We start from the raw sequence: 57,671 nt of genomic DNA on the forward strand, positions 1-57,671 counted from the left end.
CACCACCTTGATGGCGGCGATTACCACCAACCTGGGGATCTTTGTGTTGCAGTGGGGTGGGTGGATCTAGCCTCGAATTTTGCGTTGTTCTTGAGGGCCAATCGCGAGCAAGCTCGCTCCCACAGTGGATCGCGGTACAACCACAATCCACTGTGGGAGCGAGCTTGCTCGCGATGGCGTCAGGTCAGCCGACATAGATGTTGGCTGATACACCGCCATCGCGAGCAAGCTCGCTCCCACAGGTTTTTTTACCAGTTGAATAGTTCGCGGGCATTGGTCGTGCTGGCCTCGGCCAATCGCTCCGGGCTGATCCCCATGATTTCAGCCAATGCCTCGCAAATCGCCGGCAAATGCGCCGGGCTGTTGCGTTGGCCAGGAAACATCGCCGGGGCCATGTCCGGCGAGTCGGTTTCCAGCACCACCGCCTCCAGCGGCAGTTTCGCCAGCACCCGGTGCATGCGCAGGGCCTGGGGCCAGGTCGCGGCGCCGCCGAGGCCGAGCTTGAAGCCGAGCTTGAAGTATTCGCGGGCCTCTTCAAAACTGCCGGCGAAGGCGTGGATGATCCCGGCGCGTTTGGGCCCCATGCGCTTGAGGGTCGCGATCACGTCGGCATGGCTGCGGCGTACGTGGATCAGCGCCGGCAGTCCGAACTCCACGGCCAGTTGCAACTGTGCTTCAAACAGCGCCTGCTGGCGTTCGCGGTCCAGGGTGGGGATGTAGTAATCCAGGCCGATTTCCCCCACGGCACACAATTGACGGTGCCCGGCCAGGCGACCCAGCCATTCGCGCAAAAGCGCCAGGTCGTCGGGTTGGTGCTGATCGAGGTACACCGGGTGCAGGCCCAAGGCGGCATGCAGGTCCGGGTCGTTTTGCACCAGGTCCCAGACCCGTTGCCAATTGTCCCGGTACACGCCCAGTACCACCATTTGCCGCACGCCCAAGGCACGGCTTTCGGCCAGCAGGGCCGGGCGATCCGCGTCAAAGTCCGGAAAGTCCAGGTGGGTGTGGGTGTCGATCAACTCCATGCATCAATCCTGAAGAAACGTCAGCCCTGGTGGATCCGCTGCTTGAACGTCCGCGCGATGGCCTGCACGCCTGGCTGGTAATCATCGTTTTCGATGGCCGCCAAGGCCAGTTCCAGGGCCTTGTCGGCGATCAATTGATGTTGCTGGGACATGGCATTGACCGGCAGCGGCAGGAAATCCAGCAACTGCGTGTCACCGAATGTGCCCAGGCGCAGCGGACGCGCCTTGAGCGGGAAATCGTGCAGGGCGTCGAACACCCCTTGCAGCAGCACGTAGGACGTCGTGATCAACGCATCCGGCAGATGCCCCAGGCGCGTGAGCATTTCATCCATCAACTGGCGGCCGCACTCACGGCTGAACGACTCGCCATGTTCGATCAACACCTGGCCCTCGAATCCGGCCAAGGCCTCGCGAAAGCCGGCGGCCCGTTCCTGGCTGATGCTCAGCTCGGGACGGGCGCTGATCAAGGCGATTTGCCGAGGGTGGGTCTCCAGCAGGCTGCGGGTCAGGTGCAGGCTGGCCTGGCGGTCGTCGCTGATCACCGAGCAGAAGCGCGCCGGTTCCATCACCCGGTCGATGGCGATGATTGGGATACCCTTGGCCTGCAATTGCTGGTAGCTATCGTCGCCGGCCGGCAGGCAACTGGCGACGATCAGTGCATCGCAGCGCCGGGCGCGGAACAGTTGCAACAGTTGCCGTTCACTCTCAGGCGCGTCGTCGGAACTGGCGATCAGCAACTGATAGCCCCGCGCCCGTGCGCCTTGTTCCAGCAACTTGGCGATGCGGGCGTAACTGGGGTTCTCCAGGTCTGGCAGGATGAAGCCCAGGGTCCGGGTGTGCCGGCTGCGCAGCCCGGCGGCCTGGGGGTTGGGCGTGAAGCCGTGTTCCTCGACCACCGCCCGCACCCGTTCGACGGTGGCGCTGCTGATGCGTTGCTGTTCGGCCTTGCCGTTGATCACATAACTGGCGGTGGTCACGGACACACCGGCCAGTTGGGCAATATCACTGAGTTTCAACCCGGTTTTCCTTGTTTTTTCGAGTTAGCCCCGACGATAAGGGCCATCCTACCCGATTCAAGCTGACGGTCACCGTCCAAGCGCTTACGACAAGTTGCACTTCAAGGATGAGAGATTATCGAGTAACGTGCCAATCTTTCTAGATTAAACGTTTCAGCAAGCGTATTTTCAAGGCTAGCAGAATTTTTGGTCGCTCTGCCGCGATACCGCCAAAAGCTGTCCTGCAACGCTAAGCTGATTCATTCAAAACAATACCTGGCGCCAACCGGACGCCAAAAAGGAGAAAGCATGCTCGAGCTCACTCTAGAGCAGATATCCATGGCGCAGACGGCTGTGGATAAAGACGCTGCACTGCAATTGCTCGCCGACAAACTGGTGGCCGATGGCCTGGTAGCCGAGGGTTACCTCGCCGGCTTGCAGGCTCGCGAAGCCCAGGGTTCGACCTTTCTTGGCCAAGGTATTGCCATCCCCCACGGCACCCCGCAGACCCGCGACCTGGTCTATTCCACCGGCGTGCGCCTGCTGCAATTCCCCGAAGGCGTGGACTGGGGCGATGGCCAGATTGTCTACCTGGCCATCGGCATCGCCGCCAAGTCCGACGAACACCTGCGCCTGCTACAACTGCTGACCCGCGCCCTCGGCGAGACGGACCTGGGCCAGGCCCTGCGCCGTGCCGGTTCCGCCGAAGCCTTGCTGAAGCTGCTGCAAGGTGCGCCCCAGGAATTGGCCCTGGATGCCCAGATGATCGGCCTCGGTGTGTCGGCTGACGATTTTGAAGAACTGGTATGGCGCGGCGCTCGGTTGTTGCGCCAGGCCGACTGCGTGAGCAACGGCTTTGCCGGCGTGTTGCAGCAAGTCGATGCGCTGCCCCTGGGCGATGGCTTGTGGTGGCTGCACAGCGAACAGACCGTCAAGCGCCCGGGCCTGGCGTTCGTTACCCCGGACAAACCCATCCGTTACCTGGGCCAACCGTTGAGCGGTCTGTTCTGCCTCGCCAGCCTCGGCGAGGCCCACCAGGCTTTGCTGGAAAGGCTTTGCGCCCTGCTGATCGAAGGCCGCGGCCACGAATTGGGCCGCGCCACCAGCAGCCGCAAAGTGCTGGAAGTGCTCGGCGGTGAATTACCCGCCGACTGGCCCAGCGCGCGCATCGGCCTGGCCAATGCCCATGGTCTGCATGCGCGTCCGGCGAAGATCCTCGCCCAATTGGCGAAAAGCTTCGAAGGCGAGATCCGCGTGCGCATCGTCGACGGCCAGGACAGCGCCGTGTCGGCCAAGAGCCTGAGCAAGTTGCTGAGCCTGGGCGCCCGTCGCGGCCAGGTCCTGGAATTCATCGCCGAGCCGAGCATTGCCGCCGATGCCTTGCCGGCGCTGCTGGCGGCCATCGAAGAAGGCCTGGGCGAAGAAGTCGAACCGCTGCCGCCGCCGAGTGCGCCGCGGGAAACCGCAATGGCCGAAGTCGCGACCGTCATGTTGGCACCCGAAGCCGGCAGCCTGATCCAGGCCGTCGCCGCCGCCCCGGGCATCGCTATCGGCCCGGCCCACATCCAAGTGTTGCAGGCCATCGATTATCCGATGCGCGGTGAGTCGGCAGCCATCGAGCGCGAGCGCCTGCAAAACGCCTTGAACCAAGTGCGCCGCGATATCCAGGGTTTGATCGAACGCGCCAAGGCCAAGGCCATCCGCGAGATTTTCATCACCCACCAGGAAATGCTCGACGACCCGGAACTGACCGACGAAGTCGACACCCGCTTGAAGCTGGGCGAGAGTGCCCAAGCGGCGTGGATGGGCGTGATCGAAGCCGCCGCCAAAGAGCAGGAAGCCTTGCAGGACGCCTTGCTGGCCGAACGTGCCGCCGACCTGCGGGATGTTGGCCGTCGGGTACTGGCGCAGCTGTGCGGCATCGAAACCCCGGCTGAACCCGAACAACCCTACATTCTGGTGATGGACGAAGTCGGCCCGTCCGATGTCGCCCGTCTGGACCCGGCTCGCGTGGCGGGGATCCTCACCGCCCGTGGTGGCGCCACCGCCCACAGCGCCATTGTCGCCCGCGCCCTGGGCATTCCGGCGCTGGTGGGCGCCGGTGCGGCGGTGCTGCTGCTGGCGCCGGGCACATCTTTACTGCTGGATGGCCAACGCGGTCGCCTGCACGTGGACCCAGACGCCGCCACTTTGCAGCGCGCCAAGGAAGAACGCGACACCCGCGAACAGCGCCTCAAGATCGCCGCCGAGCAGCGTCACGAACCGGCGGTGACCCGTGACGGTCATGCCGTGGAAGTGTTCGCCAACATAGGCGAAAGCGCCGGCGTCGCCAGCGCGGTGGAGCAGGGCGCCGAAGGCATTGGCCTGTTGCGCACCGAACTGATCTTCATGGCTCACACCCAGGCGCCGGACGAAGCGACCCAGGAAGCCGAATACCGCAAGGTGCTCGATGGCCTGGCCGGACGGCCGCTGGTGGTGCGTACGCTGGATGTGGGCGGCGACAAGCCGCTGCCGTACTGGCCGATCGCGAAAGAAGAAAACCCGTTCCTCGGCGTGCGTGGCATCCGCCTGACATTGCAGCGTCCGCAGGTCATGGAAGCGCAACTGCGGGCCTTGTTGCGCTCGGCGGACAGCCGTCCGCTGCGGATCATGTTCCCGATGGTGGGCAGCGTCGATGAGTGGCGCCAGGCCCGGGACATGACCGAGCGCCTGCGCCGGGAAATCCCCGTGGCAGACCTGCAACTGGGGATCATGATCGAAGTGCCGTCCGCCGCGTTGCTGGCGCCGGTGCTCGCCAAGGAAGTCGACTTCTTCAGCGTCGGCACCAACGACCTGACGCAATACACCCTGGCGATCGACCGCGGTCACCCGACCCTGTCGGCCCAGGCCGATGGTTTGCACCCGGCCGTGCTGCAACTGATCGACATCACCGTGCGCGCCGCCCATGCCCATGGCAAATGGGTCGGTGTGTGTGGCGAGCTGGCGGCCGATCCGCTGGCGGTGCCGGTGCTGGTGGGCCTGGGTGTGGACGAACTGAGTGTCTCGGCCCGCAGCATTGCCGAGGTCAAGGCGCGGGTCCGCGAATTGAGCCTGGCGCAAGTACAAACCCTGGCCCAAGAGGCTCTGGCCGTGGGCAGCGCCGATGACGTGCGCGCATTAGTGGAGGCGCTGTAATGGCGAAGATTCTTACCCTGACCCTCAACCCGGCGCTCGACCTCACGGTGGAGTTGGCGCGCCTGGAGCCGGGCCAGGTCAACCGCAGCGACGGCATGCATGCCCACGCCGCCGGCAAGGGCGTGAACGTGGCCCAGGTGTTGGCCGATCTTGGCCATACGCTGACGGTCAGTGGTTTTTTGGGCGAAGACAATGCCCAAGTGTTCGAGACGCTGTTTGCCCAGCGTGGTTTTGTCGACGCCTTTATCCGTGTCCCCGGCGAGACTCGCAGCAACATCAAGCTGGCCGAGCAGGACGGACGTATCACCGATCTCAATGGCCCGGGGCCGATGGTCGACGAAGCCGCGCAGCAAGCGTTGCTGGCGCGCCTTGAGCAAATCGCTCCCGGCCACGATGTGGTTGTGGTGGCCGGCAGCCTGCCCCGGGGCGTCAGCCCACAGTGGTTGCAGGCGCTGATCCTGCGCCTGAAAAAACTCGGCCTGAACGTGGCCCTCGACACCAGCGGCGAAGCCTTGCGCGTCGCCCTGGCGGCGGGGCCGTGGCTGATCAAGCCGAACACCGAGGAACTGGCCGATGCGCTGGGTTGCGAGGTGGTCAGCGAAGCGGCCCAGGCGCAAGCGGCGCAGCGCCTGCATGCCCAGGGTGTCGAACATGTGGTGATTTCCCACGGTGCCGATGGCGTGAACTGGTTCAGTGTCGGTTCGGCGCTGCATGCGTCGCCACCCAAGGTGACGGTTGCCAGCACCGTGGGCGCCGGCGATTCGCTGCTGGCGGGCATGCTGCACGGCCTGCTCAGTGCCGACACCCCGGAGCAGACGCTGCGCACCGCCACGGCCATCGCTGCCATGGCCGTCACGCAGATCGGTTTTGGCATCCATGACACCGCATTGCTGGCGTCGCTTGAACAGGGTGTGCGCGTGCGCCCCCTGACAGAACAATAAGAGGGTTCGCAAGATGAAATTAGCCATTGTGACGGCCTGCCCGAACGGCATGGTTACCAGTGTGTTGTGCGCCCGCCTGCTGGACGCCGCGGCGCAGCGCCAGGGTTGGAGCACCAGTGTCGAAGTCCATGATGCGGCCCATCCGGAGCGCCAGTTGTCGGCGGCGACCCTCGAAGCGGCCGAGTGGGTGTTGCTGGTCGCCAGCGGCCCGGTGGACCTGTCGCGGTTCGTTGGCAAGCGGGTGTTTCGCAGCACGCCGGCGCTGGCCCTCCAGGACGTTGATGCGGTGCTGCGTCGTGGCGCCGAAGAAGCTGAGGTCCTGGGCGAGGCCGACGTGTTCGCGCAAGAACCGGCGACTCCGACCGAGCGCGCTCCACGCCTGGTGGCGATCACGGCTTGCCCGACTGGCGTGGCCCACACTTTCATGGCCGCCGAAGCCTTGCAGCAGGCGGCGGCGCGCTTGGGTTACGACCTGAAGATCGAAACCCAGGGTTCGGTGGGCGCGCGCAATCCGTTGAGTCCCGAGGCGATCGCCGAGGCCGATGTGGTACTGCTGGCGACCGATATCGAAGTCGCCACCGAACGTTTTGCCGGCAAGAAAATTTATCGTTGTGGCACCGGCATTGCCTTGAAACAGGCCGAAGCTACGTTGAAAAAAGCCTTGGCCGAAGGTCGCCAGGAAAGCGCGGCGAGTGGCGCCGCTTCGGGGCCGGCGAAAGCGGAAAAAAGCGGTGCCTATAAGCACTTGCTGACAGGCGTATCGTTCATGCTGCCGATGGTGGTGGCCGGTGGTTTGATGATCGCTTTGTCGTTCGTGTTCGGCATCGAGGCCTTCAAGGAACCGGGAACCCTGGCGGCGGCGCTGATGCAAATCGGCGGCGAAACCGCGTTCAAATTGATGGTGCCGCTGCTGGCCGGCTACATCGCCTATTCCATCGCCGACCGTCCGGGCCTGGCCCCGGGCATGATCGGCGGGATGCTGGCGAGCACCCTCGGCGCCGGCTTCATTGGCGGGATCATCGCCGGGTTCCTGGCCGGCTACGCGGCCAAGGCGATCAATCGCTACGCGCGCTTGCCCCAGAGCCTGGAAGCGCTCAAGCCGATCCTGATCATTCCGCTGCTGGCGAGCCTGTTCACCGGCCTGGTGATGATCTACATCGTCGGCAAACCGGTGGCGGGCATGCTCGAAGCCCTGACCCACTTCCTCGACAGCATGGGCACCACCAATGCGATCCTGTTGGGCGTGTTGCTGGGGGCGATGATGTGCGTCGACCTCGGCGGGCCGATCAACAAGGCCGCCTATGCATTTTCCGTGGGGCTGCTGGCGTCCCAGAGTTATGCACCGATGGCCGCGGCCATGGCTGCAGGCATGGTGCCGCCCATCGGCCTGGGCATTGCCACCTTCATCGCCCGGCGCAAATTCGCCCAGACCGAACGCGAGGCCGGCAAAGCGGCGCTGGTGCTGGGGCTGTGCTTTATCTCTGAAGGTGCGATCCCGTTCGCGGCCAAGGATCCGCTGCGGGTGATCCCGGCCAGCATCGCCGGCGGCGCGCTGACCGGTGCGCTGTCGATGTACTTCGGCTGCAAGCTCATGGCCCCCCACGGTGGCCTGTTCGTGATGCTGATCCCCAACGCCATCAACCATGCGCTGTTGTACCTGCTGGCGATCGTGGCGGGGAGCCTGCTGACGGCGGTGGCGTATGCGTTGCTCAAGCGACCTGAGGTGGTAGAGATGGCGTTGGAGCCGGCCAAGGCCTGAGCCCATTCCGGCTTCCCCTGTGGGAGCGAGCTTGCTCGCGATGGCGGTGTATCAGTCGACAAATAGGTTGCCTGACACCCTGCCATCGCGAGCAAGCTCGCTCCCACAGTTGATTTTGGGGGGGCATAAAATTCCTGTCACACCCACTTCACACTCCCATGCTTAAGTTTTCCCATTTCAAGGGAGAACACCATGAGCGAATTCGACCTGGGCCGTCGTCGTGTGATGCAAGCCGTGGGGGCGGGGTTGTTGTTGCCGGGGCTGGCGCCGGCGGTGATGGCTTCGGTCAAGGATCGGCCGGTGCTCACCGACGGTGTGCAGTCTGGCGATTTGCAGGGCGACCGGGCGATGATCTGGAGCCGCAGCGACCGTCCGGCGCGGATGGTGGTGGAGTGGGACACCCGCAGCAAATTCGGCAACCCCCGCCGCTTCGTCTCACCCATGGTCGATGCCCGTAGCGACTTCACCGCCCGGGTCGAACTCACCGGGCTGCCCCGCGACCAGGCGATTTTCTACCGGGTGCATTTCGAAGACGCCCAGAGCGGTGTCGCCAGCGAACCCTGGCTCGGCCACCTGCGCAGCGTGCCGCAGTTCAAGCGCAACATCCGGTTTGTCTGGAGCGGTGACACGGTCGGCCAAGGCTTCGGCATCAACCCGGACATCGGCGGCATGCGCATCTACGAAGCCATGCGCCTGCGCCTGCCGGATTTCTTTATCCACAGTGGCGACACCATCTACGCCGACGGCCCGGTGCCCGCGCAGGTGACGACGGAGGGTGGTCGCATCTGGCGCAACCTCACCACCGAAGCCAAGAGCAAGGTCGCCGAAACCCTGGATGAATATCGTGGCAACTATCGCTACAACCTGATGGACGAAAACGTCCGCCGTTTCAATGCCGAGGTGCCGCAGATCTGGCAGTGGGACGACCATGAGGTGGTCAACAACTGGTCGCCGGGCAAGCAACTGGACGAGCGCTACCAGACCAAGGATATCCACAGCCTCGTGGGCCGTGCGCGCCAGGCCTGGCTGGAATACGCACCGATGCGCCGGCAAAAGGCCGACGGCGGCGGACGCATCTACCGCAAGCTCGGTTACGGGCCGCTGCTGGATGTGTTCGTGCTGGACATGCGCAGCTACCGCGAAGCCAACGACGCCAACCTCGGCGCGGCCAAACCGTTCCTGGGGCGTGAGCAGCTGAATTGGCTCAAGCGCGAGTTGAAGCAGTCCCGGGCCCAGTGGAAAGTCATCGCCGCCGACATGCCCATCGGCCTCGGTGTGCCGGATGGCGAGGTCAGCCCCGGCGTGCCACGCTGGGAAGCGGTCGCCAATGGTGACCCGGGCGCGGCCCAGGGGCGCGAAGTGGAAGTCGCCGAACTGCTCGGTTACCTGCGCAAGCATCAGGTGCGCAACTACGTCTGGCTCACCGCCGACGTTCACTATTGCGCCGCCCATCACTACCACCCTGAACAGGCCACGTTCCAGGATTTCGAACCGTTCTGGGAGTTCGTCGCCGGGCCATTGAACGCCGGCAGCTTCGGGCCCAACGCCCTGGACAAGACCTTCGGCCCGGAGGTGGTGTTCCAGAAAGCCCCTGCGACCCAGAACACCTCGCCATTCGCCGGGTATCAGTTCTTTGGCGAGGTGAACATCGACGGGCAGAGCGGGGAAATGGGCGTGGTGTTGCGGGATCTGGAGGGCGTGGCGGTGTTCGAGAAGAAGTTGCAGCCGGTTTGACTGTTTGGCTTTAGGTATCTCCTGTGGGAGCGAGCTTGAACTGGCCTAATGATTCTGGACACTTCAATCGGGCGCTATGATGGCGCCCAAATCTGAGGTGTTTGGATATGCGTAAATCTTATTCCAGTGAGTTCAAGCTCAAAGCTGCCAGCATGGTGCTGGACGAGGGACAGTCGGTCCCTGAGGTCTGTGCCAGCCTGGATATTGGCCCTACGGCCTTGCGCCGTTGGGTCGATCAGGTTCGAAAAGAGCGCTTGGGGTCGACCCCGGAAGGGGCCAAGGCGATTACCGCTGATCAGCGAGAGATCCAGCAGCTCAAAGCCTTGCTCAGACAAAAAGACCTGGACATTGAAATCCTAAAAAAGGCCAGTGCTCTCCTGCTTTTGGACTCCAAAGATCATTCTCGTTGATCAATGAGCTGGACGAGCAGTACGGCGTCAACAATTGCTGTCGGGCGTTTGGAGTCAACCGCAGCAGCTTTTACGCCTGGCGTCAGCGCCAAGGCAAGGTGAAGCCTGAGCGGGAGAAACTGAAAGCCATGCTGGTCGAGCATCACAAGGAGTCCAGAGCGTCCGCGGGGGCTCGCACCCTTTCCAAGGAGCTGCAAGCAAAGGGGCATCGCGTCGGGCGGCATATGGCTCGCAGCTTAATGCGCGAAGCCGGTGTTGCCAGTCATCAGCGACGTCGGCACAAGTACAAATCTTCCGGTGTGGAGGCCCTGGTGGCGCCGCATGTGCTCAAGCGCAAGTTTGATGTCACGGCGATCAATCAGGTGTGGTGTGGCGATGTGACGTACATCAAGGTGGGTAATCGCTGGATGTATTTCGCAGCGGTACTGGACTTGTTTGCACGCAGGATCGTGGGCTGGTCGTTTTCCATGATTTCCGATGCCACGCTGACCTGCGAAGCGTTGCGAATGGCAGTTCAATTGCGAGGCCGTCCAAAAGAGGTGCTGTTTCATTCCGATCAAGGTTGCCAATACACCAGCCACAAATTCAGGAATGAGATGCGCAAGCATGGACTCCTGCAAAGCATGAGTCGCAAAGGTGAGTGCTGGGACAACGCCCCGATGGAGCGTTTCTTCGGTAGTCTGAAGTCAGAATGGGTGCCGGAAGACGGCTATAGCTCGGAACACGAAGCTCGGGTGGATGTACAGCGTTATGTGATGCGTTACAACAACGTCAGGCTCCATAGCTACAACGGCTATCGGTCGCCAGTAGCTATGGAGAAAATGGCGGCGTGAAACCTTAACTCGTGTCCAGAATTACTTGACCAGTTCAGCCTGCTCGCGATAGCGGTGTGTCAGTCGACAAAATGCTGTCTGATACTCCGCTATCGCGAGCAGGCTCGCTCCCACAGGGGGTAGTGCCCTGGCAGGGGGCCCCTCAGTAAACATCCCGCCGATACCGCCCCTGCTCGATCAGTCGTTCCACTGCCTCGCGCCCCAGCACGCTGTTGAGCACGTGGTCCACCCCGGAGGCCATGCCCTGCAAGCTGCCGCAGACATAGATCACCGCACCGTCGGCCAGCCATTGCTTGAGCAGCGCGGCCGATTCCAGCAGGCGGTCCTGGACGTAGATCTTCTGCTTCTGATCCCGGGAGAACGCTAGGTCCAGGCGTTCCAGGTCGCCGGAGGTCACCCATTCCTGCAGCTCATCACGGCAGTGGAAATCGTGCTCGCGATTGCGTTCGCCAAACAGCAGCCAGTTGCGCTGCATGCCTTCGGTGACACGCGCCTTGAGCAGGCTGCGCAGGCCCGCCAGGCCGGTGCCGTTGCCCAGCAGGATCATCGGTACACCCTGGGCCGGTAGGTGGAAGCTGCTGTTGCGGCGCAGTCGCAGGCTGATGGCGCTGCCCAGCGCTGCGTGCTCGGTCAACCAGCCGGAACCGACGCCCAGGCTGCCGTCGGGGTGGCGTTCCTGGCGCACGATCAGCTCCAGCATGCCGTCGGCCGGGATCGAGGCGATGGAGTATTCGCGTATCGCCAGCGGTGCCAGCGCATCCTCCAGGGCCTGGGCATGCAGGCCGACCAGATGAGCGCGGTTTTCCGGCAACTGGCGCGTCGCCAGGGCCTGGTCGAGGCTCTGGGGCAGGCCATCGACCTGTACGCGCGCGTGGCCGGCGAGGCCGAGGCCATCGAGGAAGTGTTCGATGGCCGACAGGTCATTGCGCGGCAGGATTTCCACCAAGTCACCGGCCAGCCAACTGCTCGGCCCGGGGGCGGTGAGGCCCAGCAGGTACACGCCCGAGCCGCTGCTGTCGGGGTTGAGCAGGGTGCGTTGGCTCAGCGTCCAGTTTTCGAAACGGGGGGCCTGCCAGGTTTCGGCAGGTGCCTGGCCGGTCAGTTCGGCCAGTTGTTGTTGCCAGTGGCGCAAGGCGTAAGGGTCGCCACTGTCGACTTCCACTGGTGCGAACAGGGTCTTGCCGCCGTGTTCCGCCAGCCAGGCGTGCAGACGCCGGGCGAAGCCGCAGAAGTGTTCATATTGGCGGTCGCCCAGGCCCAGCACCGAATACTGCAGGCGCTCCAGGCTCAAGGCCTGGCCCAAGACCTTGCGTTCGAAACCGCGGGCACTGTCCGGGCCTTCGCCGTCGCCAAAGGTGCTGACGACAAACAGCGCGTGGGTGGCGTTGTTCAGGTCTTGCTCACGAACACCGGCCAGTGGCTGGACGTTCACGGGCAAGCCGGCGGCCTGGAGTTGGCCGGCGGTCTGCCAGGCCAGTCGCTCGGCGAAACCGCTTTGGCTGGCGAAACCGATCAGCCAGGCCGGTGCATCGGTCGGGTTGGCGCTCAGGGCCTGGCGGGCGTTTCTGGCCTGGCGCTGCTTGCGGCGACGGTCGAGGTACAGCAACCAGCCGGTGATGAAGAACAGCGGCATGGTCAGCGCGGCCACGGTGACCAGGATCCGCCCGACCAAGCCGAAATAGCTACCGATATGCAGGGCATAGACGCTGGTGAGCAACTGCGCCTTGAGGCTCTTGTCGCTGTAGCGGCTGTGCCGGCTGACGACGCCAGTGGCCGGGTCGAGGATGAGCTGGTTCAGTGCCCTGTCGTGGGGCGAATTTTCCAGCAGATAGAACACGGTCGCCGGTTGCCCGGCCACCGGCGGCATGCGCACATTGTAGGCGGACAGGCCCGGGCCGGCGGCGCTGTAGATGCTGCTCCACATGGCCCGGTAATCAGCCACGGGAAGTGGACCGCTCGGCGCCGGGCCGCGATTGCGCACCCGTTCCTCTTCCGGCGAATCGGAGAGCAGGCGGGTCACGCCTTTGTTGTACCACTCGTAGGACCAGGTCAGTCCGGTGAGTGCCGCCAGCAAATAGAACAGCAGGCACCAGGTTCCCGCCACCGAGTGCAGGTCCCAATTGAAGCCGCGGCCTTTTTTTCGCCAATCGAGGGTCAGCCAGGCGCGCCAGTTTTTCCACTGGCGCGGCCAGCGCAGGTACAACCCGGACAGGCAGAAGAACACCAGGATCAGCGTGCAGGCACCGGTGATCTGCCGACCCACGTCGTCCAGGGTCAGGACGCGGTGCAGCCTGAGCACCAGGCCGAAGAAATCCTGGCCGGTCACCTCACCCATGAACTGCGCGGTGTAGGGGTTGAAATAGCGCATGGCGCCGCGTTTTTCCCCAGGGGGCGCGGCGAAGATCACCCGTGCGGCGTTGCCGCTGTCGGTTTCGACCCAGAGCATGGCGACGGTCTTACCGGCGGCGGCTTCGATCTGTTCCACCAGTTCGGCGGGCGGCAGGACGCCGGCCGGCTGTTTCGCCACCGTCAGCACCTGCGGGTTCAAGGCCCGCAGGATTTCATCCTGGAACGACACCACCGCCCCGGTAACGCCCATCAACGCCAGGACCAGCCCGGCACTGATGCCGAAAAACCAGTGCAACTGGAACAGGGTTTTCTTCAACACGTCGCCTGCCTTGTTCATTTACTGTTCATCACGGCGTGCATTATGCCGTGTGTTATCGAGAAGCATTCATAAACACACCTAAAAGCCTCGATCATTTGCATGAACGGGCAGGCGACGAAATCCTGTGAGAGCGAGCTTGCTCGCGAAGAGGCCGGCACATCCAACATCTTCCTCGATTGAGACGCCGCCATCGCGAGCAAGCTCGCTCCCACCATTGGATCGGAGTACGAGCGGAAAAAAACGGCGCCTTCCATTTCTGAAAAGCGCCGTTTTTTATTACGCAACAGGGCAAGGACTACGAGCTCAAACGCCCAAACGCATCACACGTAAAACGATTTCAGCGGCGGGAAGCCATTGAATTCCACCGCGCTATAGCTGGTGGTATAGGCCCCGGTCGACAGCCAATACAAGCGATCACCAATGGCCAGGTTCAACGGCAACCCGTACTTGTAGTTCTCATACATGATGTCGGCGCTGTCGCAAGTCGGGCCAGCGATGACCACTTCTTCCATCTCGCCTTTCTTCTCGGTCCAGATCGGGAACTTGATGGCTTCGTCCATGGTTTCGATCAGGCCGGAGAACTTGCCCACATCTGTGTACACCCAACGCTCGACAGCGGTACGGGACTTACGCGCCACCAGCACCACTTCGCTGACCAGGATCCCGGCGTTGGCGATCAACGAACGGCCCGGCTCCAGGATGATTTCCGGCAGGTCGTCACCGAAGTCTTCCTTCAGGAAGCGGATGATTTCCTCGGCGTAGGTTTCCAGGCTGTTGGTGCGGGTGATGTAGTTGGCCGGAAAGCCGCCACCCATGTTGATCAGCTTCAGGACGATGCCGTCTTCTTCCTTCAAACGCTCGAAGATCACCTTGACCTTGGCGATGGCCGCGTCCCAGACGCTGATGTCGCGCTGTTGCGAGCCGACGTGGAACGAAATGCCGTACGGCACCAGGCCCAGGTCGCGGGCCAGGATCAGCAGGTCCATGGCCATGTCGGTCTGGCAGCCGAACTTGCGCGACAACGGCCAGTCAGCGGTGGTCGAGCCTTCGGTGAGAATTCGCACATAGACCTTCGAGCCCGGCGCGGCCTTGGCGATGTTGCGCAGGTCGGCTTCGGAGTCGGTGGCGTAAAGGCGCACCCCCTTCTCGTAGAAGTAGCGAATGTCCTTGGATTTCTTGATGGTGTTGCCGTAGCTGATCTGCTCCGGGCCGACGCCACGGCTCATGACCTTGTCCAGCTCATAGATCGAGGCGATGTCGAAGTTCGAGCCTTTCCCCTTGAGCAGGTCGATGATTTCCACCGCCGGGTTGGCCTTGACGGCGTAGTAGACCTTGGCGAACTCGAAACCGGCGCGCAGGTCGTCATAGGCCTGGGAGATCATCGCGGTGTCGATCACCACGAACGGGGTTTCCTGCTTGTCGGCGAACGCTTTCATTTTCTGGAAAGTTTCGCGCGCGAAATAATCTTCGACCTGGATCGACATACTTGGGACTCCTACTGGCAAACATCAGGATCAATGGGTGTGAGGGCAAGCAGCCCTCGTGAACGTCCTCCGTATCCCCACTTTGGTTCGCCTACTTCCCAAGGCATGTCGCCGAAAGCAAAAAGGCCATGGGACGCTTGATTCCCTTGGCCTTGCTGTCTCGTCGTCAGTACTTGAGCCGGATGGATCGTTTCCAGCATGGACGTTCGGCGCGAACTTTAGGGCGTGAGGGGCCTGAGATCAACTAAAAATGTCGCGTTTTTGCACGTCTCCGTCGTGCGGCCCGCGACAGCTCATGATGTAACCGACCAGCGTGACAGATTGACGTTCCCTCGGATCGGTTTCACGCATGCTCTTGTGGCGAGGGAGCTTGCTCCCGCTGGGTGGCGAAGCCGCCCTGAAAAGCGCGATCAGGCGGACATTGCGACTACTTCGTTAGGCGCTTTTGAAATACCCGGATGTTTTTAGACTATCGAGCCGTCCGCATTTTTCAAAAAAGACGCGCCGCTCCTGCGTTCAACCAAGCGCATTAATTAGCGGCATAGACCATGGTGCCTCGACGCTTCCCTCAGTTCGTTTGTTGATAAATGATCGGTTGGTTATGAGGAAAACGTTTAGATAAGTTCTATGAACTGTAAGTTCTGACAGTAGGCGCGTCGAAGTGACTACCGAACAATGAAGGCCGGATTTTTCCAGCGCTCAATGGAGCAGGTATTTGGATTTTGTCCAAGTGCGCAGTTTTATTGAGCGGGTTTTTAATGCTGGCCGAGTTGAGCGCGAAGCGCGCTAGGAGAGATCATGTGCAAGCGTCGGGTCATACAGTTAATAAATACGTCTTTGTTTTTGGGGGTTGTATCAGCTTCCAGCCTGTTACAGGCAGATCCAGGCACTGATACCGCCAAATTGATGGAATACTGGTATCGATTGACCGCACGGGATTGTGGAAGCGGCAGGCTGGCGTCTGATTGCTCTGGGCTAATACTTCGAGGTATCGCCAGTAAACAAAGTTATTTGCCGTGGGATGCCAGTCCGTTTTCACATAGTCTTGAGGCTGGGGGGACGGGTATTGCGGCGGGTGGCACATCGGTTTCATATTTAAGAAAAGATGCAGAGTTCAACGGGCTAGGCATGCTTAGGTTCAACGGTTTTGCCTTTACGCCAAACGATTTTGTGGATGAAAAGACCCAGTTCAAAATCAAAGTGCTGTGTGCCTTTCCTATCGATTCCTGGACGAATGACCGAACCAATAGCGGTTGTGGTGACTACCAGGAGAAGGCGAATACACTGGGCGTCGTCGAGGACCATTGCCAGAAACTGAGTATCAGCAATGCCAAGGCGTGGATGGAGCACTATAACCGGCAAACCCGGGATCCTGAGGCGACCAAGGCACATAAATTTCAATGCGGTTTCGATACCACGAAAGACTACTTTGGTACCTATAACAAGGCCGATGCATTCAACACCTTTATCGAAGCACGGAAAATTCTTGCCACCGATCCTGATGAAAAGGGCGATGCGATACATACCCAGACGGAGCTGCGAATTGAAACCTGGCCGGATAATAAATACTGGAAAAGGGATTGGAGCAGCCGCGAACGGGTGAAGTTTGATGCGTCCGTCGCCAGTGATGGTGACTCGGCGAAGGCCACGTATCTGGAACTTCCCATTGCCGCATTTATTTATGAAAGTGGTGTGGATTATATTGACAGAACTACGAAAACGTATACCGCGCGTGATCTCGCACGAGATGATCAACGCCGTTGGGTGGAGCAAGGTAATACTTGGAGGCCCATCGTCAAAATACAATTTCCGAACTCGATCGCTGAAGACGCGAAATTTCTTTACGTTTCCGTCGATCAGCAGGTTCAACCCCCCGTGGACAGTCGTTCCTGCGACAACTACATAGAAAAGATCGAGTGGGATAACAATTATATAGAGCCCGTCCTTGGGAAAACTTCATCACTCAAGATCACGCCTACGGCGTGCGGTAGAAAAGCCGGCGTAGGGAAAACCAACGTCGTCCTGGCCGAGTTGGCGATCAAGGCTGCTGCCCTTGACCCGAATCGCAAGGACTGGAGTTTCGACAACATGGGCAGCAGCATGCGCCGGCAGCTGGCATGTCATCTTGATTCCCCCGACATTGCCGAGAATAAATCGATGTGGAGCCTTGAGCCCGCGCGTCCCTACGTTGCCCATGACGTGATTATGAAGTTGCCAGGTGATAACCGGTGCAATCCTCATTAAAAGGCTGGGATAGCCTGTTGGCCTGTCCGGAATCACGGAGAGAACATGACAAATTTTATTCGTAAAGAATCAAAGAGGATGTTGATACTGCTGGCGGGTTTTTGTCTTTCTCCGCTTTCTTTTGGCGAAGCGCTGGTGGATAAGACCGCGCAATCAGGGGAAGCGACGGCGGCTGCCTTGACCCGCAGCTATTACGACACTGCGGTTAACTGCGGTTCTGCCACGGCTCCGGCATTTTTATGTTCAGGTGTCGTAGCGCGCACCACCTACGCAGGAAACTTCGATCCTTGGGACCATAGCGAATTTTCCAGGACGACCGGTGCGGTTTCGTTTTCCTACCTGAGGGCCGACGCCAAGTTTGGTGCTGCGCCTTGGGGCAACAACGACGCCCGGCATGGCTATATTTTTTATCCCACCCTTCACGCACCACAGGGAAAGATAAGGCCCTCGATCCTCTGTTATTTCCCCTACGATGGCGCCACGGTCTATCGTAGTAAACCGGGCGCTCGAGGCTGCCGTGACAGTATCACTCAGTTTGTCTACCCCTTGAGCAAGCCCTGCAATGAACAGAATATTTTCACTGCCAAGGCCTGGCTGGTTCATTTTCGAAGGGTGGGTTACGGAAATCCTGCCAGTTGCGCCTGGATGGTCAATGATGCGTTGAATGAGCAAGCGGTGGCTAACTTCAATGCGGGACTGCAAGTCAGAAAGCTTGTTGAACTCGATGCCGGAGGCGCTGCGTACAACTTCAAGGATCACAACGAACTTCGAATCGAAGCCTGGGCGGAAAGAAACCCGGCACCGCTGCCTATCCAGGCATTCTTCTGGATCTCTGGCTCAAACGATCTGGAAGCTTCCAGGACCGACCAAAAGAAATTTCATGAGCGCACCAACGGCCTCTTTGTCCCCATCGTCCGTGTCACATTGCCCACCAACCCACAAGGTCATTTCAGTTTCCAATATGTGAAGACGGACCAGGCTGTCTCTGCGGTTATCCCTACACCTGTTTTGGTCGCGCCCACCGTCCCCAAGGCTTACAGCGCCGAATCTGGCGACCGTCTTAGCACCCGCGACATCTACCGAGATGAATATCTCATCGTGCAATTACCCACCGATGGCATTGCGGCCGCCGATAGCTTGAGCATTCATTGGGGAGGCCGCGTGCCGTACCGTAGCCCGCCGGTCGTGTATGGCGACCTCCCGGCAAACAAACAGGTGCAGATTCCCCGCACCGAGGTGATCGATAGCATCGGGCTCATCGTCCCGGTGAGCTACACCATCACGAAAAGCGGCACCGGTGAAACCCTGGAGTCCGGGACGCGTTTTCTGACGATTGATCCCCAGGCGTTGTTTCTTTCGGCGCCCAGTTACTCGTCGCGGACCGTTACGGTCAACGCTCCAGCTCCGTCCGGCTCGACCTTGCGCGTACGAGCCGTGGGAGAGAGCATTCTTGATACGCCCCACCAGTTGGTGACGGCCGGTAGACCCAACCTTTTTGTTCTTGACCCGAACTGGGTATCGAAAAACAAGGGCAGAACCGTAGAGATCAACTATTCGGTGTTCACCAAGCTCAGTCCGCAATGGTTGTTTTCCCAGGTGCTCCGGGTCCAGTTATAAGCGTCAGGTGGACGCTATTTCGGCGGGCGAAACAATACTGGTCTTGCCCCCGCGAGACTTACCGGAGCTCAGGTACTCGGCAATCGATTCCTGGGTCACTTCGCCCAGGAACACCCGCTCGGCATCCAGCACCGGCAGCCACGAGCGATTGAACTCGTACATGCGCGACAGCAGGATCCGCAGGTGTTCGTCGTAGGCGGCGGTGGCGTTGAACTCGCGCAGGTATTGTCCGCACGTGCCGGTCTGGCGGTGCAGGTCGCGACGGCGGACGTAACCCAGGGCCTTGTTCTCGGCACAGGTGACCACGACGTAGCGCCGGTCGTGTTCGTCCATCAACTCCAGCGCCTCGGCCACCGGCGTCTCGGGGCTGACCGACGGGGCGTTGTCCGCCGCGTCTTCGGCCTTGACCAGCAATAGGCGCTTGAGCGTGCTGTCCTGGCCGACGAAGTTGCTGACGAACTCGTCGGCCGGGTGCGCCAGCAGCGTGTCCGGGTGATCGCACTGGACCAGCTTGCCGGCGCGGAAGATCGCGATCTTGTCCCCCAGCTTGATGGCCTCGTCGATGTCGTGGCTGACCATGATTACGGTCTTGTTCAGCGCCCGTTGCATCTCGAAGAACTCGTTCTGGATCATCTCGCGGTTGATCGGGTCGACTGCGCCGAACGGTTCGTCCATCAGCAGCAGTGGCGCATCGGCCGCCAGGGCGCGGATCACGCCGATTCGTTGCTGCTGGCCGCCGGACAGTTCACGGGGATAGCGATGCAGGTATTGCTTGGGTTCGAGCTTGATCATGCTCATCAATTCGCGGGCACGGTCGTGGCATTTCTGCTTGTCCCAACCCAGCAGGCGCGGGACCACGGTGATGTTTTCCTCGATGGTCATGTTCGGGAACAGACCGATCTGCTGGATCACGTAGCCGATGTTGCGGCGCAGGGTCACTTCGTCGAGGCCGGTGGTGTCTTCGCCGTTGATCAAGACCTTGCCCGAGGTGGGCGGGATCAGCCGGTTGATCATTTTCAGCGTGGTGCTCTTGCCACAGCCCGACGGCCCGAGGAACACGCAGATCTCGCCTTCGTTGACGGTCAGGTTCACCGAGTCCACGGCCTTGACGTCTTTGCCGTTGCTCTTGAAGGTTTTGCTGAGGTTCTGAAGTTCGATCATTTCAATAATCCTTTTGGGGTCAGCGAGCGTTGCAGCCATTGCAGAAGCAGGTCGGCGAAGATGGCCAGGAGGCTGACCAACACGGCGCCGACGATCAGCATCGACATGTCGCTGCGGCTGATGGAAGCGAGGATGAGCACGCCCAGCCCACCGGCGCCGATGGTGGCGGCGATGGTCATGACGCCGATGTTCATGACCACGGCGGTGCGTACGCCGGCCAGGATCACCGGCACGGCGATGGGCAGTTCGACCATGCGCAGGCGCTGGGCGAAGGTCATGCCGATGCCGCGAGCGGCCTCACGGATGCCCGGTTCGACGCCGGTCAGGGCCAGGTAGGTGTTGCGCATGATCGGCAACAGTGAGTAGAGAAACACCGCGGTGATCGCCGGCATCGGCCCCAGGCCCTGGCCGAACTTGGAGTAGAACGGCAAGAGCAGCCCGAACAGCGCGATTGACGGGATCGTCAGCAGCACCGTGGCGCTGGCTTGCAGAGGGCCGGCAAGCGCCGGGAAGCGGGTCATGAAAATGCCCAGTGGCACACCGGCGACAATCGCCAGGGTCACGGCGATGCCCACCAGGGTAATGTGCTGCCAGGTCAGGTGCAGCACCAGCGGCCAGTCCAGATGGGAAAAGGCGTCAAGAAAATCCATGGCTTTTCCTCCAGGTCATTGGGTTGAGAGCAGCGAATGCTGGCGCAGGAAATCGGCGGCAACGGCGGAAGGGCTTTCGTGATCGACGTCTACCCGGGCGTTGAGCTGGCGCATGGTTTCATCGTCGAATAGCTCGGCCAGGGGCTTGAGCTGCGCGGCCAATTGCGGATGCGTATCGAGGAATGCCTGGCGCACCACCGGCGCGGCGGTGTAGTCGGGGAAGTAATGCTTGTCGTCTTCCAGCAGCTTCAATTTGAACGCATTCAGGCGCCCGTCGGTGGTGTAGACCAAGCCGGCGAAGACTTGGCTGTTGCGCAGGGCGGTGTAAACCAGGCCCGCGTCCATTTGCCGGATGTTCTTGCGGGTCAGGTTCATGCCGTACTGTTCGACCATGCCGGCCAGACCGTCGGAGCGGTTGGCGAACTCGGTGTCCAGCGCCACCAGATGGTGCTCGTCGGCCTCGGCCTGCAACACCGCGTTCAACTGGCTGATGGAGTTGATCTGCGGGTATTTCTTCGCGACTTTCTCCGGCAGGGCCAGGGCGTAGGTGTTGCTGAATTTCGACGGTGCGAGCCAGACCAGGCCTTTTTTCGCGTCGAGTTCTTTCACCCGGGCGTAGGACTGGGCGCTGTCGAGCTTCTCGGTGACATGGTTGTAGGAAACCAGTGACACGCCGGTGTATTCCCACAGAAGGTCCAATTGCCCGGTCTCATGGGCACTGCGGGCCAGGGTGCTGCCCAGGCCGCCGGTGACCTGCGCGTCGTAGCCCTTGCTGCGCAAATACTGCGCGGTGATTTCCGCCAGCAGTGTCTGCTCGGTGAACACCCGGGCGCCGAGGCGGATCAGCGGTCTTTCTGCGGCTTGGGCAAACCCTGCGAACAGCAACAGGCAGCCCAGGATCAAGCTCAACTTCTTCATAACGATTCCTTTATCCAGCCAGGCTCAGGACGGGCGCAAGCCACGTTCCAGCCAGAGGCGGCTGGCGAGTGTCACCAGACCGTCGAGCAGCAATGCCAGCAGCGCCGTGCAGGCGGCGCCGAGCAACAATTGCGGCTGGTTGTTCAAGGCAATGCCGGGGAAGATCAGGCTGCCGAGGCTGTTGGCACCGATCAGGAAAGCCAGCGGGGCGGTGCCGACGTTGATCGCTAACGCTACGCGCACGCCACCGACGATGATCGGCACGGCGTTGGGCAACTCGACTTTCCACAGCACCTGGCGCGGGGTCATGCCGATGCCGACGGCGGCTTCCTTGAGGGAGCCCTGGACGTTTTTCAGGCCTTCATAGGTGTTGCGCACAATGGGCAACAGCGAGGCGAGGAACAGGGCGAAGATGGCGGGCCCGCTGCCGATGCCCAGGATGCCGAGGGCGATGGCCAGCACAGCCAGGGGCGGCACGGTATTGCCGATGTTGAACACTTGCATGAAGCGTTCGGCGCGCCCGACCATGCCGGGGCGGCTGAGGACGATGCCGGCGGGGATGCCAACCATCAGGGCCGCCAACATGGAAGCCAGTACAAGCATCAGGTGCGCTTGCAGGTAGAACAGCAGATCGTCGCGGTAGCGTTGGATCGTATCGATGCCGATCCAGTGGACCAACAGGGCCAGGAGGGCGACGACGACCGCACCCCCGATAAGCCCTTTGCCATAGCGGATAGCCACAGGCGGACTCCTTTGTCTTTCAGTCGGCGCACGCCTCCCCGGGCGGCAAACCATCACGGGTTGCCGGGAAAACGTTCGCGAGAAGCAGCTCTTTTCGAGGCCGGTAAAACGACCGTCAAAGCGAGCCATGAGCGCAGCCTCGTCAGGCTAACTTGCTGATTTTTCAGGCCCTGACGGTTGCGCGTATCAGGGGGGTGGACGTCTCCACGGGGCAAAAGGTTCCCATGTGGGGCAGCATTTGGCCACCCCGGATATGCTCAACGGTTCGGTTCCTGGCACAAGTTGAGCTATAATCGCCGCCCTTTTTTGAATCACCTGCCAGGCGATTTCCCATGACCAAACAGGCCGCCGAAGTCGCGAAACGCCGCACTTTCGCCATTATTTCCCACCCCGATGCCGGTAAGACCACCATCACCGAAAAGCTCTTGCTGATGGGCAAGGCGATTGCGGTGGCCGGCACGGTGAAATCCCGCAAGTCCGACCGCCATGCCACCTCCGACTGGATGGAAATGGAAAAACAACGGGGTATTTCCATTACCACGTCGGTCATGCAGTTCCCGTATCGCGAGCACATGATCAACCTGCTCGACACCCCGGGCCACGAAGACTTCTCCGAAGACACCTACCGCACCCTGACCGCGGTGGACTCGGCCTTGATGGTCCTCGACGGCGGTAAGGGCGTCGAGCCACGGACCATCGCGCTGATGGACGTCTGCCGTCTGCGGGACACGCCGATCGTCAGCTTCATCAACAAACTCGACCGTGACATCCGCGACCCGATCGAATTGCTCGACGAGATCGAAGCGGTCCTGAAGATCAAGGCCGCACCGATCACTTGGCCGATCGGTTGCTACCGCGACTTCAAGGGCGTGTACCACCTGGCCGACGACTACATCATCGTCTACACCGCCGGTCACGGGCACGAGCGCACCGAAGTCAAGATCATCGAGAAGCTCGATTCCGACGAAGCCCGCGCCCACCTGGGCGACGAGTACGATCGTTTTGTCGAGCAACTGGAACTGGTGCAGGGCGCCTGCCATGAGTTCAACCAGCAGGAATTCCTCGACGGCCAACTGACCCCGGTGTTCTTCGGGACCGCCCTGGGCAACTTCGGCGTCGACCATGTGCTCGACGCGGTAGTCGACTGGGCCCCGCGTCCGCTGGCCCGTGTCGCCAACGAACGCACCGTGGAGCCGGTGGAAGAAAAGTTCGCCGGCTTCGTGTTCAAGATCCAGGCGAACATGGACCCCAAGCACCGCGACCGCATCGCCTTCATGCGCATCTGCTCTGGCAAGTACGAAAAAGGCATGAAGATGCGCCACGTGCGCACCGGCAAGGACGTGCGCATCGGCGACGCCCTGACGTTCTTTTCCTCGGAGCGCGAGCAACTGGAAGAGGCCTTCGCCGGTGACATCATCGGCCTGCACAACCACGGCACCATCCAGATCGGCGACACCTTCACCGAAGGCGAGGCCCTGGGCTTCACCGGTATCCCGCACTTCGCCCCGGAACTGTTCCGCCGCGTGCGCCTGAAGGACCCGCTCAAGTCCAAGCAACTGCGCCAAGGCCTGCAGCAACTGGCCGAAGAGGGCGCCACCCAGGTGTTCTTCCCGGAGCGCAGCAACGACATCATCCTGGGTGCCGTCGGTGTGCTGCAGTTCGACGTCGTCGCCAGCCGCTTGAAAGAGGAATACAAGGTCGAATGCTCCTACGAGCCGATCACCGTGTATTCCGCTCGTTGGATTGAATGCGACGACAAGAAAAAGCTCGAGGAATTCTCCAACAAGGCCGTGGAAAACCTTGCGCTGGATGGTGGTGGGCATTTGACCTACCTGGCGCCAACACGGGTCAACCTGGCGCTGATGGAAGAGCGCTGGCCGGACGTGAAGTTCCGTGCGACGCGGGAGCATCACTAAGTATCAAGTGTGACCCATTGTGGGAGCGAGCTTGCTCGCGATAGCGCTGGATCAGTCAGCATTTATGTTGAATGTGCCGCCGTCTTCGCGAGCAAGCTCGCTCCCACAGGGGATTTGTGTTGGGCACTGCAACTGTGTCCAACCCCCTGCCTCACATGGGGCCTGTGCCAGTACTCAATTTCCCGGTCAGCCGAAACTCCCCTGTGGGAGCGAGCTTGCTCGCGATGGCGGTGGGTCAGCTTGCATAAAAGCGGGCTGCCGGGCTGAGGTCCAGCCCTTTCATTGGAGCAAGTTGCTAACGTGGATCGGCGATATCCAGCGCCCGGTTCGCCAGCAATTCACTGACCTCAATCACTTGCAGGATCCCCATCGCAACCTGTCGACGAGAGCCTTCAAGGTCGAATGCCAGGTCGCTGATCATGGCGTTGGCGGAATTTTTCCGGGTCTAGGCTGGAGTAGGAAGATGTTGGGTCTGATTCTGGTGGGTTGGGTGTGGCTTTGAACATGGTAACGCTCCTATGGGGAATAGAAGCCGCCAAGACCTGTCGCTAAACAGAATGGTGGCGACTGCACGCAGGTTAGCGAACCGGACATAGGCACCCGGCAGACCCGAAGGTCTCCCACATACAGCCGCCATAACGTAATTGCGATGAAATCCCGCAATAAAGCATGGTTGCTTACGTGCCTATGGTTCAGGTCGCTAAACCCGACCGCTGATTTTCAGCGACCCGGTAACCATAAAGTCCCGCCCCCAGGCGCACAAGCGGGCGGATTCTGGCTTAGTTGTAGGCAAAGGCGCAAGGCGATGTAGCCTCGGGACTAGCACTCCGTGTGCCTGGGTATTTGTCTGTAAGGCTCGATGCCTGCCGTTAAAGTGGCCGGGGTCTTCACACCAATCTCGTGGACCCAACCTGTGGGAGCAAAGCCTGCTCGCGATAGCGGTGGGTCAGCTTGCCTGGATGTTGGATGTGCCGGCCTCTTCGCGAGCAGGCTCGCTCCCACACTGGGTTTGGGTGTTAGTTGGTTTTGAGATAACGCTTATTCGAAACCATTCTGTCGTGCGGGGGCATTTCTGATGGTTCGGTGGCGTCTTATCTGGTGAACCGGGCAGTTCAGAACTAGATTCTCTTGAATGCCGTCGGGCCCCGGCTTTAATCCGGAAAAGAAGGAAATGGCTATGAATAATCTGCTACGCATGATGTTTTTGCTGAAGGTATTGGTGATGCTGTCCCTCGGTTCAACGGTTGCCTGGGCTGAGTGCGATGAGCATGAAAAACATGCATCGAGCGGATCGGTGGCGCAGGGCGAGTTGATGCTTGCCGCGACCGATGCGGATGCAGGCGATCCGGATGATGGCGAGGATGATGATGGTTCGCCAATCGACACGCCGGATGACGATGAGGATGCGGAGGGCGATAGCCAGACGTAGATGTCCGACATAAAAAACCTCCAGCCCTGATCGGACTGGAGGTTTTTTATTGCCCGTGGCGAGGGAGCTTGCTCCCGCTGGGGCGCGTAGCGGCCCTTTTTGGGGACTGCTGCGCAGTCCAGCGGGAGCAAGCTCCCTCGCCACAAGGGCTTTTCTGCCTTAAGTGCTTTGCTGCCTTTTAGCCTTTTAGCCTTTTAGCCTCACGCCGCGCCGTCGAGGAACCGCTCGGCGTAGTGACACGCCACCAGCCGGTTATCCAACGGCCGCAACGCCGGCTCTTCAGCCTTGCAACGCTCGGTGGCATACGGGCAGCGCTTGTGGAAAGCGCAGCCGGACGGCGGGTTGAGCGGGTTGGGCAGTTCGCCGACGATCTTGATCTTCGGCTTGTTCGGGTCCGGGTGGATGGTCGGGGTGGCCGACAGCAGCGCCTGGGTGTAAGGGTGCAGTGGGCGGCTGTAGATGGACTCGTTGGGGCCCATTTCCACCGGGCGGCCGAGGTACATCACCATCACGTCGTCAGCCACGTGCTGCACCACCGCCAGGTTGTGGGAAATGAACACGTAGGCGGTGTTGAATTCCTGCTGCAAATCCATGAACAGGTTCAGCACCTGGGCCTGGATCGACACGTCCAGCGCCGACGTTGGCTCATCCGCCACCAGCACCTTGGGCTGCAGCATCATGGCGCGGGCCAGGGCGATGCGCTGGCGCTGGCCGCCGGAGAACATGTGCGGGTAGCGCTGGTAGTGCTCGGGACGCAGGCCCACCTGCTTCATCATCGCCTGGACTTTCTCGCGCCGTTCGGTGGCCGACAGGCTGGTGTTGATCAGCAATGGCTCGGCCAGTTGATCACCGATTTTCTGCCGCGGGTTGAGGGACGCGTAAGGGCTCTGGAAGACCATCTGCACGTCTTTGCGCAGCTGCTTGCGTTCGGCCTTGTTGGCGCCGGCCACTTCTTGCCCGGCGATCTTCAAGGAGCCGGCGGACGGCTCTTCGATCAGCGTCAGGGCCCGGGCGAGGGTGGATTTGCCGCAACCGGATTCGCCCACCACGGCCAGGGTCTTGCCGGCTTCCAGTTCGAACGACACACCGTTGAGGGCGCGCACGGTCGCATGGCCCTTGAACATGCCACGGGACACTTCGTAATGACGGGTCAGGTCACGGGCGGTAAGTACGACGGCCATCACGCCACCTCCTGGTTCAACGGGTAGAAGCAGCGGGCGAGGCTGTTGGATTTCGGATCGAGGCCTGGACGTTGTTGACGGCAGTTGTCCTGCACGTACGGGCAGCGCGGCGACAGCAAGCAACCTTGCGGACGGTCGTAGCGACCGGGGACGATGCCGGGCAAGGTCGCCAGTCGCTCGGCGCCCATGCTGTGTTCCGGAATCGCCGCGAGCAGCGCTTCGCTGTACGGATGAGCCGGAATGTCGAACAGCTGCGGCACCTTGCCCACTTCCACGGCTTGGCCGGCGTACATCACGCACACGCGCTGGGCGGTTTCAGCGACGACGGCCAAGTCGTGAGTGATCAGCACCAGGCCCATGTTCTGCTCTTTTTGCAGGGCCAGCAGCAGGTCCATGATCTGGGCCTGGATGGTCACGTCGAGGGCGGTGGTCGGTTCGTCGGCGATCAGCAGCTTCGGCTCGCCGGCAATCGCCATGGCAATCGCCACGCGCTGGCTCATGCCGCCGGACAATTGATGCGGGTAGGCGTCCATGCGGCTGGAGGCGCCGGGGATCTCGACTTTTTCCAGCAGCTCGATGGCGCGCTTGCGGGCGGCCTTGCCGGACATCTTCAGGTGCAGGCGCAGCACTTCTTCGATCTGGAAGCCCACGGTGTAGCTGGGGTTGAGCGCGGTCATCGGGTCCTGGAAGACCATCGCCAGGTCCTTGCCGACGATCTGCCGGCGCTGGCGGTTGCTCAGCTTGAGCATGTTCTTGCCGTCGAAGTTCAGCGCATCGGCGGTGACGATGCCGGGGTGCTCGATCAGGCCCATCAGCGCCATCATGGTCACGGATTTACCCGAGCCCGATTCGCCGACGATCGCCAGGACTTCGCCTTTGTCTACGCTCAGGTCGAGGCCGTCGACCACCGGCACGGCGGTGGCGTCGCCGAAGCGGACGTTGAGATTCTTGATTTCTAGCAGTGACATGGGAATCTCCTCAGGCGGCATTCTTGAGTTTCGGGTCCAGCGCATCGCGCAGCCCGTCGCCCATCAGGTTGATTGCCAGCACGCTGAGCAAAATGGTCAAGCCAGGCAGGCTCACGACCCACCAGGCGCGTTCGATGTAGTCGCGGGCCGAAGCCAGCATGGTGCCCCACTCAGGGGTCGGTGGCTGGACGCCGAGGCCGAGGAAGCCCAGGGCGGCGGCGTCGAGGATCGCCGAGGAAAAGCTCAAGGTCGCCTGGACGATCAGCGGTGCCATGCAGTTGGGCAGCACGGTGATGAACATCAGGCGCGGCAGGCCGGCGCCGGCCAGGCGGGCGGCGGTCACGTAGTCGCGGTTCAGCTCGCCCATCACGGCGGCACGGGTCAGGCGCACGTAGGACGGCAGCGAGACGATGGCGATGGCGATCACGGTGTTGATCAGGCCTGGGCCGAGGATGGCGACGATCGCCACGGCCAGCAGCAGCGACGGCAGGGCGAGCATGATGTCCATCAGGCGCATGATGGTCGGGCCGAGGATGCGCGGGAAGAACCCGGCGAACAGCCCCAGCAGAATGCCCGGAATCAACGACATCACCACCGATGACAAGCCGATCAGCAGCGACAGCCGCGAACCCTGGATCAGGCGCGACAGCAGGTCGCGGCCCAGTTCGTCGGTGCCCAGCAGAAACTGCATCTGCCCGCCTTCAAGCCACGCCGGCGGCGTCAGCAGGAAGTCGCGGTATTGCTCGCTCGGGTCGTGCGGCGCGACCCACGGCGCGAAGATCGCGCAGAACACGATCAGGATCATGAACAGCAGCCCGGCGACGGCGCCCTTGTTGCGGGAAAACGCCTGCCAGAATTCTTTGTACGGGGACGGGTACAGCAGGCTTTGATCGACTGCTACCGCGGTAGTTGGAGTACTCATGGTCTTGATCTCAGCGCTGGTGACGGATGCGTGGGTTGGCAAAGCCGTAGAGGATGTCCACGACGAAGTTGACCAGAATCACCAGGCAGGCGATTAACAGGATGCCGTTCTGCACCACGGGGTAGTCCCGGGCGCCAATGGCTTCGATCAGCCACTTGCCGATGCCCGGCCAGGAGAAGATCGTTTCGGTCAGGACCGCACCGGCCAGCAGCGTGCCGACTTGCAGGCCGACCACGGTCAGCACCGGGATCAGCGCGTTGCGCAGGCCATGCACGAACACCACGCGCGATGGCGACAGGCCCTTGGCCTTGGCGGTGCGGATGTAGTCTTCGCGCAGCACTTCGAGCATCGAAGAGCGGGTCATGCGGGCGATCACCGCCAGCGGAATGGTGCCCAGCACGATGGCCGGCAGGATCAGGTGATGCAGGGCATCGAGGAATGCGCCCGGTTCGTCGGCCAGCAGCGTGTCGATCAGCATGAAGCCGGTTTTCGGCTCGATGTCGTAGAGCAGGTCGATCCGTCCCGACACCGGCGTCCAGCCCAGGGACACCGAGAAGAACATGATCAGGATCAGGCCCCACCAGAAGATCGGCATCGAATACCCCGCCAAGGAGATGCCCATCACCCCATGGTCGAACAGGGATCCTCGCTTGAGTGCCGCAATCACCCCGGCCAGCAGGCCCAGGATACCGGCGAACAACAGGGCGGCCATGGACAGTTCCAGGGTCGCGGGAAACAGGGAGCTGAACTCGGTCCAGACGCTTTCACGGGTGCGCAGCGATTCGCCGAGATCGCCCTGGGCCAGTTTGCCGATGTAGTCCAGGTATTGGGCATACAGCGGTTTGTTGAGGCCAAGGCGTTCCATTGCCTGTGCATGCATTTCGGGATCGACCCGACGTTCGCCCATCATCACTTCCACGGGGTCGCCGGGGATCATGCGAATCAACGCGAAGGTCAGCAAGGTGATGCCGAAGAACGTGGGGATCAATAATCCCAGTCGGCGGGCAATAAAACTAAACATCTTCAGGTGTACCTCATCAGCCGGTTAGGCGTGCCCGGCAATCCTTGGGTGAAGGTTGCCGGGCGTTTTCTTGGCTTTGAACGGAAAGTGCCTGCGCGACGATCATGCTGCGTTGAAAACAGGCTCGGAATGCTCATTTACAACCCGTAAACTCCGCTTCCTCGCCTGTTTTCGCCTTGCCTGATCGCCGCTCGGCGACTTTCCGTTCAAACCCTTATCTACTTCACCTGGGTGGTGGCGAAGTTGTTGGTGGTGAGCGGGCTAATCACGTAGCCCTCTACGTTCTTGCGCATTGCCGTGAACATGCGGGTGTGGGCCATGCTGATCCAAGGCTGGTCCTGGTTGAAAATCACCTGGGCCTGCTCATAGAGCTTCGCGCGCTCCTCGGGGTTCACTGTGGCGCGTGCCTGGTCGAGCAGCGCCTGGAATTTCTCATTGCACCAGCGCGCGTAGTTTTCGCCGTTCTTGGCGGCTTCGCAACTGAGCATAGGCGTCAGGAAGTTATCCGGGTCGCCGTTGTCGCCCGCCCATCCGGCGGACACCATGTCGTGCTCGCCGTTTTTCGCGCGCTTGAGCATTTCGCCCCATTCCATCACGCGGATGTCGACCTTGATCCCGACTTTTGCCAGGTCGGCCTGCATCATTTGCGCGCCGAGCATCGGGTTGGGGTTGGTCGGGCCGCCACCGTTGCGGGTGAACAGGGTGAACACGGTGCCTTCCGGCACGCCGGCTTCCTTGAGCAACTGGCGCGCCTTGTCCAAGTCGCGGGTCGGGTTCTTCAGGTCGTGGTTGAAACCCAGCAGTGTCGGCGGGTAGGGGTTGACCGCCACGGTGGCGTTGCCCTTGCCGAACAGCGCGTTGACGTAGGCTTCCTTGTCGAAGGCCAGGTCGATGGCTTTGCGCACCCGCACGTCGCTCATGTACTTCTTGCTGGTGTTCAACGCGGTATACGAGACGGTCATCGCGTCCAGCTCGGTGACCTTCAGGTTCGGGTCTTTCTTGATGCTGGGGATGTCATCGGGTTTTGGATACAGCGCGATCTGGCATTCGTTGGTCTTGAGCTTCTGCATGCGCACGTTGTTGTCGGTGGCGATGGCCAATACCAGCGCATCCGCCGGTGGCTTGCCGCGGAAGTAGTCCGGGTTGGCCTTGAAGCGAACCTGGGCGTCCTTGTTATAGCGCTGGAACACGAACGGTCCGGTGCCGATCGGCTTGCTGTTCAAGTCGCCGGCCTTGCCTGCCTTGAGCAACTGGTCGGCGTATTCAGCCGGGTAGATCGAAGAGAACGCCATGGCGATGTCGGCCAGGAACGGCGCTTCGCGGCGGGTCAGGGTGAACTTGACCGTGTGCTCGTCGACTTTCTCGACGTTTTTCAGCAGCTCCTTGAAGCCCATGCTTTCAAAGTACGGGAAACCCACGCTCGACAGTTTGTGCCAGGGGTGGTTCGGGTCCAGCTGGCGCTGGAAACTCCAGACCACGTCGTCGGCGTTCATGTCGCGGGTCGGCTTGAAATAGTCGGTGGTGTGGAACTTGACGCCCTTGCGCAGGTGGAAGGTGTACGCCAGGCCGTCGTCACTGATGTCCCAGGATTCGGCCAGGGCCGGAATCACTTCAGTGGTGCCGGGCTTGAAATCGGCCAGGCGATTGAAAATGGTTTCCGCCACGGCATCGGCGGTGACTGCAGTCGTGTACTGGACCATGTCGAAGCCTTCCGGACTGGCTTCTGTGCAAACCACCAGGGGCTTGGCCGTGGCGCCAACGGCAACGCTCAGCAGCGCGGCGGCGATGGCGGCGCGTAGGGGAATCATGTTCATCGTCAATCCTCTGCAATCGGGTAATGGCAAAAGACCGGGCGGACGACCTCGTGAGTCGACCGCCCGGTGGCAGTTTAGAGAATGTTGAACGGAATGGTGGTGACCAGGCGGAACTCGTTGAGGCTGCCGTCGGCCTGGTTTTCGCTGGCGCGGTGTGCGGTGTAGGTCGCACGGATCGCGGTGGCTTTCAGAGGGCCGCTCTGTACGGCATAGGACGCGCCGACGCCGTATTCATAGTGGTGCTCACCGTCCATGGCCCGCACGTCGCTATAACCGGTGCTGTTGTAGTGCGTACCGTCGATGCCCCAGCCGCGCGCCTGGTAGATGTTGAACTTCAGGCCTGGCACGCCGTATTCAGCCATGTTCAGGCCGTAGGCGATCTGGAAGGATTTCTCGTTCGGGCCGTTGAAGTCCGACAGCAGGGAGTTGGCCAGGTAGATGCCGTTGGTTTCGTGCAGGTAGTCGAAGTACTCGTTACCGTTCACTTCCTGGTACGAGAACGTCAGGCTATGGGCCTGGTGCGTCAGGCCGAACGACAGGGAGTAGGTGTCGTTGTCGATCTCGCCCAGCTTGCTTTTGCCTGAATCCACGGTCTTGTAGTAGTTCAGGCCGGTGGTCAGGCTCAGCACCGAGCTGTCGCCCAGTTCATGGGTGGCGCCGAAGTAGTACTGGTTCCACATGTCCTCGGCTTCGGTCGCCCACAGGCTGGTTTTCAGGCTGGCCAATGGCTGGTAGGTGATACCAGCGGTGTTGACGTGATCGGTCTCGACGCTGCTGTCACCGTATTCGGAGCGGAACTTGCGCTGGCTCTGTTCGGTACGCGGCGAGTTGCGGTCGAAGGTGGCGATGTCGAACGCCAGGTTTTCGAATTCTTCGCTGTGCAGGCTCACACCCTGGAAGCTGGAAGGCAGGGCACGGTTGCCGATGACGTCGACCATCGGGCTGCTGAAGTTCTGGCGACCGGCGGTCAGGGTGGTGTTGGACACGCGGGCCTTGAGGTTGGCCAGGCCCAGTTTGCTCCACTGGCCCACGGCGTCGCCGCCTTCGCGGGTCAGGGTACGGTTGTTGCCGGCGCCAGGACGGGTGGTCGGTGCGCCGCCGTTGTTGGACGCCAGGTCCTTGCGGTCCTGGTCCAGGGCGATGGCGTTGTAGGCAGCCACTTCGGTGCTGAAGCCTACGGTGCCTTCAGTGAAACCCGAGTTGTACTTGATGATGGTGCCTTGCAGCCAGTTGATCCGGCGGTCGGTCTCGCGTGCTTCGCCGTTCTTGCGATAGGTGAGTTTCGTGCCGCGCTTGAATTGCTCGTTGGCGTACCAGTTGCGCGTGCTACCCGTGACGGATTGACCGTCGATGAAGCCTTTGGCTTCGCTTTGCTCGCTGGTGGTCTTGAGGGTCACCGGGGTGACCGCCTGGCTCTGGGATTCTGCGAAAGCCGTTGCGGTAATGCTGCTGATGGCCAAGGCCAGTATCGCGGTGCTGCTCAGTTTCATCGGTAACGCTCCTTTTTCTTTTTTTTGTGCCGATCCTTTTGGATGATTCGGCTAACGGTTTACAACTCATTCACAGCTAGCAAACGTTTGCATCACGCCTGATCGACGAATTCAGGCAAGACGTCTGCGTGAGGGCTTCCAGGGAAGCCCTCGCTGTGCGGCTAGACGGTTATGGGTTCAGGCTGACGCCCGAGAACACGTTGCGACCGAAGGGGCTGACTTTGAACCCTTCGACTTTGGCACTCAGCGGCTGGTTGACCGTCGAGTGGGCAACAGGAGTGATCGGCACTTGTTGCTTGAGCAACTGCTGGGCCTGTTTGTAGAGCACGGTGCGCTGGTCGCGGTCGGTGACGACCTTGGCCTGCTTGATCAGCTTGTCGTAATCCTGGTCACACCACATGGAGTAGTTGTTGCCGCCAATGGCATCGCAGCTGTACAGCGTGCCCAGCCAGTTGTCCGGATCACCGTTGTCGCCGGTCCAACCGATCAGGCTGATGTCGTGCTCGCCGTTCTTGGTGCGCTTGATGTACTCGCCCCATTCGTAGCTGACAATCTTCACTTTCAGGCCGATCTTCGCCCAGTCGGCCTGGAGCATTTCGGCCATCAGCTTGGCGTTGGGGTTGTACGGGCGTTGCACGGGCATGGCCCAGAGGGTGATTTCGGTGCCTTCCTTGACCCCGGCGGCCTTGAGCAGCTCCTTGGCTTTTTCCGGGTTGTAGGGCGTGTCCTTGATGGTGTCGTCGTAGGACCATTGGGTCGGCGGCATGGCGTTCTGCGCCAGTTGGCCGGCGCCCTGGTACACGGCGTTGAGAATGCCTTGCTTGTTCACCGCCATGTCCAGGGCCTGGCGCACTTCGACCTGGTCGAACGGTTTGTGACGGGTGTTGTAGGCGATGTAGCCGAGGTTGAAGCCAGGTTTTTCGATCAGTTGCAGCTTGGGGTCGTTCTTCAAGGCCGGCACGTCGGCCGGACGTGGATGCAGGGTGACCTGGCATTCGTTGGCCTTGAGCTTCTGCACCCGCACCGAGGCGTCGGTGTTGATGGAGAAAATCAGGTTCTTCAGTTTCACCCGTTCCGGCGCCCAGTACTTATCGTTGGCGACGTAGCGGATGTTGGAGTCTTTCTGATAGCTCTTGAATTCGAACGGCCCGGTGCCGATCGGCTTCTGGTTGATGTCGCTCGGCTTGCCGCTCTTGAGCAGTTGGTCGGCGTATTCGGCCGACAGGATCGCGGCGAAGCTCATGGCGATGTTCTGGATGAACGCGGCGTCCACGCTGTTGAGGGTCATGACCACCGTCAGCGGCCCGGTCGCTTCCACCTTGGCGATGTTCTTGTTCAGGCTCATGCCGTTGAAGTACGGGAACTCGGTGGGGTAGGCCTTGCGGAACGGATGCTGCGGATCGAGCATTCGGTTGAAGGTGAACAGCACGTCGTCGGCGTTGAAATCCCGGGTCGGCGTGAAGTAGTCGGTTGTGTGGAATTTCACCCCTTCGCGCAGGTGGAAGGTGTACTTCAAGCCGTCTTCGGAAATGTCCCAGCTTGTCGCCAGGCCAGGGACGACGTTGGTCGCGCCTTTTTCAAACTCGGCCAGGCGGTTGTACAGCGGTTCGGCGGCATCGTTATCAGTGGCGGTGGTGTACTGCGCGGTGTCGAAACCGGCGGGGCTGCCTTCGGAACAGAACACCAGGCTGCCGCCGGCGGCTTGGGTGGCGGATGTCGCGGCCAGCAGGCCGGTGCCCAGCAATGCGGATAAAACCAAGGTATGGCGCATGACGCTCCCTCTCTCGTTCGGGGTGTTTGACAGTGAACCGGTGTCCTTCCGGGGACAGGTCCGGCGCACTGAGCTCATTCCATTGCGTAGCGATGCCGCAGGGCTGGCAAGTCGCCCCGGTGACGACGGTATGAGCCGTGGGCCGGGCGGTAAATGCGTAATACCTGAAAGACTGGTGGGAAAAGGCGATACGTCCTAAACCGACTGCTGTGGTATGCAGTGCTTTTGGATGTAGGCGATTTCCTGAGTCTTGGTCTCGGCAGATAAAGCAACGGCGACGTTGGGAACGCCGCCGTTGCTTGTCTTTATTTGCTGACGCTGACGCCGTAGAAGGAGTTCAAGCCAAATGGGCTGATCTTGAAGTCCTGCACGTTGGCGCGCATGGGTTGATACACCGTCGAGTGAGCGATAGGTGTCATCGGCACGGCATCCTTGAGGACATGTTGTGCCTGTTTGTACAGTTCGGTGCGCTTGGCCTGGTCGGTGGTGCGCTTGGCTTCTTTCACGAGGCCGTCGAACTTCTTGTCACACCATTTGGAGAAGTTGTTGCCGGCCAGCGAGTCGCAGCCGAACAGCACATTGAGCCAGTTGTCCGGGTCACCGTTGTCGCCGCTCCAGCCAATGATCATGGCCTGGTTCTCGCCACCTTTGGAACGCTTGATGTACTCGCCCCATTCGTAGCTGACGATGTTGACGTTCAGGCCGATCTTCTTCCAGTCGGACTGCAGCATCTCGGCCATCAGCTTGGCGTTCGGGTTGTATGGACGCTGTACCGGCATCGCCCACAAGGTGATGTTGGTGCCTTCCTTGACGCCGGCTTCCTTGAGTAGCTCCTTGGCTTTCTCAGGGTCGTACTTGGCATCCTTGATGGTGGTGTCGTAGGACCATTGGGTTGGCGGCATGGCGTTGACAGCCAACTGGCCGGCGCCCTGGTAGACCGAATCGATGATCTGCGGCTTGTTGACCGCCATGTCCAACGCCTGGCGGACTTTCAGGTCAGCCAACACGTTCGGCTCGTTGCTGCCCTTGATCTTGTCCATCACGTTGTAGGCGATGTAGCCCAGGTTGAAACCCGCCTGGTCGGGCATCTTCAGTGCCTTGTCTTCCTTCAGGGCCTTGAGGTCGGCCGGGCGTGGGAAGAGGGTGATCTGGCATTCGTTCTTCTTGAGTTTCTGCATGCGCACCGACGGGTCGGTGGTGATGGCGAAGATCAGGTTGTCGATCTTCACGTCGTCAGGCTTCCAGTAGTCCTTGTTCCCGGTGTAGCGGATGTTGGAGTCTTTCTGGTAGCTCTTGAACACGAACGGGCCAGTGCCGACCGGCTTTTGGTTGATGTCCGGGGCCTTGCCATCCTTGAGCAGCTGGGCAGCGTACTCGGCGGATTGGATCGAGGCGAAGCTCATGGCCAGGTTTTGGATGAACGCAGCGTCGACATCTTTGAGGGTGAACTTGACGGTGTGGTCGTCGACTTTATCGATCTTGGTGATGTTGGTGTCCATCCCCATGTCGGTGAAGTACGGGAATTCGGTCGGGTACGCCTTACGGAAAGGGTCGTCCTTGTTGATCATGCGATTGAACGTGAACAGTACGTCGTCGGCGTTGAATTCGCGGGTCGGCTTGAAGTACGGGGTGGTGTGGAACTTGACGCCTTCACGCAGATGGAAGGTGTAGGTAAGGCCGTCTTCGGAAATGTCCCACTTGGTGGCCAGGCCAGGAATCACGGCGGTGCCGCCGCGCTCAAACTGGGTCAGGCGGTTGAACATGGTCTCTGCAGAGGCGTCGAAGTCGGTTCCGGTGGTGTACTGACCAGGGTCGAAGCCGGCCGGGCTGCCTTCGGAGCAGAACACCAGGTTAGTCGCGGCGGAAGCGAAGGGAGCGCTGGCTAACAAGCCTGCACCGACTAAAAACGGAATGACCGCGTGTTTAAGCATGTTGGCCTCATGATTTGTTGTCATTTTTGGATTTGAGGGCGACCTCGTGAGTCGTCCTGCGGATACTTATGCAGGCCCCATACCCAATGCAAGATCCAGAGCGGTTCCAAGTCTGAAACAGTGGCACGAACGTACCTTAATGTCGCATCTGTGTAACTTCTGACGCATTTGATCGTTTGCGCGCGTTTTTTAGGGGCGATTGGCGCACTTTCCCGGTGCGCCGCGCGGCTTTGGCGCACCGGGAAGGGGCGGGTGTTACCTCTTCAAACCCATGCCGTAGAGGGGTGTAGGGCTGCATGGGCTGAGTTTGAGATCCGGCCCTTTTTGTTTATCGCTGTCGGGGGCGCCGTTATCTTCGGCCCAGGGTTCAATCGATGCACCGGCATTGCCCATGGGGGCGAGGGTGGCGCCTGGCGCAACCTTTGGCTTTCTGGAGTGGCGCCTGGGATTTTGCGCATGCTTCGGGGCGAGTCGGTCTTTTAGCCATTGATGGGGTACATATCCGTTGCTGCGGTAACGGCTACTTAGGGTTCCGCCCTTACGGCGGCTCACTTTTTTTCAAACGCCAAAAAAAGTAAGCAAAAAAGGCTTGCCCCACCACTCGGTGCCTCGCCTAGGCTCGGCATGCCCGAACGCAGGCATTGCTCCGTGGGCCGCCGCGAAGGGCCATCCATGGCCCAGCGCGGCTATCCCGGCATCCATGCCGGGATGCCCACTGCGCAATGCCTGCGTTCGGCCATCGTGGTTAACGGGGCCTCAAGATCAAAAGCCGGGCCGAGGCGGCCTTATAGCCGACGTGGCTCTTCCGCTCGTACATCTGTCAGATCTGTGGGAGCAAAGCTTGCTCGCGAGGCGGCCTGGTAGCCGACCTGGCTCTCCCGGTCATACCCCAATCCATTGTGGGAGCGAGCCTGCTCGCGAAGGCGGCCTAGTAGCCGGCCTACCTCTCACGGATGTACCCGATCAGTTATGTGCGAGTTTGTTCGCGAAGGCCTGAAAGCCTAGGCGTGAAGGATGCTCATTTCTTGCTTAAGAAAAATCTTTTGATTTTTCAAGAAGGCCTGATTTTTCGCTGTCCACATTCCATAAAACGTGGACAGTGCTCTCGTGCTGTTTTGGAAATGTCAAAACTATTACGCGACCCCGTTCTGAGAAGATCCCAGCAGAGGTCGAATCAAGATGGCTATGTCCCGTCGACCACCAAACCCGTGGCGAGGGAGCTTGCTCCCGCTGGGGCGCGAAGCGGCCCCAACAGCAGCGACTGCATCCATCTGACGTACCGAGGCGTCAGGTTTGGGGGCTGCTGCGCAGCCCAGCGGGAGCAAGCTCCCTCGCCACGGGTTTGCTGCGCCAGAAAGCGGGATGAGTCATTCATTTGTGTCGGAAGGATCACCGGCCTTGAAACGAAACATCCCACAGCTTTTTAAGATTGCCGCTCGGAAGTGGGCTCTCTAAACTTTTTACTGTCGCTGCAAAACAGCGACCGGGAGTGGGAACCCGAAATTAATAGGTCGCACCGATCAGCGCATCGACAGCCTGTTTTCCGTCACCGCGAAAGCCGATGCCGACACGCTGTTGACCAGACCTCCGAACCCCTGGCCTCGATAAAAGCCATGGCCGAGGACTTGGCTTTCGAAGTGGAAGGCACGCGGCGCAGCGTGGCGTCAGGGATTCATCAGTTGGTGGAGTTGTGTCAGTTGCTGGTGGATAAGGCGTTGGATCAGTTGCAAGCGCCGGCCAGTCCGGCTGAGGGGTAGACAGGGGCGGTCCACCTCATGGTTGGCGCCACCCGGTGAATGAGGAAGCTTGCTCCCTCGTCATTTCGTACACGTCCGAGTTGTTTGGCGCATGGTTGACTGTTGTACAGAACGTTGTACTATGCGCGAACTCAGCTCCCATCGCTTTTGCTGGATGATTGAGGAGGCACCGAGGTTTTGCCAGGTGTCAGATACCTTGTTTCCCCGCTTACCGGCGTGGATTTCAAGTACTCCGTGACTCAGCGGAGGAGACAAGTGCCCCGCTTCGATTCTGCGGGAAACTCTCAAACCACCAGGATGGCCCTGGTTTCGCCTGAGCTGGCCTCAGGAGGGAATTAGACGATGCATGTAATAACTTTTAGCCAGGCTCGTGCCGGCCTAAAGCAGACGATGGACGATGTATGCCGAGATCATGAGCCCACGGTCATCACCCGTCAGCGTGGTGATCATGTCGTAATCCTCTCATTGGAGGACTACAACTCAATGGCCGAGACGATGTATCTGTTGGGTACAGAGTCGAATGCCACGCGCTTACGCCGCTCTGTTGCGCTGCACAAAGCCGGGAAAGCCTTTGCCAAGGAGCTCCCTTTAAATGTCGGCAAAACAGAAACAGAAGAACAAAGCTAACGCCCGCGAGAACGTGGTAGTTGCATTCGTGCCAGACGGATGGGAAGACTACCAATACTGGGACGCAAACGATCCAGGCAAACACGCGACGGTAAACGAGCTTATCGAGGCATGCCTCCGTAACCCATTCAAGGGGGTCGGTCGACCCGAACCGTTGAAAGGGGATTTAACGGGCTATTGGTCCCGTCGTATCGACAAAGAACATCGCTTTGTCTATGCCTATGAGAATGACACGCTGACAGTCATTTCATGCCGCTTCCACTACACGAAGTAACGCCTGACAAAAAGCCCGCGATTGCGGGCTTCTGTATTTGTGGTGCCTTGAAAGGTGAAGTTGTCGCAGAGGGCCCGACTCCATTCATCTGACACATTGCGGTGCCGGGTTTGGGGCCGCTGCGCAGCCCAGCGGGAGCAAGCTCCCTCGCCACGGGGTTTGCTGCGTCAGGAGGCGTGATGAGTCATTCATTTGTGTAGGAAGGATCACCGGTCCTGAAACGAAACATCCCACAGCTTTTTAGGGTTGCCGCTCGGAAGTGGGCTCTCTAACCTTTGAACGTCGCTGCCTAATCAGCGACCGGGTGTGGAAACCTGAACCTTTTAACAGTGCATGGCTGAACATCGTGTTGCCGACGTCTCATTTCGTCTGCAAACTGCGTCTTGGCGGCTGTGCGTGGGCAGACTTCGGTCTGGCCGGGTCCTGTTAACCGGTATTTCCACCCCGCGTACCGCTGCCACCTATTGTCGCGTGGAAACGACACAGGGATGGCTCCAATTTCATACAGGAGTATTACATATGGATAAGTCAGTCCCCGACCCACCCTTCAACAAAACCAACCCCCTTGCCGGCTTCGACTCCATCGAAGACCTACTCAAAGACCGCGCCGCCGCCGAGCGCGCCCTCAATCATTACCTCAACCCCAAACCTCCAGAACCTAGCACCGATCAGCGCATCGACAGTCTGTTTTCCGTCACCGCCAAAGCCGACGCCGACACACTATTGACCAGCACTTCCGAAACCCTGGCCTCGATAAAAGCCATGGCCGAGGACTTGGCTTTCGAAGTGGAAGGCACGCGGCGCAGTGTGGCGTTGGGGATTCATCAGTTGGTGGAGTTGTGCCAGTTGTTGGTGGACAAGGCGCTTGATCAGCTTGAGGTACCGGCCACCCCGGCGCCGTGATCCTCCTGTGGCGAGGGAGCTTGCTCCCGCTGGGGCGCGAAGCGGCCCCAACAGCAGCGGCTCTATTGATTTGGCACACCGAGGTGTCTGGTTTGGGGCTGCTGCGCAGCCCAGCGGGAGCAAGCTCCCTCGCCACGGGAATTTTGTCGCTCGGTTTCGGTGGTTCAGTCAGTGAGCCTGGCTGAACCACCGCCGATCATCACTGCATCAACACCTCAATCGCCCCGTCTGCCGTCATCGTCACCTTGCTGGTGCCCGCTTCCACCTCAGGTGTCACCGACTCGGCATCCATCGACGCCGCTTTCATCATCATTTGCGGGCGCATGTACGGTTGTGGATAACCGTTGGTGTTGAAGTTCAGGTTGACGATTTTATAACCCTTGCCACCCAAGGCTTCAGTGGCCAGCTGGGCGCGGGCCTTGAAGGCGTTGACGGCGTCCTTGAGCAGGGCGTCCTCGCTGGTCTGGCGGGTGGCGGTGGCGATGGCGAAGTCCATGCCGCCCATTTTCATGTCGCCCAGCAGTTCGCCGGTGAGCTTGGACAGGGCGGCGAAGTCGGCGCTTTCCAGGCGCAGTTCCGCGCGTTCGCGCCAACCGGTGATTTTCCCACCTTTGTTGTCGTAGATCGGGTAGCTGTTGCGGCTGCCCTGGCTCAAGTTGATGCCCTTGACCTGTTTGGCCTGGCCGATGGCTTTGTTCAGGGTGGTGCTGACGGCGGCGGCGAGTTTGGCCGGGTCGGTGTTCTGTTCTTCGGTGTAGAGGGTGACGATCATCAGGTCGCGGGCCACTTCCTGGCTGGCTTCGGCGCGCAGGGAGATCTGGTTGTAGTGCAGCTCATCGGCGGCCAGGGCCGGCAGGCTGGCGACGGTGCCGAGGCTGAGGCTGAGGGCGAGCAGGGCGGCGGGGCGACTGAACGTGTGCATGAAAGCTCCTTGGGATGATGCGCAGGGGTTGGTTCCGGGCCTGCGTGAACGATAAGACTCTAGCGTTTATGGTTGGGTTCGCACAGTTACAACTTCTATACAGATGCGAAACGGATGCGAAGGTTGGTGGAGCTTTTGTGGCGAGGGAGCTTGCTCCCGCTCGGCTGCGTAGCAGTCGTAGTCTTTTGGGCCTGCTGCGCAGTCCAGCGGGAGCAAGCTCCCTCGCCACAGGGGGTATAGGTAGCTTGAGGGCTGTGGCGCTTTGCCGCATATCTGCCGCTGCACGCCGCGCCTTGGTTATACTCCGTGCGATTCGCCTGGAGCGCTCATCAGGAGAGCTCATGCTCGCCCCTTTGCAAATGACTTCCGCCTCTCGCCAGAACCTCTGGCGCCTGACATTCATCCGCATCCTGGTCCTGGCGGCCCAGGCCGGTTCCGTGGGGCTCGCCTATTGGTTCGACCTGCTGCCGCTGCCCTGGCTGCAACTGGCGATCACCCTGGTCTGTTCCAGCGTGCTGTGCGCGCTGACGGCGATTCGCCTGCGCGCCTCGTGGCCGGTGACCGAGTTGGAATATGCCGTACAGCTGGCCTGCGATCTGTTTATCCACAGTGCGCTGCTGTATTTCTCCGGCGGCTCCACCAATCCTTTTGTCTCCTATTACCTGGTGCCGCTGACCATCGCCGCGGTGACATTGCCGTGGCGGTATTCGCTGATCCTTTCCGGCATCGCCCTGGCGCTGTACACCTTGCTGCTGGCGCGTTTCTATCCACTGGTAACCTTCCCCATCGCCCGGGAAAACCTGCAGATCTACGGCATGTGGCTGAGTTTCGCCCTGGCCGCGGCGGTCATCACGTTTTTTGCCGCGCGCATGGCCGAGGAGCTGCGTCGCCAGGAGGAGCTGCGGGCGATCCGCCGCGAAGAAGGCCTGCGGGACGAGCAACTGTTGGCCGTTGCGACCCAGGCCGCCGGTGCCGCCCATGAGTTGGGCACGCCGCTGGCGACCATGAGTGTGCTGCTCAAGGAAATGCGCCAGGATCATAAAGACCCGGCGTTGCAGGAAGACCTCAGCGTGCTGCAGGACCAGGTCAAGCTCTGCAAGGAAACCCTGCAATACCTGGTGCGCGCCGCCGAGGCCAACCGCCGGCTGGACATCGACATGCAGGCGGTCACCTTCTGGCTCGACGATGCCCTGAATCGCTGGCATTTGATGCGTCCGGAGGCCAGCTACCGCTTCCAGTGCCTGGGCAAGGGCACTGTGCCGCGGATGGCGCCGCCGCCGGATTTGACCCAGGCCTTGCTGAACCTGTTGAACAATGCCGCCGACGCCTGCCCCGAAGGCTTGGAAGTGGTATTGGATTGGGATGCCTATGAATTGACGATCTGTATCCGCGACCACGGCGCCGGTGTGCCGCTGGCGATTGCCGAGCAGATCGGCAAACCGTTTTTCACGACCAAGGGCAAGGGTTTCGGCCTGGGCCTGTTCTTGAGCAAAGCCAGCGTGACACGCGCTGGCGGCTCGGTGAAACTCTACCCCCATGAGGAAGGCGGCACGCTCACCGAGCTGCGCCTGCCCCATGCCGACCGAGGAGACGAAACATGAGCGACGAGATCCAAGTCGACGGCGAAGAACTGCCGCACCTGCTGCTGGTGGATGACGACGCCACCTTCACCCGCGTCATGGCCCGGGCCATGTCCCGCCGCGGTTTTCGCGTGAGCACTGCAGGTTCTGCCGAGGAGGGCCTGACCATCGCCCAGGCTGACCTGCCGGACTATGCCGCCCTCGACCTGAAGATGGACGGCGATTCGGGCCTGGTACTGCTGCCCAAACTGCTGGAGCTGGACCCGGAGATGCGCGTGGTGATCCTCACCGGTTATTCGAGCATCGCCACCGCGGTCGAGGCCATCAAGCGCGGCGCTTGCAACTACCTGTGCAAACCAGCGGATGCCGATGACGTGCTGGCGGCGCTGTTGTCCGAACACGCCGACCTCGACACCCTGGTGCCGGAAAACCCCATGTCGGTGGATCGCCTGCAATGGGAACACATCCAGCGCGTGCTGACCGAGCACGAAGGCAATATCTCCGCCACCGCCCGCGCCTTGGGCATGCATCGGCGAACCTTGCAGCGCAAATTGCAAAAGCGTCCTGTGCGTCGCTGAACCTGCGCTGAACAAATGCTGTCCACCCTCGCGACACATCGGGCCGTTGCTTTATGATCGGCCCGAGTTTTTTCTCCTATGAGCCTTAACCATGAATCAGAACGCTGAATATTCCGCGGTCAATGACGCGGTGCGCGGCCAGTTTTTCCGCCGTGTCTGGCAGATGACCACGCCGTACTGGCGCAGTGAGGAGAAGGGCAAGGCCTGGACGCTGTTGATTGCCGTCATCGCGCTGTCGTTGTTCAGCGTGGCAATCTCGGTGTGGGTCAACAGTTGGTACAGGGACTTCTATAACGCCCTCCAAGAGAAGGACACTGCGGCATTCTGGCGGTTGATCCTGTATTTCTGCGGCATTGCGGCGGTGGCGATCCTCGGCGCGGTGTACCGTTTGTATCTCACGCAGATGCTCACCATTCGCTGGCGGGCCTGGCTCACCGAGCAGCATTTTGCCCGCTGGCTCAACAACAAGAATTACTACCGGCTGGAGCAGGGCGGCTATACCGATAACCCCGACCAGCGGATTTCCGAAGACCTCAACAGTTTCACCTCCAACACACTGGAACTGGGCCTGGGGCTGCTTCGCACGGTCGTCAGCCTAGTGTCGTTCTCGATTATCTTGTGGGGCGTGTCAGGCAGCATCGAAGTGTTCGGCTACACCATCCCTGGCTATATGTTCTGGTGCGCGTTGGTATATGCGGCGGTGGGCAGTTGGCTGACGCACTTGATCGGCCGTCGCCTGATCGGCCTGAATAACAACCAGCAGCGTTTCGAAGCCGACCTGCGTTTTTCCATGGTGCGGGTGCGCGAGAACGCCGAGAGCATCGCGCTGTATGGCGGCGAGCCCAACGAGAATCGTCGCCTGAGCGGTCGTTTCGGCCTGGTCTGGCACAACTTCTGGGACATCATGCGGGTGTCCAAGCGCCTGACGTTCTTCACGTCCGGCTACGGCCAGATCGCGATCATCTTCCCGTTCATCGTCGCCGCGCCGCGTTATTTCGCGGGCAAGATCCAGCTGGGCGAGCTTATGCAGATCAACTCCGCGTTCGGTAACGTGCAGGAGAACTTCAGTTGGTTCATCACCGCCTACGCCAACCTCGCCGCGTGGCGCGCCACCTGTGACCGTCTGCTGAGTTTCCGCCAGGCGATGAGTGACAACGAAGACCGCGTGCCGGCCATCGATGTGCAGAACCAGGGCGACGCGTTGGCGGTCCGCAACCTCGGGTTGGACCTGGCTGACGGGCGTCATCTGCTCGACAACGCCGATATGAATGTGGAACCTGGCGAGCGGGTCATGCTCAGCGGTCGTTCCGGCAGCGGCAAATCCACCCTGTTGCGCGCGATGGGGCATTTGTGGCCTGCGGGGCACGGGACGATCCGGCTTCCGGCGGCGCGCTATTTGTTCCTGCCGCAAAAACCCTACCTGCCGATTGGCAGCCTGCGGGAAGTATTGAGTTATCCACAGGCCGGCGATGTCTACCCCAACGAACGTTATGCACAGGTGCTGGAAACCTGCCGCCTGCCGCACCTGATCCCGCGCCTGGACGAAAGCAACCACTGGCAGCGCATGCTCTCGCCTGGCGAGCAACAACGCCTGGCCTTTGCCCGCGCATTGCTTTATGCACCGCTTTGGTTGTACATGGACGAAGCGACCTCGGCGATGGATGAAGAAGACGAGGCGACGCTGTATCAGGCGCTTATCGACCAGCTGCCGGGCCTGAGCATTGTCAGCGTTGGTCACCGAAGCAGTTTGAAACGGTTCCATCCGCGACATGTGCGTATCGAAAATGGCCAACTGGTGGAGCGCACCGTAACCGCATAAACACCACAAAACCTGTGGGAGCGAGTCTGCTCGCGAAGCAGCCGACTCGGTGCCAGCACCCGACTCGCCACTGCACCCCCGGTGATCGTACAACCACGTTGCGCTATGATGTTGTCATTCAGCCGCTTGCCGAGACACAGACACAATGGAAAACCCGATCGACGTACCCCGCCTTCCCCGCAAGCGCCGCAGCCTGGCGCAGGAGCTGGTGACGGTGCTGACCGAGCAGATTCGCGACGGTCTGCTCAAGCGCGGTGATAAATTGCCCACCGAGTCGGCGATCATGGAAGCCCATGGTGTCAGCCGCACCGTGGTGCGCGAGGCGATTTCCCGGTTGCAGGCGGCCGGCCAGGTGGAAACTCGCCATGGCATCGGCACCTTCGTGCTGGACACGCCCAGCCCGAGCGGTTTCCGCATCGACCCGGCCACCGTGGTTACCTTGCGGGACGTGTTGGCGATCCTGGAATTGCGCATCAGCCTGGAGGTGGAATCCGCCGGGCTCGCGGCGCAGCGTCGCAGCGACGAGCAACTGGCGACGATGCGTGCCGCCCTCGACGCCTTGCAGGAAAGCGCCGCCCATGCCAGCGACGCGGTGGCCTCGGACTTCGCCTTCCACCTGGAAATCGCCCTGTCCACCGGCAACCGCTACTTCACCGACATCATGACCCACCTGGGCACCAGCATCATCCCGCGTACCCGGCTGAACTCGGCGCGCCTGGCCCACGACGACCACCAGCACTACATGGACCGCCTGAGCCGTGAGCACGAGGAAATCTACGAAGCCATCGCCCGCCAGGACTCCGACGCCGCCCGTGCGGCCATGCGCTTGCACCTGACCAACAGCCGGGAAAGGCTGCGCCAGGCCCATGAAGAGGCGCAGGCGCAGGGCTGAATCGCATACTGCTCTGGCGGCATGATTGCTTGTGTGGCGAGGGAGCTTGCTCCCGCTCGACTGCGAAGCAGTCGCCGCCTTGTTAAGAGCGATTGGTCGAAAGAGCTGAGGGGTCGCTTCGCCCGAGGCGTCGGACCAGCCCAGCGGGAGCAAGCTCCCTCGCCACAGGAAATCCCCTCGCCACAGCGGAGCGGTGTCCGGCTTTGTATCCGTGTGCCCGTCTGGACCTACGGCCGGGCCTCGCACGGCCATACGTGGGTTAGGGCCCCATGCCGTAACGGCGCCTACTGGCAGCGTTGACAGTGACGACGAGCGGTCCTGATGCTCGTCCGGCAAGTTTCATCCGTCTTCCAATCTCCTCCAAAGCCCCGGTTTGCAAGGCTGCAAGGCGATTTCCCCTGGGCCAGGCCCCGACAAAAGACGAAATGCAGTTGACGTTCACATTTTAAGTTGTACGATGACCTACAACTTCACATGAAGCTGAACCGTTTCCTACAACACAACATTTGCGTCCAGGGTGTTCGAATAATGAATCCACAAGAACTGAAGTCCATCCTCTCGTCTGGCCTGCTGTCGTTCCCGGTCACCGATTTCACTGCCAATGGCGATTTCAATCGCGACAGCTACATCAAGCGCCTTGAGTGGCTGGCCCCGTACGGCGCCTCTGCACTGTTCGCAGCGGGCGGCACCGGTGAATTCTTCTCCCTGGCCGCCAGCGAGTATTCCCAAGTCATCAAGACGGCTGTCGATACCTGCGCCACCAGCGTGCCAATCCTCGCCGGCGTCGGCGGTGCCACCCGCCAGGCCATCGAGTACGCTCAAGAAGCCGAGCGCCTGGGTGCCAAGGGCCTGTTGCTGCTGCCGCACTACCTGACCGAAGCCAGCCAGGACGGCGTTGCCGCCCACGTTGAAGCCGTGTGCAAATCGGTAAAAATCGGCGTGGTGGTGTACAACCGCAACGTTTGCCGCCTGAACGCCGCTCAGCTGGAGCAACTGGCCGAGCGCTGCCCGAACCTGATCGGCTACAAGGATGGCCTGGGCGATATCGAACTGATGGTGTCGATCCGTCGTCGCCTCGGCGATCGTTTCAGCTACCTGGGCGGCCTGCCGACCGCTGAAGTCTACGCTGCGGCCTACAAGGCCCTGGGCGTGCCGGTCTACTCCTCGGCGGTGTTCAACTTCATCCCGAAAACCGCGATGGACTTCTACCACGCCATTGCCCGCGAAGATCACGCCACTGTCGGCAAGATCATCGACGACTTCTTCCTGCCTTACCTGGACATCCGCAACCGCAAGGCTGGTTACGCGGTGAGCATCGTCAAGGCCGGTGCGAAGATCGTTGGCTATGACGCGGGCCCTGTGCGCACGCCGCTGACCGACCTGCTGCCAGAAGAATACGAAGCCCTGGCCGCGCTGATCGACAAGCAAGGCAAGCAGTAACAGACCCGACAAGGCCGCTGAGCAATCAGCGGCTTTTTGCGTAAGGCTTGATCGTTTCCGCGCATCGCGTGGAAATGCAGCCAGGGACGCACTGCGTTCCTAGACAGCTTTTGTGAGAGGAGAAGCTCCGTGGCAGATGCAAAGCGTTTCGATAACTACATCAACGGTGAGTGGGTGGCCGGTGCTGACTATTGCACCAACATCAACCCGTCTGACTTGTCCGATGTCATCGGTGAATACGCCAAGGCTGACGCAGCGCAAGTCAACGCCGCCATCGAAGCCGCCCGCGCCGCGTTCCCGGCCTGGTCGACCTCGGGCATCCAGGCCCGCCATGATGCGCTGGACAAAGTCGGCACCGAGATCCTCGCCCGTCGGGAAGAACTCGGCCAACTGCTGGCCCGGGAAGAGGGCAAGACCCTGCCCGAGGCCATCGGTGAAGTGACCCGCGCCGGCAACATTTTCAAATTTTTCGCCGGTGAATGCCTGCGCCTGTCCGGCGACTACGTGCCGTCGGTGCGCCCGGGCGTCAACGTCGAAGTGACCCGCGAAGCCCTCGGCGTGGTTGGCCTGATCACCCCGTGGAACTTCCCGATCGCCATTCCTGCATGGAAAATCGCCCCGGCCCTGGCCTACGGCAACTGCGTGGTGATCAAGCCCGCCGAATTGGTACCGGGCTGCGCCTGGGCCCTGGCCGAGATCATTTCCCGTGCCGGTTTCCCGGCCGGTGCGTTCAACCTGGTGATGGGCAGCGGCCGCGTGGTCGGTGACATCCTGGTCAACAGCCCGAAAGTCGACGGCATCAGCTTCACCGGTTCCGTGGGCGTAGGCCGCCAGATCGCTGTCAACTGCGTGGCGCGCCAGGCCAAGGTGCAGTTGGAAATGGGCGGCAAGAACCCGCAAATCATCCTCGACGACGCCGACCTCAAGCAGGCCGTCGAACTGGCGGTGCAGAGCGCGTTCTACTCCACCGGCCAGCGTTGCACGGCCTCCAGTCGCCTGATCGTCACCGCCGGCATCCACGACAAGTTCGTCGAGGCCATGGCCGAGCGCATGCAGTCGATCAAGGTCGGTCATGCGCTGAAAGCTGGCACCGACATTGGCCCGGTGGTTTCCGAAGCCCAGCTCAGCCAGGATTTGAAGTACATCGACATCGGCCAGAGCGAAGGTGCGCGGCTAGTCAGCGGTGGCGGCCTGGTGACGTGCGACACCGAAGGTTATTTCCTGGCGCCGACTCTGTTCGCCGACAGCGAAGCCTCGATGCGCATCAGCCGCGAAGAGATCTTCGGCCCGGTGGCCAACGTCGTGCGCGTGGCCGACTACGAGGCGGCGCTGGCGATGGCCAACGACACCGAGTTCGGTCTGTCGGCTGGTATTGCTACCACCTCGCTGAAGTACGCCAACCACTTCAAGCGCCATTCCCAGGCGGGCATGGTGATGGTCAACCTGCCAACCGCCGGCGTGGATTACCACGTGCCATTCGGCGGGCGCAAAGGTTCGTCCTATGGTTCGCGTGAGCAAGGTCGCTACGCGCAAGAGTTCTACACCGTGGTGAAGACCGCTTATATCGGCTCCTGATACACCGCAACACACCTGTAGGAGCTGCCGAAGGCTGCGATCTTTTGACTTTCGCTTGGAGCTCAAGTGTCTGGGGCAAGATCGCAGCCTCGTTGCACTCGAAAGCTCCTACAGGGCTTAACACAACATTTACCCGCATAAAAATAAATAGTGGGAGTACTGTTACATGCAAGAGACCAAGCCGACCCGCGTCCGCTATTTGATCCTGCTCATGCTGTTTTTGGTGACGACGATCAACTATGCCGACCGCGCCACCATCGCAATTGCTGGCTCCAGCCTGCAAAAAGACCTCGGCATCGATGCCGTCACCCTCGGTTATATCTTCTCCGCTTTCGGCTGGGCCTACGTGGCCGGGCAGATTCCCGGCGGCTGGCTGCTCGACCGTTTCGGCTCGAAAAAAATCTATGCCTTGAGCATTTTCACCTGGTCGCTGTTCACCGTGCTGCAGGGCTATGTCGGTGAATTCGGCGTGTCCACGGCCGTGGTTGCGCTGTTCATGCTGCGCTTTTTGGTGGGGTTGGCCGAAGCGCCTTCGTTCCCGGGCAACGCCCGGATCGTCGCCGCCTGGTTCCCTACCGCAGAACGCGGCACCGCCTCGGCGATCTTCAACTCGGCGCAGTATTTCGCCACCGTGTTGTTCGCACCGCTGATGGGCTGGATCGTCTACCGCTTCGGCTGGCAGCACGTGTTCATCGTGATGGGCGTGATCGGCATCGTGTTCTCGTTGATCTGGTTGAAAGTGATCTACAGTCCGCGTCAGCATCCGATGATCAACGAGGCCGAGTTCAATCACATCGCTGCCAACGGCGCGATGGTCGACATGGACCAGGACAAGGGCAAGGATAAAAAAACCGACGGTCCGAAGTGGGATTACATCCGCCAACTGCTGACCAACCGCATGATGCTCGGCGTATACCTGGGCCAGTACTGCATCAACGGCATCACCTACTTCTTCCTGACCTGGTTCCCGGTGTACCTGGTGCAGGAACGCGGCATGACCATCCTCAAGGCCGGTTTCATCGCCTCCTTGCCGGCCATCTGCGGGTTTATCGGTGGCGTCCTCGGCGGGGTGATTTCCGACTACCTGCTGCGCAAGGGCCACTCGCTGACCTTCGCCCGCAAGGCGCCGATCATCGCCGGCCTGCTGGTGTCGAGCAGCATCGTGGCGTGCAACTACGTCGACATCGAATGGATGGTGGTGGGCTTCATGGCCCTGGCGTTCTTCGGTAAAGGCGTCGGCGCACTGGGCTGGGCGGTGGTGTCCGACACCTCGCCAAAACAGATCGCCGGCTTGAGCGGCGGCCTGTTCAACACCTTCGGCAACCTGGCGTCGATCACTACGCCAATCGTCATCGGCTACATCATCAGTTCCACCGGTTCGTTCAAATGGGCGCTGGTGTTCGTCGGTTGCAACGCGCTGATGGCGGTGTTCAGCTACCTGGTCATCGTGGGCCCGATCAAGCGTGTGGTGCTCAAGGAACCCACGGCCAAGGATGCCGATATCTCCAGCCTGTCTGAAGCCAAATCCTGAGGAATGGCGTCCATGAATCTGATTGAACATGCCGATTCGCCCCGTTACATCCGCTTGCACGAGCGGGACAACGTGGTGATCGTCGTCAACGACCAGGGCGTACCGGCCGGGACCGAATTCCCGGACGGCCTGGTCACCGTCGACTTCGTGCCGCAGAGCCACAAGGTTACCCTGGTGGACATTCCCGAGGGCGGCGAGGTGATTCGCTACGGCCAGGTCATCGGCTACGCGCTGCAACCGATCCCTCGCGGCAGTTGGGTCAAGGAAGACCAGTTGCGCATGCCTACCGCGCCGCCACTGGACAGCTTGCCGTTGTCCACCGACGTGCCGGTGGCCGATGCGCCGCTGGAGGGCTACACCTTCGAGGGTTACCGCAACGCCGACGGCACCGTCGGCACGCGCAACATCCTCGGTATCACCACCACGGTGCAGTGCGTGACCGGTGTGCTGGACCATGCGGTCAAGCGCATCAAGGACGAACTGCTGCCCAAGTACCCGAACGTCGATGACGTGGTGGCGCTGACCCACAGCTATGGCTGTGGCGTGGCGATCACCGCCACCGACGCCTACATCCCGATTCGCACCGTGCGCAACCTGGCGCGCAACCCGAACCTGGGGGGCGAGGCACTGGTGATCAGCCTGGGCTGCGAGAAATTGCAGGCCGGGCAGGTGATGCATGAAGGCGACAGTTCGGTGGACCTCAGCGAGCCGTGGCTGTATCGCTTGCAGGATTCCAGTCACGGTTTCACCGAGATGATCGAACAGATCATGGAACTGGCCGAGACCCGCCTGAAGAAACTCGACCAGCGCCGTCGCGAAACCGTACCCGCCTCGGAGCTGATCCTGGGCATGCAGTGCGGCGGCAGCGATGCGTTTTCCGGTATCACCGCCAACCCGGCCCTAGGCTATGCCTCGGACCTGTTGCTGCGGGCTGGCGCGACGGTGATGTTTTCCGAAGTCACCGAAGTACGCGATGCGATCTACCTGCTGACCTCCCGGGCGCAAACCGAGGAAGTCGCCCAGGAGCTGGTGCGGGAAATGGACTGGTACGACCGTTACCTGGCCAAGGGCGAAGCCGATCGCAGTGCCAACACCACACCGGGCAACAAGAAGGGCGGGCTGTCGAACATCGTCGAGAAGTCCCTGGGCTCGATCGTCAAGTCTGGCAGCAGCGCAATCAACGGCGTGCTTGGCCCGGGCGAGCGATTCAAGCAAAAGGGCCTGATTTTCTGCGCCACACCGGCCAGCGATTTTGTCTGCGGCACGTTGCAACTGGCGGCGGGGATGAACTTGCATGTATTCACCACCGGCCGGGGCACACCGTACGGCCTGGCGATGGCGCCAGTGGTAAAGGTCTCGACCCGTACCGAACTGGCCCAGCGCTGGCCGGACCTGATCGACATCGACGCCGGCCGCATCGCCACTGGACGGGCGACCATCGAGGAACTGGGTTGGGAGCTGTTTCACTACTACCTGGACGTGGCCAGCGGCAAGAAACAGACCTGGGCCGAGCGGCACAAGCTGTACAACGACATCACCTTGTTCAACCCGGCGCCGATTACCTGATCCGGCGCTGATCGCGAGCAAGCTCGCTCCACAGGGATGTGGGGTGAGTGTGGGTTTTGCGATCGCAGGAGAACCAGTGTGGGAGCGAGCTTGCTCGCGATGGGGGCGGTACATTCAGCATTGATGCAAGCTGACCCGGCGCTATCGCGAGCAAGCTCGCTCCCACAGGGGGATATGGGGTGAGTGTGGATTTGTGTTCGACGCAGGACAAATGTGGGAGCGAGCCTGCTCGCGAAGAGGCTCGACCAGACGCCAATGCCGTGAGTGGCTTATCATTAGCCACCTAACGACACCCTTCTCAAGGTCCCCGGCATGCTGGCAATTTTCCTCGAAACCCTGAACGTCACCGCGCCGGTGTTCGCCATGCTGTTTCTGGGGACGCTGCTCAAGCGCATCGACTGGATCAACGACAACTTCATCCACATCGCCTCGTCCCTGGTGTTCAACGTCACCATGCCGGCGCTGTTGTTCCTTGGCATCCTGCACGCCGACCTGCACGCGGCGTTGCAGCCTGACCTGCTGATTTATTTCTCCATCGCCACCCTGGTGAGCTTTGCAATGGCCTGGGGCTGGGCCATCTGGCGTTGCCCGCGCGAAGACCGCGGCATCTACACACAGGGCGCGTTTCGCGGCAACAACGGTGTGATCGGCCTGGCGCTGGCGGCGAGCATGTATGGCGACTACGGGATTTCCCTGGGGTCGATTCTCGCGGCGCTGGTGATCCTGTTCTACAACACCTTGTCGACCATCGTGCTGGCGGTCTACAGCCCGGTGATCAAGTCCGATCCGTGGAGCATTTGCAAAAGCGTGATCAGCAACCCGCTGATCATCAGCGTGATCGCCGCCGCGCCGTTCGCCTATTGGCAGATCGGCCTGCCGAACTGGTTCGAGACCTCGGCCAAATACCTGTCGCAAATGACCTTGCCCCTGGCGCTGATCTGCATCGGCGGCACGCTGTCCCTGGCGGCCCTGCGCAAGAGCGGCAAGATGGCCCTGAGTTCGAGCCTGGTGAAAATGGTCGGCCTGCCGCTGGTGACCACCCTCGGTGCGTGGCTCTGGGGCTTTCGCGGGGCGGAACTGGGGATCCTCTTCCTGTACTTCGGCAGCCCCACCGCGGCGGCCAGCTTCGTCATGGCCCGGGCGGCCGATGGCAACCATGAACTGGCGGCGGCGATCATCGTCATCACCACCTTGATGGCGGCGATTACCACCAACCTGGGGATCTTTGTGTTGCAGTGGGGTGGGTGGATCTAGCCTCGAATTTTGCGTTGTTCTTGAGGGCCAATCGCGAGCAAGCTCGCTCCCACAGGGGATCGCGGTACAACCACAAGCCACTGTGGGAGCGAGCTTGCTCCGGGCGGCGATCCGACGATAGCGATCTAACGATCACTCAGGTTTCTGGTAGCTATCGATCACTTCCTGCGCCGCCCGAAACGCATCGATCGCCGCCGGCACGCCCGCGTACACCGCGCAATGCAGCAACGCCTCGCGAATCTCTTCCACGGTGCAGCCATTGTTCAGCGCGCCGCGCACGTGGCCCTTGAGTTCCTGCGGGCACTTGAGGGCGGTGAGGGCGGCGAGGGTGATCAGGCTGCGGGTCTTCAGCGGCAGGCCTTCGCGGCTCCAGACACTGCCCCAGGCGTGCTCATTGACGAAGTCCTGCAATGGCTGGGTGAACTCGGTGGCATTGCCCAGGGCGCGGTCGACGAACGCATCGCCCATCACTTGGCGGCGCATGTCGAGGCCGGTCTTTGGAGTGTCGGTCATGGCAAATCCCTCTTGTGGTGTTGGCGGCGCCAGGCGCGCAGGGAGGTGAACAGCAAAAACGCGAGCAGGGCCGGCAGCACGTAGAACAGCATCAGTCGTTCCAGTTGGCCGGCCAGGGGCATGCCGGTGGTGAACGAGATCACGTGCAGCCCATAGGCCGTGTACAAGCCCAGGAACAGCAGGCCTTCGGCGCGAGTGACGCGGTAGCCGGAATAGAACACCGGCAGGCACAGCACCGCCACGCCGAGCATCACCGGCAGGTCGAAATCCAGGGCGTTCGGCGACACCGACAGTGGCGTGGGCGCGGTGAGGGCGGTCACACCGAGCACGCCCAGCAGGTTGAACAGGTTACTGCCGATCACGTTGCCCACCGCAATGTCCCGCTGGCCGCGCAGGGCGGCGATCAGCGAGGTGGCCAGCTCCGGCAGCGAGGTGCTGACGGCGACGATGGTCAGGCCGATGATGCGTTCCGAAAGCCCGAGGTCCGTCGCCACTTCCACCGCCGCGCCCAGCAACAGGTGGCCGGCGAAAATCAGCATGGTCAGGCCCGCCGCAATCATCAGCACACTCTTGACCCAGGACATGTGGGCCACGTCGCCGCCCACCGGGTGCGGTCGCGCCGAGTGCCGGGACTGGCGCAACAACAGCCCGAGGTACACCGCCAGGGCCAGCAGCAGCCAGGCGCCATCCAAGCGGGTCAGTTCCTCATTCAATGCCAGCACGAACACCAGCAGGCTGGCGCCGATCATCAACGGGATGTCCAGACGCACCAGTTGGCGCGAGACGCGCAACGGAATGATCAGCGCCGACAGCCCCAGCGTGACGAGGATGTTGAAGATGCTGCTGCCGATCACACTGCCCACGGCGATGTCGGCGTTTTGCGCCAGGGTCGCCTGCAGGCTGACGGCCATTTGTGGCGCGCTGCTGCCGAACGCGACGACGGTCAGGCCGATGATCAGCGGTCGTACCTGCAGGCGTGCCGCCAGGCCCACGGCGGCGCGCACCAACAGCTCGGCGCCGCCGATCAGCAACAGCAGGGCGCCGAACAACTCGATCAGGCTGAGCAGCGGTAGGGCGGTGAGTAGGGAAATGGCCGGGCTCCGTCTATCAGTCGTCGAGGGCTTGCACACGCACCCGGGCAGTGCCGCTGCGCAACATGCCCAGTTGCTCGGCGGCTTCGCGGGACACATCGATCAAACGGCCACGAGTATACGGGCCGCGGTCGTTGATGCGGACCACGACGCTGTCGTTGTTTTTCAGGTTGGTGACTTTCACCCGGGTGCCGAACGGCAACTGGCGATGGGCGGCGGTCAGGCCATGCTGGTTGAAACGCTCGCCGCTGGCGGTGCGCTTGCCATGGTGCCGGGCACCGTAATAAGAAGCGACGCCGGTCTGGTCGTAGCCGTGTGGATCGACCGTCCCGCTCTGGCTGGCGCAACCGGCCAGCAGGGACAGCAGGGCGCAGGCGCCGAGGAGACGCTTCATGTAGGGGCTTCCCACATCAGTGTGGTTGTGAAAGTTATTGTGGCGAGGGAGCTTGCTCCCGCTGGGTCGCGCAGCGGCCCCCAACAATCTGTTGCCAGACATAGGGGGCCGCTGCGCAGCCCAGCGGGAGCAAGCTCCCTCGCCACAGGGAATTGAGCCAGATTGGAAGACTGGCTCCATGGCCATCAGCCTTCGAGCTTGCTTTTGAGCAGTTCGTTGACCTGTTGCGGGTTGGCCTTGCCCTTGGAGGCTTTCATGGCCTGGCCGACGAAGAAGCCGAACATCTTGCCGCGCTTGGCTTCGTCTGCCGCGCGGTACTGTTCGACCTGCTCGGCGTTGGCCGCGAGCATTTCATCGAGCACGGCGGAAATCGCGCCGGTGTCGGTGACCTGCTTCAAGCCGCGCTTCTCGATGATCTCGTCGGCGCTGCCTTCACCATTGGCCATGGCTTCGAACACCATCTTGGCGATCTTGCCGGAAATGGTGTTGTCCTTGATCCGCACCAGCATGCCACCCAATTGCTCGGCGGAGACCGGCGACTCATCGATTTCCAGGCCCTGCTTGTTCAACAGGCTGCCCAACTCGACCATCACCCAGTTGGCCGCCAGCTTGGCGTCGCCACCGATGCTCACGACTTTCTCGAAGTAATCGGCCTGTTCGCGGCTGGTGGCCAGGACGTTGGCGTCATAGCTCGACAGCCCGAACTGCGCCTGGAAGCGCTCGCGCTTTTGCGGCGGCAGTTCCGGCAGCGTGGCGCGCACCTCGTCGAGGAACGAGTTCTCGATGACCACCGGCAGCAGGTCCGGGTCGGGGAAGTAACGGTAGTCGTTGGCTTCCTCCTTGCTGCGCATCGGACGGGTCTCGTCTTTGTTCGGATCGTACAGGCGGGTCTGCTGGATGACCTTGCCGCCGTCCTCGATCAGTTCGATCTGGCGCTGGATCTCGCTGTTGATTGCTTTCTCGATGAAGCGGAACGAGTTGACGTTCTTGATCTCGCAGCGGGTGCCGAATTCGGCCTGGCCTTTCGGACGGATCGACACGTTGCAGTCGCAGCGCAGCGAGCCTTCGGCCATGTTGCCATCGCAGATGCCCAAGTAGCGCACCAGGGCATGGATCGCCTTGACGTAGGCCACGGCTTCCTTGGCGCTGCGCATGTCCGGCTCGGAGACGATTTCCAGCAGCGGCGTGCCCGCACGGTTCAGGTCGATGCCGGTAGCACCGTTGAATTCTTCGTGCAGGCTCTTGCCGGCGTCTTCTTCCAGGTGCGCCCGGGTGATACCGACGCGCTTGACCGTGCCATCTTCCAGGGCGATGTCCAGGTGGCCCTTGCCGACGATCGGCAGCTCCATCTGGCTGATCTGGTAGCCCTTGGGCAGGTCCGGGTAGAAGTAGTTCTTGCGGGCGAACACGTTGTGCTGGCCGATCTCGGCGTCAATCGCCAGGCCGAACATCACTGCCATGCGCACCGCTTCGGCGTTGAGCACCGGCAGCACCCCGGGCATGCCCAGGTCCACCAGGCTGGCCTGGGTGTTGGGCTCGGAACCGAATGTGGTCGAGCTACCGGAAAAGATTTTCGACCGGGTGGTGAGCTGGGTATGAATCTCCAGCCCGATCACGACTTCCCATTGCATGTGTTTCTCCTCAGAAGCCGGTTGGGGTGCGGGTGTGCCAGTCAGTGTTCAACTGATACTGGTGGGCAACATTCAACAGGCGGCCTTCCTGGAAATACGGCGCGAGCAACTGCACGCCCACCGGCAGGCCATCGACGAAACCGGCCGGCATGGACAGGCCCGGCAAGCCGGCGAGGTTGGCGGTGATGGTGTAGACGTCTTCCAGGTACTCGGCGACCGGGTCGCTGTTCTTGGCGCCGAGCTTCCAGGCCGGGTTCGGCGTGGTCGGGCCGAGGATGATGTCGACCTCGTTGAAGGCCGCCATGAAGTCGTTTTTCACCAAGCGGCGGATTTTCTGCGCCTTGAGGTAATAGGCATCGTAGTAGCCGGCGGACAACGCGTAGGCGCCGACCATGATCCGGCGCTGCACTTCGGCACCGAAGCCTTCGCCACGGGAGCGCTTGTACAGGTCGATCAGGTTTTCCGGGTTCTCGCAGCGATGGCCGAAGCGCACGCCGTCGAAGCGCGACAGGTTCGAGGACGCTTCC

The 57,671-nt window shown here is 61.2% G+C and carries 45 protein-coding genes and 1 pseudogene (1 of these 46 running past the window's edge); 23 read left to right on the top strand and 23 right to left on the bottom strand.

Annotated features, from left to right (window positions below; genetic code table 11):
• Nucleotides 1-248: 248 nt before the first annotated feature.
• Together ACIPQ1_RS22845 and cra are read right to left on the bottom strand one after the other, a co-directional pair.
• The gene (locus tag ACIPQ1_RS22845; RefSeq protein WP_411386474.1) at nt 249-1,025 is read right to left on the bottom strand and encodes a TatD family hydrolase; all 777 of its coding nucleotides are present in this window, start codon (nt 1,023-1,025) and stop codon (nt 249-251) included.
• A gap of 20 nt (nt 1,026-1,045) precedes the next feature.
• Nucleotides 1,046-2,041, bottom strand: a complete 996-nt coding sequence (gene cra / locus ACIPQ1_RS22850) for a catabolite repressor/activator (RefSeq protein ID WP_411386475.1) — start codon at nt 2,039-2,041, stop codon at nt 1,046-1,048.
• A 288-nt stretch (nt 2,042-2,329) separates the two neighbouring features.
• Here cra and ptsP point away from each other — a divergent pair, with 288 nt between their 5' ends.
• The 6 genes from ptsP (at nt 2,330) to ACIPQ1_RS22880 (ending at nt 10,871) form a co-directional block, all read left to right on the top strand.
• Complete coding sequence (gene ptsP, locus ACIPQ1_RS22855) at nt 2,330-5,194, top strand: phosphoenolpyruvate--protein phosphotransferase (protein WP_186705997.1); 2,865 nt, start codon at nt 2,330-2,332, stop codon at nt 5,192-5,194.
• Nucleotides 5,194-6,135, top strand: coding sequence for a 1-phosphofructokinase (gene pfkB / locus ACIPQ1_RS22860; RefSeq protein WP_186705998.1), 942 nt, complete (start codon nt 5,194-5,196; stop codon nt 6,133-6,135). The genes ptsP and pfkB overlap by 1 nt, the downstream gene beginning before the upstream one ends.
• A gap of 13 nt (nt 6,136-6,148) precedes the next feature.
• Nucleotides 6,149-7,894, top strand: a complete 1,746-nt coding sequence (locus ACIPQ1_RS22865; RefSeq protein WP_411386478.1) for a PTS fructose-like transporter subunit IIB — start codon at nt 6,149-6,151, stop codon at nt 7,892-7,894.
• Nucleotides 7,895-8,086: 192 nt separating this feature from the next.
• Nucleotides 8,087-9,628, top strand: coding sequence for an alkaline phosphatase D family protein (locus ACIPQ1_RS22870; protein ID WP_411386479.1), 1,542 nt, complete (start codon nt 8,087-8,089; stop codon nt 9,626-9,628).
• 107 nt (nt 9,629-9,735) lie between these two features.
• On the top strand, nt 9,736-10,038 hold the full coding sequence (locus tag ACIPQ1_RS22875) for an IS3 family transposase (RefSeq protein ID WP_047230570.1): 303 nt from the start codon (nt 9,736-9,738) through the stop codon (nt 10,036-10,038).
• On the top strand, nt 10,035-10,871 hold the full coding sequence (locus tag ACIPQ1_RS22880) for an IS3 family transposase (protein ID WP_446534815.1): 837 nt from the start codon (nt 10,035-10,037) through the stop codon (nt 10,869-10,871). The genes ACIPQ1_RS22875 and ACIPQ1_RS22880 overlap by 4 nt, the downstream gene beginning before the upstream one ends.
• A 142-nt stretch (nt 10,872-11,013) precedes the next feature.
• Here the strand turns inward: ACIPQ1_RS22880 and ACIPQ1_RS22885 are convergent, their stop codons facing one another.
• Entirely contained in the window at nt 11,014-13,539 is a 2,526-nt protein-coding gene (locus ACIPQ1_RS22885) for a PepSY domain-containing protein (protein WP_446534862.1), read from the bottom strand.
• Nucleotides 13,540-13,859: 320 nt separating this feature from the next.
• Nucleotides 13,860-15,023: a type III PLP-dependent enzyme gene (locus ACIPQ1_RS22890; RefSeq protein ID WP_186706001.1), complete on the bottom strand. Its 1,164-nt coding sequence runs from the start codon at nt 15,021-15,023 to the stop codon at nt 13,860-13,862.
• Nucleotides 15,024-15,821: 798 nt separating this feature from the next.
• Here ACIPQ1_RS22890 and ACIPQ1_RS22895 point away from each other — a divergent pair.
• Nucleotides 15,822-17,267 (top strand): DUF2599 domain-containing protein, encoded by a 1,446-nt coding sequence (locus ACIPQ1_RS22895; protein ID WP_446534816.1) that lies wholly within the window; start codon nt 15,822-15,824, stop codon nt 17,265-17,267.
• Between the two features lie 45 nt (nt 17,268-17,312).
• Complete coding sequence (locus tag ACIPQ1_RS22900) at nt 17,313-18,884, top strand: hypothetical protein (protein ID WP_446534817.1); 1,572 nt, start codon at nt 17,313-17,315, stop codon at nt 18,882-18,884.
• A gap of 3 nt (nt 18,885-18,887) precedes the next feature.
• Here ACIPQ1_RS22900 and ACIPQ1_RS22905 read toward each other — a convergent pair whose 3' ends face one another.
• From ACIPQ1_RS22905 to ACIPQ1_RS22920, 4 genes are read right to left on the bottom strand one after another with little or no spacing between them, the layout of a single operon-like run.
• On the bottom strand, nt 18,888-20,045 hold the full coding sequence (locus ACIPQ1_RS22905; protein ID WP_446534818.1) for an osmoprotectant ABC transporter ATP-binding protein OsmV: 1,158 nt from the start codon (nt 20,043-20,045) through the stop codon (nt 18,888-18,890).
• Entirely contained in the window at nt 20,042-20,695 is a 654-nt protein-coding gene (locus ACIPQ1_RS22910; RefSeq protein ID WP_446534819.1) for an ABC transporter permease, read from the bottom strand. The genes ACIPQ1_RS22905 and ACIPQ1_RS22910 overlap by 4 nt, the downstream gene beginning before the upstream one ends.
• 15 nt (nt 20,696-20,710) lie before the next feature.
• Complete coding sequence (locus ACIPQ1_RS22915; protein ID WP_446534820.1) at nt 20,711-21,613, bottom strand: glycine betaine ABC transporter substrate-binding protein; 903 nt, start codon at nt 21,611-21,613, stop codon at nt 20,711-20,713.
• A gap of 24 nt (nt 21,614-21,637) precedes the next feature.
• Nucleotides 21,638-22,354 (bottom strand): ABC transporter permease, encoded by a 717-nt coding sequence (locus ACIPQ1_RS22920; protein WP_250964299.1) that lies wholly within the window; start codon nt 22,352-22,354, stop codon nt 21,638-21,640.
• A 332-nt stretch (nt 22,355-22,686) separates the two neighbouring features.
• Between ACIPQ1_RS22920 and ACIPQ1_RS22925 the strand changes: the two genes are divergently transcribed.
• Nucleotides 22,687-24,270 (top strand): peptide chain release factor 3, encoded by a 1,584-nt coding sequence (locus tag ACIPQ1_RS22925; RefSeq protein WP_250964300.1) that lies wholly within the window; start codon nt 22,687-22,689, stop codon nt 24,268-24,270.
• Nucleotides 24,271-24,565: 295 nt separating this feature from the next.
• Here ACIPQ1_RS22925 and ACIPQ1_RS22930 read toward each other — a convergent pair.
• Nucleotides 24,566-24,703, bottom strand: a pseudogene (locus tag ACIPQ1_RS22930) (DUF6124 family protein); the annotation flags it as partial.
• Nucleotides 24,704-25,447: 744 nt separating this feature from the next.
• On the opposite strand from ACIPQ1_RS22930, the gene ACIPQ1_RS22935 reads away from it, so the two are divergent.
• Nucleotides 25,448-25,699: a hypothetical protein gene (locus ACIPQ1_RS22935; RefSeq protein ID WP_250964301.1), complete on the top strand. Its 252-nt coding sequence runs from the start codon at nt 25,448-25,450 to the stop codon at nt 25,697-25,699.
• Nucleotides 25,700-25,899: 200 nt separating this feature from the next.
• Here the strand turns inward: ACIPQ1_RS22935 and ACIPQ1_RS22940 are convergent, their stop codons facing one another.
• From ACIPQ1_RS22940 to ACIPQ1_RS22975, 8 genes are all read right to left on the bottom strand, one after another.
• Entirely contained in the window at nt 25,900-26,880 is a 981-nt protein-coding gene (locus tag ACIPQ1_RS22940; protein WP_446534821.1) for a peptide ABC transporter ATP-binding protein, read from the bottom strand.
• Complete coding sequence (locus ACIPQ1_RS22945; protein WP_446534822.1) at nt 26,880-27,848, bottom strand: ABC transporter ATP-binding protein; 969 nt, start codon at nt 27,846-27,848, stop codon at nt 26,880-26,882. Before ACIPQ1_RS22945 ends, ACIPQ1_RS22940 begins: the two co-directional genes overlap by 1 nt.
• Before the next feature lie 10 nt (nt 27,849-27,858).
• Nucleotides 27,859-28,770 (bottom strand): ABC transporter permease subunit, encoded by a 912-nt coding sequence (locus ACIPQ1_RS22950; RefSeq protein WP_249876174.1) that lies wholly within the window; start codon nt 28,768-28,770, stop codon nt 27,859-27,861.
• Between the two features lie 10 nt (nt 28,771-28,780).
• Nucleotides 28,781-29,791, bottom strand: coding sequence for an ABC transporter permease subunit (locus ACIPQ1_RS22955; RefSeq protein WP_053118417.1), 1,011 nt, complete (start codon nt 29,789-29,791; stop codon nt 28,781-28,783).
• A 218-nt stretch (nt 29,792-30,009) separates the two neighbouring features.
• Nucleotides 30,010-31,605, bottom strand: a complete 1,596-nt coding sequence (locus ACIPQ1_RS22960; RefSeq protein ID WP_250964306.1) for an ABC transporter substrate-binding protein — start codon at nt 31,603-31,605, stop codon at nt 30,010-30,012.
• Between the two features lie 74 nt (nt 31,606-31,679).
• Entirely contained in the window at nt 31,680-33,095 is a 1,416-nt protein-coding gene (locus ACIPQ1_RS22965; protein ID WP_250964307.1) for an OprD family porin, read from the bottom strand.
• A gap of 169 nt (nt 33,096-33,264) precedes the next feature.
• Nucleotides 33,265-34,866: an ABC transporter substrate-binding protein gene (locus ACIPQ1_RS22970; RefSeq protein ID WP_186706012.1), complete on the bottom strand. Its 1,602-nt coding sequence runs from the start codon at nt 34,864-34,866 to the stop codon at nt 33,265-33,267.
• 305 nt (nt 34,867-35,171) lie between these two features.
• Nucleotides 35,172-36,797 carry an ABC transporter substrate-binding protein gene (locus ACIPQ1_RS22975; RefSeq protein WP_250964309.1) on the bottom strand — a complete coding sequence of 542 codons (1,626 nt, stop codon included), beginning with the start codon at nt 36,795-36,797 and terminating at the stop codon, nt 35,172-35,174.
• A 1,442-nt stretch (nt 36,798-38,239) separates the two neighbouring features.
• Here ACIPQ1_RS22975 and ACIPQ1_RS22980 point away from each other — a divergent pair.
• The 4 genes from ACIPQ1_RS22980 (at nt 38,240) to ACIPQ1_RS22995 (ending at nt 40,358) form a co-directional block, all read left to right on the top strand.
• Nucleotides 38,240-38,554 carry a DUF6124 family protein gene (locus tag ACIPQ1_RS22980; RefSeq protein WP_411386488.1) on the top strand — a complete coding sequence of 105 codons (315 nt, stop codon included), beginning with the start codon at nt 38,240-38,242 and terminating at the stop codon, nt 38,552-38,554.
• Nucleotides 38,555-38,896: 342 nt separating this feature from the next.
• On the top strand, nt 38,897-39,181 hold the full coding sequence (locus ACIPQ1_RS22985; RefSeq protein ID WP_144922719.1) for a type II toxin-antitoxin system Phd/YefM family antitoxin: 285 nt from the start codon (nt 38,897-38,899) through the stop codon (nt 39,179-39,181).
• Nucleotides 39,147-39,455, top strand: a complete 309-nt coding sequence (locus ACIPQ1_RS22990; RefSeq protein ID WP_250964311.1) for a Txe/YoeB family addiction module toxin — start codon at nt 39,147-39,149, stop codon at nt 39,453-39,455. Before ACIPQ1_RS22985 ends, ACIPQ1_RS22990 begins: the two co-directional genes overlap by 35 nt.
• Before the next feature lie 519 nt (nt 39,456-39,974).
• Nucleotides 39,975-40,358, top strand: coding sequence for a DUF6124 family protein (locus ACIPQ1_RS22995; protein WP_446534823.1), 384 nt, complete (start codon nt 39,975-39,977; stop codon nt 40,356-40,358).
• 199 nt (nt 40,359-40,557) lie between these two features.
• Here the strand turns inward: ACIPQ1_RS22995 and ACIPQ1_RS23000 are convergent, their stop codons facing one another.
• Nucleotides 40,558-41,280, bottom strand: a complete 723-nt coding sequence (locus tag ACIPQ1_RS23000; protein ID WP_411386490.1) for an SIMPL domain-containing protein — start codon at nt 41,278-41,280, stop codon at nt 40,558-40,560.
• A gap of 341 nt (nt 41,281-41,621) precedes the next feature.
• On the opposite strand from ACIPQ1_RS23000, the gene ACIPQ1_RS23005 reads away from it, so the two are divergent.
• The 9 genes from ACIPQ1_RS23005 (at nt 41,622) to ACIPQ1_RS23045 (ending at nt 53,515) form a co-directional block, all read left to right on the top strand.
• Nucleotides 41,622-42,881: an ATP-binding protein gene (locus ACIPQ1_RS23005; RefSeq protein WP_446534824.1), complete on the top strand. Its 1,260-nt coding sequence runs from the start codon at nt 41,622-41,624 to the stop codon at nt 42,879-42,881.
• The gene (locus tag ACIPQ1_RS23010) at nt 42,878-43,438 is read left to right on the top strand and encodes a response regulator transcription factor (protein ID WP_003177957.1); all 561 of its coding nucleotides are present in this window, start codon (nt 42,878-42,880) and stop codon (nt 43,436-43,438) included. The genes ACIPQ1_RS23005 and ACIPQ1_RS23010 overlap by 4 nt, the downstream gene beginning before the upstream one ends.
• A gap of 91 nt (nt 43,439-43,529) precedes the next feature.
• Nucleotides 43,530-45,257, top strand: coding sequence for an ABC transporter ATP-binding protein/permease (locus ACIPQ1_RS23015; RefSeq protein ID WP_446534825.1), 1,728 nt, complete (start codon nt 43,530-43,532; stop codon nt 45,255-45,257).
• A gap of 145 nt (nt 45,258-45,402) precedes the next feature.
• Complete coding sequence (locus ACIPQ1_RS23020) at nt 45,403-46,149, top strand: FadR/GntR family transcriptional regulator (protein ID WP_250964315.1); 747 nt, start codon at nt 45,403-45,405, stop codon at nt 46,147-46,149.
• Nucleotides 46,150-46,677: 528 nt separating this feature from the next.
• Nucleotides 46,678-47,589 carry a 5-dehydro-4-deoxyglucarate dehydratase gene (kdgD, locus tag ACIPQ1_RS23025; protein ID WP_411386492.1) on the top strand — a complete coding sequence of 304 codons (912 nt, stop codon included), beginning with the start codon at nt 46,678-46,680 and terminating at the stop codon, nt 47,587-47,589.
• Nucleotides 47,590-47,718: 129 nt separating this feature from the next.
• Nucleotides 47,719-49,164, top strand: coding sequence for an aldehyde dehydrogenase family protein (locus ACIPQ1_RS23030; protein WP_250964317.1), 1,446 nt, complete (start codon nt 47,719-47,721; stop codon nt 49,162-49,164).
• A gap of 166 nt (nt 49,165-49,330) precedes the next feature.
• Nucleotides 49,331-50,695, top strand: a complete 1,365-nt coding sequence (locus ACIPQ1_RS23035; RefSeq protein ID WP_411386493.1) for an MFS transporter — start codon at nt 49,331-49,333, stop codon at nt 50,693-50,695.
• Nucleotides 50,696-50,707: 12 nt separating this feature from the next.
• A complete protein-coding gene (gene garD / locus ACIPQ1_RS23040) occupies nt 50,708-52,261 on the top strand; it encodes a galactarate dehydratase (RefSeq protein WP_411386494.1) in 1,554 nt (517 codons plus the stop codon).
• A gap of 312 nt (nt 52,262-52,573) precedes the next feature.
• The gene (locus tag ACIPQ1_RS23045) at nt 52,574-53,515 is read left to right on the top strand and encodes an AEC family transporter (RefSeq protein WP_186710660.1); all 942 of its coding nucleotides are present in this window, start codon (nt 52,574-52,576) and stop codon (nt 53,513-53,515) included.
• A gap of 132 nt (nt 53,516-53,647) precedes the next feature.
• On the opposite strand, the gene ACIPQ1_RS23050 is transcribed toward ACIPQ1_RS23045, so the two are convergent.
• From ACIPQ1_RS23050 to gatA, 5 genes are all read right to left on the bottom strand, one after another.
• A complete protein-coding gene (locus ACIPQ1_RS23050) occupies nt 53,648-54,028 on the bottom strand; it encodes a carboxymuconolactone decarboxylase family protein (protein ID WP_003177973.1) in 381 nt (126 codons plus the stop codon).
• Nucleotides 54,025-55,086 carry a calcium/sodium antiporter gene (locus tag ACIPQ1_RS23055; protein WP_411387463.1) on the bottom strand — a complete coding sequence of 354 codons (1,062 nt, stop codon included), beginning with the start codon at nt 55,084-55,086 and terminating at the stop codon, nt 54,025-54,027. Before ACIPQ1_RS23055 ends, ACIPQ1_RS23050 begins: the two co-directional genes overlap by 4 nt.
• A gap of 49 nt (nt 55,087-55,135) precedes the next feature.
• A complete protein-coding gene (locus tag ACIPQ1_RS23060; protein ID WP_122568889.1) occupies nt 55,136-55,513 on the bottom strand; it encodes a septal ring lytic transglycosylase RlpA family protein in 378 nt (125 codons plus the stop codon).
• Between the two features lie 185 nt (nt 55,514-55,698).
• The gene (gatB, locus tag ACIPQ1_RS23065) at nt 55,699-57,144 is read right to left on the bottom strand and encodes an Asp-tRNA(Asn)/Glu-tRNA(Gln) amidotransferase subunit GatB (RefSeq protein ID WP_446534826.1); all 1,446 of its coding nucleotides are present in this window, start codon (nt 57,142-57,144) and stop codon (nt 55,699-55,701) included.
• A gap of 10 nt (nt 57,145-57,154) precedes the next feature.
• A protein-coding gene (gatA, locus tag ACIPQ1_RS23070) for an Asp-tRNA(Asn)/Glu-tRNA(Gln) amidotransferase subunit GatA (RefSeq protein WP_411386495.1) crosses the window boundary here: on the bottom strand, nt 57,155-57,671 show its final stretch. 935 nt of this gene lie beyond the right edge of the window; 517 of the gene's 1,452 nt are visible here — the last part of the coding sequence; the start codon falls outside the window, past its right edge — the gene reads right to left on this strand; it ends in the stop codon at nt 57,155-57,157.

Source organism: Pseudomonas sp. LARHCG127, from assembly GCF_052871455.1.

Bases quoted from the DNA above. Each gene is read 5' to 3' on its own strand.
- ACIPQ1_RS22925 (WP_250964300.1), top strand. From the start codon at position 22,687: ATGACCAAACAGGCCGCCGAAGTCGCGAAACGCCGCACTTTCGCCATT.
- ACIPQ1_RS22845 (WP_411386474.1), bottom strand. From the start codon at position 1,025: ATGGAGTTGATCGACACCCACACCCACCTGGACTTTCCGGACTTTGAC.
- ACIPQ1_RS22910 (WP_446534819.1), bottom strand. From the start codon at position 20,695: ATGGATTTTCTTGACGCCTTTTCCCATCTGGACTGGCCGCTGGTGCTG.
- ACIPQ1_RS23050 (WP_003177973.1), bottom strand. From the start codon at position 54,028: ATGACCGACACTCCAAAGACCGGCCTCGACATGCGCCGCCAAGTGATG.
- ACIPQ1_RS22875 (WP_047230570.1), top strand. From the start codon at position 9,736: ATGCGTAAATCTTATTCCAGTGAGTTCAAGCTCAAAGCTGCCAGCATG.
- ACIPQ1_RS22865 (WP_411386478.1), top strand. From the start codon at position 6,149: ATGAAATTAGCCATTGTGACGGCCTGCCCGAACGGCATGGTTACCAGT.
- ACIPQ1_RS22935 (WP_250964301.1), top strand. From the start codon at position 25,448: ATGAATAATCTGCTACGCATGATGTTTTTGCTGAAGGTATTGGTGATG.
- ACIPQ1_RS22995 (WP_446534823.1), top strand. From the start codon at position 39,975: ATGGATAAGTCAGTCCCCGACCCACCCTTCAACAAAACCAACCCCCTT.
- ACIPQ1_RS22955 (WP_053118417.1), bottom strand. From the start codon at position 29,791: ATGTTTAGTTTTATTGCCCGCCGACTGGGATTATTGATCCCCACGTTC.
- garD (WP_411386494.1), top strand. From the start codon at position 50,708: ATGAATCTGATTGAACATGCCGATTCGCCCCGTTACATCCGCTTGCAC.
- ACIPQ1_RS22945 (WP_446534822.1), bottom strand. From the start codon at position 27,848: ATGTCACTGCTAGAAATCAAGAATCTCAACGTCCGCTTCGGCGACGCC.
- ACIPQ1_RS22870 (WP_411386479.1), top strand. From the start codon at position 8,087: ATGAGCGAATTCGACCTGGGCCGTCGTCGTGTGATGCAAGCCGTGGGG.
- ACIPQ1_RS22895 (WP_446534816.1), top strand. From the start codon at position 15,822: ATGTGCAAGCGTCGGGTCATACAGTTAATAAATACGTCTTTGTTTTTG.
- ACIPQ1_RS22965 (WP_250964307.1), bottom strand. From the start codon at position 33,095: ATGAAACTGAGCAGCACCGCGATACTGGCCTTGGCCATCAGCAGCATT.
- ACIPQ1_RS22970 (WP_186706012.1), bottom strand. From the start codon at position 34,866: ATGCGCCATACCTTGGTTTTATCCGCATTGCTGGGCACCGGCCTGCTG.
- ACIPQ1_RS22940 (WP_446534821.1), bottom strand. From the start codon at position 26,880: ATGGCCGTCGTACTTACCGCCCGTGACCTGACCCGTCATTACGAAGTG.
- ACIPQ1_RS22960 (WP_250964306.1), bottom strand. From the start codon at position 31,605: ATGAACATGATTCCCCTACGCGCCGCCATCGCCGCCGCGCTGCTGAGC.
- ACIPQ1_RS23060 (WP_122568889.1), bottom strand. From the start codon at position 55,513: ATGAAGCGTCTCCTCGGCGCCTGCGCCCTGCTGTCCCTGCTGGCCGGT.
- ACIPQ1_RS22905 (WP_446534818.1), bottom strand. From the start codon at position 20,045: ATGATCGAACTTCAGAACCTCAGCAAAACCTTCAAGAGCAACGGCAAA.
- ACIPQ1_RS23005 (WP_446534824.1), top strand. From the start codon at position 41,622: ATGCTCGCCCCTTTGCAAATGACTTCCGCCTCTCGCCAGAACCTCTGG.
- ACIPQ1_RS23045 (WP_186710660.1), top strand. From the start codon at position 52,574: ATGCTGGCAATTTTCCTCGAAACCCTGAACGTCACCGCGCCGGTGTTC.
- ACIPQ1_RS22915 (WP_446534820.1), bottom strand. From the start codon at position 21,613: ATGAAGAAGTTGAGCTTGATCCTGGGCTGCCTGTTGCTGTTCGCAGGG.
- ACIPQ1_RS22985 (WP_144922719.1), top strand. From the start codon at position 38,897: ATGCATGTAATAACTTTTAGCCAGGCTCGTGCCGGCCTAAAGCAGACG.
- pfkB (WP_186705998.1), top strand. From the start codon at position 5,194: ATGGCGAAGATTCTTACCCTGACCCTCAACCCGGCGCTCGACCTCACG.
- gatB (WP_446534826.1), bottom strand. From the start codon at position 57,144: ATGCAATGGGAAGTCGTGATCGGGCTGGAGATTCATACCCAGCTCACC.
- ACIPQ1_RS23000 (WP_411386490.1), bottom strand. From the start codon at position 41,280: ATGCACACGTTCAGTCGCCCCGCCGCCCTGCTCGCCCTCAGCCTCAGC.
- ACIPQ1_RS23010 (WP_003177957.1), top strand. From the start codon at position 42,878: ATGAGCGACGAGATCCAAGTCGACGGCGAAGAACTGCCGCACCTGCTG.
- ACIPQ1_RS22900 (WP_446534817.1), top strand. From the start codon at position 17,313: ATGACAAATTTTATTCGTAAAGAATCAAAGAGGATGTTGATACTGCTG.
- ACIPQ1_RS22990 (WP_250964311.1), top strand. From the start codon at position 39,147: ATGTCGGCAAAACAGAAACAGAAGAACAAAGCTAACGCCCGCGAGAAC.
- ACIPQ1_RS22950 (WP_249876174.1), bottom strand. From the start codon at position 28,770: ATGAGTACTCCAACTACCGCGGTAGCAGTCGATCAAAGCCTGCTGTAC.
- ACIPQ1_RS22975 (WP_250964309.1), bottom strand. From the start codon at position 36,797: ATGCTTAAACACGCGGTCATTCCGTTTTTAGTCGGTGCAGGCTTGTTA.
- ACIPQ1_RS23035 (WP_411386493.1), top strand. From the start codon at position 49,331: ATGCAAGAGACCAAGCCGACCCGCGTCCGCTATTTGATCCTGCTCATG.
- ACIPQ1_RS23015 (WP_446534825.1), top strand. From the start codon at position 43,530: ATGAATCAGAACGCTGAATATTCCGCGGTCAATGACGCGGTGCGCGGC.
- kdgD (WP_411386492.1), top strand. From the start codon at position 46,678: ATGAATCCACAAGAACTGAAGTCCATCCTCTCGTCTGGCCTGCTGTCG.
- ACIPQ1_RS23020 (WP_250964315.1), top strand. From the start codon at position 45,403: ATGGAAAACCCGATCGACGTACCCCGCCTTCCCCGCAAGCGCCGCAGC.
- ACIPQ1_RS22890 (WP_186706001.1), bottom strand. From the start codon at position 15,023: ATGTCGATCCAGGTCGAAGATTATTTCGCGCGCGAAACTTTCCAGAAA.
- ptsP (WP_186705997.1), top strand. From the start codon at position 2,330: ATGCTCGAGCTCACTCTAGAGCAGATATCCATGGCGCAGACGGCTGTG.